General features: G+C 48.4%; 62 protein-coding genes and 1 tRNA gene (1 of these 63 cut by a window edge). 38 read left to right on the top strand and 25 right to left on the bottom strand.

Features of this window, described 5'->3' with window-relative positions:
* Positions 1-86 carry the end of a TonB family protein gene (locus MHM93_RS15570; RefSeq protein ID WP_239449720.1) on the top strand. The gene continues 1294 nt to the left of window position 1, outside the view, so 86 of the gene's 1380 nt are visible here — the last part of the coding sequence; its start codon lies beyond the left edge, outside the window; its stop codon occupies positions 84-86.
* A gap of 73 nt (positions 87-159) precedes the next feature.
* On the opposite strand, the gene hemE is transcribed toward MHM93_RS15570, so the two are convergent.
* Positions 160-1224, bottom strand: coding sequence for a uroporphyrinogen decarboxylase (hemE, locus tag MHM93_RS15565; protein WP_239449719.1), 1065 nt, complete (start codon positions 1222-1224; stop codon positions 160-162).
* 466 nt (positions 1225-1690) lie between these two features.
* Between hemE and MHM93_RS15560 the strand changes: the two genes are divergently transcribed.
* Complete coding sequence (locus tag MHM93_RS15560; RefSeq protein ID WP_022945934.1) at positions 1691-2158, top strand: Rsd/AlgQ family anti-sigma factor; 468 nt, start codon at positions 1691-1693, stop codon at positions 2156-2158.
* A 93-nt stretch (positions 2159-2251) separates the two neighbouring features.
* On the opposite strand, the gene fkpA is transcribed toward MHM93_RS15560, so the two are convergent.
* Positions 2252-3007 carry an FKBP-type peptidyl-prolyl cis-trans isomerase gene (fkpA, locus tag MHM93_RS15555; protein ID WP_022945933.1) on the bottom strand — a complete coding sequence of 252 codons (756 nt, stop codon included), beginning with the start codon at positions 3005-3007 and terminating at the stop codon, positions 2252-2254.
* Between the two features lie 208 nt (positions 3008-3215).
* On the opposite strand from fkpA, the gene MHM93_RS15550 reads away from it, so the two are divergent.
* Entirely contained in the window at positions 3216-4202 is a 987-nt protein-coding gene (locus tag MHM93_RS15550) for a hypothetical protein (protein WP_022945932.1), read from the top strand.
* Complete coding sequence (locus tag MHM93_RS15545; protein WP_022945931.1) at positions 4199-4411, top strand: SlyX family protein; 213 nt, start codon at positions 4199-4201, stop codon at positions 4409-4411. The genes MHM93_RS15550 and MHM93_RS15545 overlap by 4 nt, the downstream gene beginning before the upstream one ends.
* Here MHM93_RS15545 and MHM93_RS15540 read toward each other — a convergent pair whose 3' ends face one another.
* On the bottom strand, positions 4412-4612 hold the full coding sequence (locus MHM93_RS15540) for a YheV family putative zinc ribbon protein (protein WP_022945930.1): 201 nt from the start codon (positions 4610-4612) through the stop codon (positions 4412-4414). It lies immediately after the preceding gene.
* Positions 4613-4745: 133 nt separating this feature from the next.
* Between MHM93_RS15540 and MHM93_RS15535 the strand changes: the two genes are divergently transcribed.
* From MHM93_RS15535 to MHM93_RS15515, 5 genes are all read left to right on the top strand, one after another.
* Positions 4746-6659 (top strand): ATP-binding cassette domain-containing protein, encoded by a 1914-nt coding sequence (locus tag MHM93_RS15535; protein ID WP_239449718.1) that lies wholly within the window; start codon positions 4746-4748, stop codon positions 6657-6659.
* The gene (locus tag MHM93_RS15530; RefSeq protein ID WP_052698222.1) at positions 6646-7119 is read left to right on the top strand and encodes a TIGR02444 family protein; all 474 of its coding nucleotides are present in this window, start codon (positions 6646-6648) and stop codon (positions 7117-7119) included. Before MHM93_RS15535 ends, MHM93_RS15530 begins: the two co-directional genes overlap by 14 nt.
* Positions 7120-7204: 85 nt before the next feature.
* Positions 7205-7351 carry a hypothetical protein gene (locus tag MHM93_RS15525; RefSeq protein WP_022945927.1) on the top strand — a complete coding sequence of 49 codons (147 nt, stop codon included), beginning with the start codon at positions 7205-7207 and terminating at the stop codon, positions 7349-7351.
* 164 nt (positions 7352-7515) lie between these two features.
* Positions 7516-8490 carry a hydrolase gene (locus tag MHM93_RS15520; protein ID WP_239449717.1) on the top strand — a complete coding sequence of 325 codons (975 nt, stop codon included), beginning with the start codon at positions 7516-7518 and terminating at the stop codon, positions 8488-8490.
* On the top strand, positions 8487-8750 hold the full coding sequence (locus MHM93_RS15515) for a YheU family protein (protein WP_239449716.1): 264 nt from the start codon (positions 8487-8489) through the stop codon (positions 8748-8750). Before MHM93_RS15520 ends, MHM93_RS15515 begins: the two co-directional genes overlap by 4 nt.
* A 564-nt stretch (positions 8751-9314) precedes the next feature.
* Here the strand turns inward: MHM93_RS15515 and MHM93_RS15510 are convergent.
* Complete coding sequence (locus MHM93_RS15510; protein ID WP_239449715.1) at positions 9315-9707, bottom strand: hypothetical protein; 393 nt, start codon at positions 9705-9707, stop codon at positions 9315-9317.
* 224 nt (positions 9708-9931) lie between these two features.
* On the opposite strand from MHM93_RS15510, the gene MHM93_RS15505 reads away from it, so the two are divergent.
* Complete coding sequence (locus MHM93_RS15505; RefSeq protein WP_239449714.1) at positions 9932-11125, top strand: dipeptidase; 1194 nt, start codon at positions 9932-9934, stop codon at positions 11123-11125.
* 47 nt (positions 11126-11172) lie between these two features.
* Here MHM93_RS15505 and MHM93_RS15500 read toward each other — a convergent pair whose 3' ends face one another.
* From MHM93_RS15500 to MHM93_RS15405, 20 genes are all read right to left on the bottom strand, one after another.
* Positions 11173-12594: a YdiU family protein gene (locus MHM93_RS15500; protein ID WP_239449713.1), complete on the bottom strand. Its 1422-nt coding sequence runs from the start codon at positions 12592-12594 to the stop codon at positions 11173-11175.
* Between the two features lie 8 nt (positions 12595-12602).
* Positions 12603-13295, bottom strand: a complete 693-nt coding sequence (locus MHM93_RS15495; RefSeq protein ID WP_239449712.1) for a DNA-3-methyladenine glycosylase I — start codon at positions 13293-13295, stop codon at positions 12603-12605.
* Positions 13296-13359: 64 nt separating this feature from the next.
* Complete coding sequence (locus MHM93_RS15490) at positions 13360-14304, bottom strand: hypothetical protein (RefSeq protein ID WP_239449711.1); 945 nt, start codon at positions 14302-14304, stop codon at positions 13360-13362.
* On the bottom strand, positions 14301-15368 hold the full coding sequence (locus MHM93_RS15485; protein ID WP_239449710.1) for a vWA domain-containing protein: 1068 nt from the start codon (positions 15366-15368) through the stop codon (positions 14301-14303). Before MHM93_RS15485 ends, MHM93_RS15490 begins: the two co-directional genes overlap by 4 nt.
* 6 nt (positions 15369-15374) lie before the next feature.
* Positions 15375-16145, bottom strand: coding sequence for a MotA/TolQ/ExbB proton channel family protein (locus MHM93_RS15480; protein WP_130147963.1), 771 nt, complete (start codon positions 16143-16145; stop codon positions 15375-15377).
* A gap of 131 nt (positions 16146-16276) precedes the next feature.
* Complete coding sequence (locus MHM93_RS15475; protein WP_239449709.1) at positions 16277-18265, bottom strand: PEGA domain-containing protein; 1989 nt, start codon at positions 18263-18265, stop codon at positions 16277-16279.
* Positions 18266-18270: 5 nt separating this feature from the next.
* Positions 18271-19707, bottom strand: coding sequence for a hypothetical protein (locus MHM93_RS15470; RefSeq protein ID WP_239449708.1), 1437 nt, complete (start codon positions 19705-19707; stop codon positions 18271-18273).
* A gap of 23 nt (positions 19708-19730) precedes the next feature.
* On the bottom strand, positions 19731-20996 hold the full coding sequence (locus MHM93_RS15465; RefSeq protein ID WP_239449707.1) for a hypothetical protein: 1266 nt from the start codon (positions 20994-20996) through the stop codon (positions 19731-19733).
* 14 nt (positions 20997-21010) lie between these two features.
* Positions 21011-21520, bottom strand: a complete 510-nt coding sequence (locus MHM93_RS15460; RefSeq protein ID WP_239449706.1) for a hypothetical protein — start codon at positions 21518-21520, stop codon at positions 21011-21013.
* A 453-nt stretch (positions 21521-21973) separates the two neighbouring features.
* The gene (locus MHM93_RS15455; protein ID WP_239449705.1) at positions 21974-22339 is read right to left on the bottom strand and encodes a Mor transcription activator family protein; all 366 of its coding nucleotides are present in this window, start codon (positions 22337-22339) and stop codon (positions 21974-21976) included.
* Positions 22332-22811 (bottom strand): regulatory protein GemA, encoded by a 480-nt coding sequence (locus MHM93_RS15450; RefSeq protein ID WP_239449704.1) that lies wholly within the window; start codon positions 22809-22811, stop codon positions 22332-22334. The genes MHM93_RS15455 and MHM93_RS15450 overlap by 8 nt, the downstream gene beginning before the upstream one ends.
* A gap of 8 nt (positions 22812-22819) precedes the next feature.
* Entirely contained in the window at positions 22820-23449 is a 630-nt protein-coding gene (locus MHM93_RS15445; protein ID WP_239449703.1) for a DUF3164 family protein, read from the bottom strand.
* A 46-nt stretch (positions 23450-23495) separates the two neighbouring features.
* On the bottom strand, positions 23496-23867 hold the full coding sequence (locus MHM93_RS15440) for a hypothetical protein (RefSeq protein ID WP_239449702.1): 372 nt from the start codon (positions 23865-23867) through the stop codon (positions 23496-23498).
* Between the two features lie 2 nt (positions 23868-23869).
* Positions 23870-25021: an AAA family ATPase gene (locus MHM93_RS19460; RefSeq protein WP_239449701.1), complete on the bottom strand. Its 1152-nt coding sequence runs from the start codon at positions 25019-25021 to the stop codon at positions 23870-23872.
* A 3-nt stretch (positions 25022-25024) separates the two neighbouring features.
* Positions 25025-26812 carry a hypothetical protein gene (locus MHM93_RS15430; protein ID WP_239449700.1) on the bottom strand — a complete coding sequence of 596 codons (1788 nt, stop codon included), beginning with the start codon at positions 26810-26812 and terminating at the stop codon, positions 25025-25027.
* Positions 26812-27735: a hypothetical protein gene (locus tag MHM93_RS15425; protein WP_239449699.1), complete on the bottom strand. Its 924-nt coding sequence runs from the start codon at positions 27733-27735 to the stop codon at positions 26812-26814. The genes MHM93_RS15430 and MHM93_RS15425 overlap by 1 nt, the downstream gene beginning before the upstream one ends.
* 2 nt (positions 27736-27737) lie before the next feature.
* Entirely contained in the window at positions 27738-28046 is a 309-nt protein-coding gene (locus MHM93_RS15420; protein ID WP_239449698.1) for a hypothetical protein, read from the bottom strand.
* The gene (locus MHM93_RS15415; RefSeq protein WP_239449697.1) at positions 28039-28311 is read right to left on the bottom strand and encodes a hypothetical protein; all 273 of its coding nucleotides are present in this window, start codon (positions 28309-28311) and stop codon (positions 28039-28041) included. Before MHM93_RS15415 ends, MHM93_RS15420 begins: the two co-directional genes overlap by 8 nt.
* A gap of 10 nt (positions 28312-28321) precedes the next feature.
* Positions 28322-28741, bottom strand: coding sequence for a hypothetical protein (locus MHM93_RS15410; protein WP_239449696.1), 420 nt, complete (start codon positions 28739-28741; stop codon positions 28322-28324).
* Positions 28742-28800: 59 nt separating this feature from the next.
* Complete coding sequence (locus tag MHM93_RS15405) at positions 28801-29145, bottom strand: hypothetical protein (protein WP_239449695.1); 345 nt, start codon at positions 29143-29145, stop codon at positions 28801-28803.
* A 138-nt stretch (positions 29146-29283) separates the two neighbouring features.
* Between MHM93_RS15405 and MHM93_RS15400 the strand changes: the two genes are divergently transcribed.
* From MHM93_RS15400 to MHM93_RS15340, 13 genes are all read left to right on the top strand, one after another.
* On the top strand, positions 29284-29754 hold the full coding sequence (locus MHM93_RS15400) for a helix-turn-helix domain-containing protein (RefSeq protein ID WP_239449694.1): 471 nt from the start codon (positions 29284-29286) through the stop codon (positions 29752-29754).
* A gap of 231 nt (positions 29755-29985) precedes the next feature.
* Positions 29986-30270 (top strand): hypothetical protein, encoded by a 285-nt coding sequence (locus MHM93_RS15395; RefSeq protein ID WP_239449693.1) that lies wholly within the window; start codon positions 29986-29988, stop codon positions 30268-30270.
* 46 nt (positions 30271-30316) lie between these two features.
* Positions 30317-32965: an ATP-binding protein gene (locus MHM93_RS15390; RefSeq protein WP_239449692.1), complete on the top strand. Its 2649-nt coding sequence runs from the start codon at positions 30317-30319 to the stop codon at positions 32963-32965.
* Between the two features lie 81 nt (positions 32966-33046).
* Positions 33047-33625 (top strand): N-acetylmuramidase, encoded by a 579-nt coding sequence (locus tag MHM93_RS15385; protein WP_239449691.1) that lies wholly within the window; start codon positions 33047-33049, stop codon positions 33623-33625.
* Positions 33618-33899, top strand: a complete 282-nt coding sequence (locus MHM93_RS15380) for a hypothetical protein (RefSeq protein WP_022944646.1) — start codon at positions 33618-33620, stop codon at positions 33897-33899. The genes MHM93_RS15385 and MHM93_RS15380 overlap by 8 nt, the downstream gene beginning before the upstream one ends.
* A 4-nt stretch (positions 33900-33903) precedes the next feature.
* Positions 33904-34512, top strand: a complete 609-nt coding sequence (locus MHM93_RS15375) for a hypothetical protein (protein ID WP_022944647.1) — start codon at positions 33904-33906, stop codon at positions 34510-34512.
* Complete coding sequence (locus MHM93_RS15370; RefSeq protein WP_239449690.1) at positions 34509-34730, top strand: TraR/DksA family transcriptional regulator; 222 nt, start codon at positions 34509-34511, stop codon at positions 34728-34730. The genes MHM93_RS15375 and MHM93_RS15370 overlap by 4 nt, the downstream gene beginning before the upstream one ends.
* Positions 34731-34746: 16 nt before the next feature.
* Complete coding sequence (locus MHM93_RS15365) at positions 34747-35061, top strand: DUF2730 family protein (protein ID WP_239449689.1); 315 nt, start codon at positions 34747-34749, stop codon at positions 35059-35061.
* A gap of 207 nt (positions 35062-35268) precedes the next feature.
* Positions 35269-35568, top strand: coding sequence for a hypothetical protein (locus tag MHM93_RS15360; RefSeq protein ID WP_239449688.1), 300 nt, complete (start codon positions 35269-35271; stop codon positions 35566-35568).
* A 1-nt stretch (position 35569) separates the two neighbouring features.
* On the top strand, positions 35570-36151 hold the full coding sequence (locus MHM93_RS15355) for a DUF3486 family protein (RefSeq protein WP_239449687.1): 582 nt from the start codon (positions 35570-35572) through the stop codon (positions 36149-36151).
* Positions 36151-37800: a terminase family protein gene (locus MHM93_RS15350; RefSeq protein WP_239449686.1), complete on the top strand. Its 1650-nt coding sequence runs from the start codon at positions 36151-36153 to the stop codon at positions 37798-37800. Before MHM93_RS15355 ends, MHM93_RS15350 begins: the two co-directional genes overlap by 1 nt.
* Positions 37801-37807: 7 nt before the next feature.
* Entirely contained in the window at positions 37808-39376 is a 1569-nt protein-coding gene (locus tag MHM93_RS15345) for a DUF935 domain-containing protein (protein ID WP_239449685.1), read from the top strand.
* Positions 39369-40712: a phage minor head protein gene (locus tag MHM93_RS15340; RefSeq protein ID WP_239449684.1), complete on the top strand. Its 1344-nt coding sequence runs from the start codon at positions 39369-39371 to the stop codon at positions 40710-40712. The genes MHM93_RS15345 and MHM93_RS15340 overlap by 8 nt, the downstream gene beginning before the upstream one ends.
* Here the strand turns inward: MHM93_RS15340 and MHM93_RS15335 are convergent.
* Positions 40705-40779 (bottom strand) — tRNA-Ala (locus MHM93_RS15335). The two genes, MHM93_RS15340 and MHM93_RS15335, sit on opposite strands and share 8 nt — an antisense overlap.
* A 123-nt stretch (positions 40780-40902) precedes the next feature.
* On the opposite strand from MHM93_RS15335, the gene MHM93_RS15330 reads away from it, so the two are divergent.
* The 15 genes from MHM93_RS15330 to MHM93_RS15260 all read left to right on the top strand — a co-directional run bounded on the left by MHM93_RS15330 (position 40903) and on the right by MHM93_RS15260 (position 55890).
* Positions 40903-41361: a phage virion morphogenesis protein gene (locus MHM93_RS15330; protein ID WP_239449683.1), complete on the top strand. Its 459-nt coding sequence runs from the start codon at positions 40903-40905 to the stop codon at positions 41359-41361.
* Between the two features lie 163 nt (positions 41362-41524).
* The gene (locus MHM93_RS15325) at positions 41525-42091 is read left to right on the top strand and encodes a hypothetical protein (protein WP_239449682.1); all 567 of its coding nucleotides are present in this window, start codon (positions 41525-41527) and stop codon (positions 42089-42091) included.
* Positions 42092-42171: 80 nt separating this feature from the next.
* The gene (locus tag MHM93_RS15320; protein ID WP_239449681.1) at positions 42172-43356 is read left to right on the top strand and encodes a phage protease; all 1185 of its coding nucleotides are present in this window, start codon (positions 42172-42174) and stop codon (positions 43354-43356) included.
* Positions 43357-43369: 13 nt separating this feature from the next.
* On the top strand, positions 43370-43750 hold the full coding sequence (locus MHM93_RS15315) for a hypothetical protein (protein WP_239449680.1): 381 nt from the start codon (positions 43370-43372) through the stop codon (positions 43748-43750).
* A 7-nt stretch (positions 43751-43757) separates the two neighbouring features.
* The gene (locus MHM93_RS15310; protein WP_239449679.1) at positions 43758-44651 is read left to right on the top strand and encodes a Mu-like prophage major head subunit gpT family protein; all 894 of its coding nucleotides are present in this window, start codon (positions 43758-43760) and stop codon (positions 44649-44651) included.
* 68 nt (positions 44652-44719) lie between these two features.
* Entirely contained in the window at positions 44720-45178 is a 459-nt protein-coding gene (locus tag MHM93_RS15305; protein ID WP_239449678.1) for an HI1506-related protein, read from the top strand.
* 2 nt (positions 45179-45180) lie between these two features.
* The gene (locus tag MHM93_RS15300; RefSeq protein WP_022944660.1) at positions 45181-45609 is read left to right on the top strand and encodes a phage protein Gp36 family protein; all 429 of its coding nucleotides are present in this window, start codon (positions 45181-45183) and stop codon (positions 45607-45609) included.
* Positions 45609-46031, top strand: coding sequence for a hypothetical protein (locus MHM93_RS15295; protein ID WP_022944661.1), 423 nt, complete (start codon positions 45609-45611; stop codon positions 46029-46031). Before MHM93_RS15300 ends, MHM93_RS15295 begins: the two co-directional genes overlap by 1 nt.
* Complete coding sequence (locus tag MHM93_RS15290) at positions 46028-46783, top strand: hypothetical protein (RefSeq protein ID WP_239449677.1); 756 nt, start codon at positions 46028-46030, stop codon at positions 46781-46783. Before MHM93_RS15295 ends, MHM93_RS15290 begins: the two co-directional genes overlap by 4 nt.
* A 60-nt stretch (positions 46784-46843) precedes the next feature.
* The gene (locus tag MHM93_RS15285) at positions 46844-50362 is read left to right on the top strand and encodes a tape measure protein (protein ID WP_239449676.1); all 3519 of its coding nucleotides are present in this window, start codon (positions 46844-46846) and stop codon (positions 50360-50362) included.
* Positions 50359-50730 (top strand): hypothetical protein, encoded by a 372-nt coding sequence (locus MHM93_RS15280; protein WP_239449675.1) that lies wholly within the window; start codon positions 50359-50361, stop codon positions 50728-50730. The genes MHM93_RS15285 and MHM93_RS15280 overlap by 4 nt, the downstream gene beginning before the upstream one ends.
* A 10-nt stretch (positions 50731-50740) precedes the next feature.
* On the top strand, positions 50741-52867 hold the full coding sequence (locus MHM93_RS15275) for a hypothetical protein (RefSeq protein WP_239449674.1): 2127 nt from the start codon (positions 50741-50743) through the stop codon (positions 52865-52867).
* Positions 52864-53829 carry a hypothetical protein gene (locus MHM93_RS15270; protein ID WP_239449673.1) on the top strand — a complete coding sequence of 322 codons (966 nt, stop codon included), beginning with the start codon at positions 52864-52866 and terminating at the stop codon, positions 53827-53829. The genes MHM93_RS15275 and MHM93_RS15270 overlap by 4 nt, the downstream gene beginning before the upstream one ends.
* Positions 53830-54150, top strand: coding sequence for a hypothetical protein (locus MHM93_RS15265; protein WP_138593156.1), 321 nt, complete (start codon positions 53830-53832; stop codon positions 54148-54150).
* Positions 54151-55890 (top strand): hypothetical protein, encoded by a 1740-nt coding sequence (locus MHM93_RS15260; RefSeq protein WP_239449672.1) that lies wholly within the window; start codon positions 54151-54153, stop codon positions 55888-55890.
* The last annotated feature ends 679 nt before the right edge of the window (positions 55891-56569 follow it).

Genomic DNA, 56569 nt, shown 5'->3' with positions numbered 1-56569 from the left:
GTCGTAATTGGCCAACACAAAACTACTTAGAGCTGATGGAAGGCCGCGCATCCATGATGGCCAATGGCACCAGCTTAATATATTAACGCCTGATATAACCCCTTCACTACAAATACAAAAAAGCCCGCGAAAGCGGGCTTTTTATTGCTTAGTAAATCGTTACTTGTGGTATTTACGGCTTAACTCACCTACGGCATTAATAAACGCACCAGCGTGCTCAGGGTCAACATCCGGAGTAATACCGTGGCCTAGGTTAAAAACATGTCCTGTGCCCTCGCCAAAGCCTGCAAGGATAGTTTCAACCTCTGAACGAATGCGCTCAGGCGAAGCATGAAGCATAGACGGGTCCATATTCCCTTGCAGAGCTACTTGGTCTCCCACTCGGCGCTTAGCACCGGCAATATCAATGGTCCAATCCAGACCGATTGCATCACAACCAGTAGCCGCGATTTTTTCAATCCATTGGCCGCCATTTTTAGTAAATAAGGTGACAGGCACTTTACGACCATCATGCTCCCTGATTAAACCATCAACGATCTTTTGCATGTAACGCAAAGAAAACTCTTCGTAATCACGCGGGCTTAACACTCCACCCCAAGAATCGAATACCATGAGTGATTGCGCACCGGCCTTTACTTGGGCATTCAAATAGCTAGTAACCGAGTCTGCGAGCTTATCCAATAACAAGTGTAAAGTTTTAGGCTCAGCAAATGCCATTTTCTTAATTTTGCCGAACGTCTTACTGCTACCGCCTTCAACCATATAAGTAGCAAGTGTCCAAGGCGAGCCAGAAAAGCCTATCAGTGGCACCTCACCTTTTAATTCACGGCGAATAGTACGCACTGCATTCATCACATAGCCAAGCTCGTCTTCAGGGTCAGGAATAGCAAGATTGGCAACTTCCTGATAGCTACTTAATGGGCGCTCAAACTTAGGCCCTTCTCCGGTTTCGAAGTAAAGCCCAAGACCCATCGCGTCAGGAATAGTAAGAATATCACTGAAAAGTATGGCGGCATCTAAAGGGTACCGGCGCAGTGGTTGCAGAGTCACTTCACAGGCCAGTTCCGCGTTCTTACATAAGCTCATAAAGTCACCCGCTTGAGCTCGTGTAGCGCGATACTCAGGAAGGTAACGTCCAGCTTGACGCATCATCCAGACCGGAGTTTGGTCCACTGGCTGTTTTGCTAGGGCGCGAAGATAACGATCATTTTTCAATTCGCTCATGGCGTGACTCTTTTTTACTGAAAATAAACTGCGATTATTCTAACACAACCGCACTGTGGCACTATGAATTAGATCATTGAATCAGACAAAATCTTGCGCTTTTAAAAAGATTCACTGTTCAGCTTTTAGTGATTTTTGATAAAAAAAAGTAAATTTTTCTGTTAAAGAACTTGCAACACACATACGACCTTGGTATAACTATATCCGTTGCTAGAGAACAATAATAAAAAGCTAGAAACACATTAAATAAAAAGAAGCTCGGTCAACGAGACTGCTAAAGAAATTCGGCCACCCTTGCGGTGGCTTTTTCTTTTCTAACGCCTTCCCCCGGCAATACGCCTTGTATAGCCAAGTTTTATGCTGATTCCATACACTTATAGATCGATTAATTCGCAAAAATAGGTTGACCTTTGACGCAGATTTCCTTTTTATAGGGGTATGACCAACGCAGGTTAGGAGAGCAACGATGTTATCGCGGTTGGAAAAAGCACAACAGAAATGGGGCGGCAGCCACACAGTTATTGATAAATGGTTAGCAGAGCGCCAGGAGCTGCTTGTGCAGTACTGCAATATGGCGGGCAATTCGCACAACGCGAAGCATGATAAAGCATTGCCCGAGCCGGCGACTATCCAGCAATTTTGTCAGTTGTTAATGGATTACTTATCTGCCGGACACTTTGAAATCTATGATGACATCGTTAAGCAATGTGAAAGTCGTGGACCAGAGAGCTTAGAGCTGGCTCAATCCCTTTACCCACAAATTTCTGCAACTACAGATGTGGCTTTAGACTTTAACGACAGCTACGCCGAGGTTAAAGGTGATGACCTGATGGAAAACTTCGACAATGACTTGTCAGCACTAGGGGAAGCACTTAGCACCCGCTTTGAATTAGAGGATGAACTAATTCACAACCTCTACACCAATCATACATAGAAAAATAAAGCCTCAGCAAAAAGGAGGCTTTATTTTTAGTGCTTTACAGGCACAAAAAAAGAGAGCCTAGGCTCTCTTTTTTTATCTAGCTACTTATTCTGCTGCAGCTTCTTCTTTAGGCTTAACAATCTCTAGCAACTCAACTTCGAATACTAGAGTAGAGTTAGCTGGGATCTTACCAAGATCACGCTCACCGTAAGCAAGTTCTGATGGGATGGTAAACTTATATTTTGCACCGACAGGCATTAGTTGCAGACCTTCGGTCCAACCAGGAATCACACGATTAAGTGGGAAAGTAGTCGGTTCGTTACGTGAGTATGAGCTGTCGAACTCAGTGCCATCAAGTAAAGTACCTTTATAGTGTACTTTTACCGTATCTGTTTCAGCAGGCTTTTCACCATCGCCTTGCTCAAGTACTTCGTACTGCAGGCCTGACTCAGTGACTTCAACGCCTTCTTTTTTAGCATTTTCAGCAAGGTACTTCTCGCCTTCTGCTAGGTTTTCTTGTGCTGCCGCTTTCGCCTGCTCTTGTTGCTTAGCGCGAACAGACTCGTCTAGTGCAGTCAGTACTTCACGGATTTTTTCTTCTTCGATTTTTGCATCACCAGCAAGTGCATCTTTAAAACCACGTAACATAAGCTCTTGATCAAGCTCGATACCCAGTTCTTTTTTATCGGCTAAATCTTTGTTTAAGAAGTTACCAACAGACGCACCAATGCCATAAGATTGCTGCTGAGCTTCGGTTTCTAGTTTTACTTCTTTTACCTCTGGCTTAGCCGCTTCTTGATTACACGCCGTAAGTGCTAGTACAGACGCTGCAACGAGCGATAGCTTAATTGTTTTTTTCATACATAGTCTCCAGCAACTTGGTGTTGCCATTTTAAGGTTACAAAACTAAATTTTGATTAGAGTTAGCATAACGCTAGCTCTGGCTTTCAACTCCAGCATGAGGCTGTTTTTCTAATTACTTTAATGAAATAATTAGGAAAACAACCTAGAGTTGTGACTTCTAGTCTAACTGCTTGCGACAGCAGAGTTAAGGGACGCTGGTAAATTTATGTTAATAATTCGCTCACTCTCCATTGTTATCTGCTTAGCGCTCTTAATTGCTTGCCAGCCACAACATTCGGATGCCATAAAGCAGTACCAACACGCCAGCGCAGGGGCTTTTGATGCCGCCATTTCTGCCGATGGCCAATATAGCCTGGTCTCCACCATAGAACATGGTGTCGCAGTCTGGGACAATCAAGCCAATGCGTTAAAATTTCAATGGTACCTTAAAGAAGATGAACAGAATCTTGTTATCGCATTAGCTATTGCCGACGACAATAGCACCGCTGTTACGGCAACTAAAACAGAGTTTGCAGTGTGGGATATACAAAGCGGTGAGAACCTTGGCTTTTATAGCATTAAAGCGTCTCACATTCGTGACATCGCCATAGCAAATCAAGGCCGTTATGTGCTTTATGGCCGTGCTGATGGGGTCGCTGTGCATGTAGATTTACAAACCGGGCGGCGCATTGAGTTTTTAGGCCATCAAGAGAAAATTAACGCCGTTGCCTTATCACCTAACGGCCGCTACGCGCTAAGCGGTGCCAATGACTATGCAGCTTATCTGTGGGATACGCGAAGTGGCCAAGTGGTCTATCGCTTTAACCATGCTAGTCGCGTGACCCAAGTTGCACTCGACCCTCAAGGGCGCTTCGCTTTTAGTGCTGGGAGCAAACGCCAAGCAAGTATTTGGGATTTGCGCACAGGTGCACAACACAGCCAATTGCAGTATATTGCGCGACAAAAGATTTTCAGCGCGGTGCGCTTTTCCAATGATGGTCAGTGGCTGGCTACAGGTTCGCCTAGCCGCGAGCTTGCGCTATGGGAGACTCACTCGGGTAAGCGAGTATTAGACTACCAAGTGGCAGCTAGAGCAAATAGCCAGCCAAAATCTGCGGTGGTGTTTGCCGTCGCCTTTACCAACAACAATCAATTACTCACAGAGAGCTCCAGCGGCTTAAGTGAATATTTCAATATAAAGGGCATGCCATGAACCAATTAGAAACACGTATAGAGAACCTTGAAGCCAAGGTAGCGTTTCAAGACGAAACGATTGATGTGCTCAATGATGAAATCAAGGCCCACCAGCAGCAACTCGCTAAAATGCGCCGACAAATGGAATTGCTGGGTGAAAAGCTAAGAGAAGTGCAAAGTAACTCCGGTGGCACGCAAGAACTTGAGCCACCACCGCCGCATTATTAATTATTCCGGCTTGAAAACGCCAATCACTTGTTCAAACTGACGCGTGGACGCCTGCACGGCGTTTTCGGGCTGGGTCATAATATGGCCACATTGCACGCACTGCACTTTTTCTACATCGTGCTCTTTATATAGCATCATGGTGTCCATTTGCTGACATTCAGGGCAGCTAGCCCCTGCGATAAAGCGCTTTTTCTGTTTCATTATCATTACCTCTTTGGCCATCGCCGCGTGTGGCTCGGTGCAGCAACTGCCGCTAGTGTATCACAAAAACTTTCCCGCTTGAGTGTGCTGGCCGTGTTATCATTCGCACATTACTAATTAGCGTGCAGTAACTATGATTCAGATTACCGATATCGAGCTTTTACGCGGCCCTAAATGCTTGTTAAAAAATGCCAATGCCACTTTGTTCCCGCAGCATAAAGTGGGCCTAGTGGGCAGCAACGGGTGCGGTAAATCAAGCCTGTTTGCCCTACTCAAAGGTGAGCTACAACTCGATGCAGGCAACGCTAAGGTGCCAAAAGAGTGGTCTATAGCCTCGGTAAAGCAGGAAACACCTGCATTGGCGATCACTGCCTTGGAATACGTGCTACAAGGTAATCCGGATTACTACGCGTTGCGCTGTCAGCTAAAACAAGCAGAGCAACAAGGCGATGGCGAGACACAAGCTCAAGTGCACCAACAGCTTGAGCTGATGAAGGGCTATAGTATTGAGGCCAAAGCTGGCGAATTGCTGCATGGTCTCGGTTTTTCCAATACCCAAATAGACTATGCGGTCAGTGACTTCTCTGGTGGTTGGCGTATGCGCTTGAATTTGGCGCAAGCGTTGATCCGTGATGCCGATTTATTGTTGCTGGATGAACCTACTAACCACCTAGACTTAGACGCTGTATATTGGCTCGAACGATTTTTACGCAGTTATGCCGGGACCTTGGTTCTGATTTCTCACGACCGGGAGTTCTTAGATGCAGTAGTCGGTGAGATTTGGCATATCGATCAGCAGCAAATTAATGTTTATAAAGGTAACTACTCTCAATTTGAGCGACAAAAAGCCGAGCGTTTAGCGCAACAACAAGCGCAATTCGAAAAGCAACAAGAGCAAATTGCTCACCTAGAAAAGTTTATCACCCGCTTTAAAGCGAAAGCCAGCAAGGCCAAACAGGCGCAAAGTCGCGTGAAAGCACTAGAACGCATGGAGAAACTGGCGCCTGCACACGTCGACTCACCGTTTGATTTTAGCTTCGCAGAACCGGATGCCCTGCCCAACCCGTTGATTGCTCTTGATGGCGCTCAGGCAGGCTATGGTGACACCACCATTTTACACAGTATTAAGTTAAACCTAGTCCCGGGTAGTCGCATTGCCCTACTCGGGCGCAATGGCGCAGGTAAATCGACATTAATTAAGCTACTAGCCCAAGAGTTGGCCCCGCAAGCGGGTGATGTATTTTTCCACCAAGGCCTCAAAGTGGGCTACTTTGCCCAGCACCAGCTTGAAGCGCTTGATTTACAAGCAAGCCCGGTGACCCATTTACAGCGCCTAAACCCGCAGGCCAGCGAGCAATCGCTACGCGACTTTTTAGGTGGCTTTGCCTTTATCGGCGATAAAGCCTTGGACCCTGTAGCGCCGTTTTCAGGCGGTGAAAAGGCACGTTTGGTATTGGCCATGTTAGTGTATCAAAAGCCCAATTTATTGCTGCTGGATGAGCCCACTAACCACCTTGATTTAGAGATGCGTCATGCCCTCGTGATGGCGCTACAAAGCTTTGACGGCGCCATGGTCACCGTGTCCCACGATCGCCACCTATTGAAAAATACCGCCGATGAGTTTTACTTGGTTGATAGCGGTGAAGTTCGCCAGTTTGGCTATGACTTAGATGCTTACTACCAGTGGCTAACGAAGGCTAACCAAGAGCAAAAGCAGACTCAGGTAGAGCCCGATAAAGCCAACTCCAGCGCCAACAGAAAAGAGCAAAAGCGCAAAGAAGCAGAGTTTCGCAAACATGTGCAACCGCTAAAAAAGGCCATCGACAAGCTAGAAAAACAGCTCGATACACTCGCGCCCAAGCTGGCCGATATTGAAAGTCAGCTCAGCGACAATAGTGTTTACGAGGAGCAGCATAAAGAGAGACTAAAACAATTATTGGCTCAGCAGAGCGATTATGCTCAGCAACAGGAGGCTGCCGAAGAACAATTGCTCGAACATATGGATGAACTTGAGCAACAGGAGCAGGCCTTTTATGAAAGCAATTGATGCCGCCGATTTTTGGCAGTTCAGCCTAAGTGTGTATGACAATGAGCAAGTACAAAAAACTTTGCTTAATTGGCAAAATGATTATGGTCTGAACGTCAATCTGTGTTTATTCTTGGCTTACCTAGATTATCAACATGTGGCACTTCAAGCAGAGCAGTTAGACTCCTTGATAGCCAGTATTGGCGATTTTAATGAGCATGCACTGCAACCACTGCGTGATATTCGCGGTTACCTCAAGCGCAATCAGAGCAGTGTTGTGAACTACAATAATATTCGCACACAGATACTGGACTTAGAGCTGGCCATGGAAAAGCTGCAGCAGCATCAGCTTGTGAGCGCCTGCAACACCTTAACTCTACGCCATAATACCCAGGCTTTTAACCTCGCATTGTATTTACCTAATGCGTTATTGCCATTAAAAGCTGATCTGGATCAAGCTCTACACCAAAGCCCTGCGTAAGGCCAACACGATATTGATCTAGGTCATATCTCATCCCCCTGGCGTCCCCTACACTTAACACATCAAAGGAACAGGAGACGCCACCATGCAAGTATTTTTTCGCGACTTTTTCTCAGACCCAGTATTGTTTTTGTCGTTCGGCTTCCTCGCTGTAGTGATCCTACTTTGCTTGTTTTATGTGGGCTTTTTTATCAAGAAAGTAATGGACGCTGAGGTTCCTGAAGGACAGTAACAACCAATCACCTCTTCGCTATGCGAGGTGATAACCAACCAAATTAAGCACGACGCACAAAGCCTCCTCTAATCTCGGTATTAGCGGGGGCTTTATTTTTGTGTCTATAGCCAGCAGTGAAAGTTTGATACTATTGGGCTCTGGATATTCTTGGTTAACATGTTGTGAGCACACATTTTACTCCTGCTTGGTGGATGCCAGGCCGTCACTTACAAACTATCTTACCGCGCTATTTTCGTCCCGGCTTTAAAGTGGCTTATCACCGCGAAGTGATCACCACCGAAGACGATGACTTCCTCGACCTTGCCTGGGCACAGCCCGCACAACCCGATAAGCCGTTGGTGATTATTTTGCATGGCTTGGAAGGCAATATAGATAGTTTTTATGCTAAAGGCATGATGAAGGCATTGCAGCAATCAGGACTTGATGCCGTATTAATGCATTTTCGTAATTGCTCTGGCGAAGTGAACCGCCAACCTCACGCTTATCATAGTGGTGAAACCGAGGATCTGGGATTTTTAATTCGTACTTTGCAGCAACGCTTTGGCCAACGCCCCTTAGCGGCCGTGGGCTTTTCGTTAGGGGGAAATGTACTGGCCAAATACCTGGGTGAGCAAGGTGAAAAGAGTGGTCTCAGCGCTGCGGCAGTGGTCAGCGCTCCCCATGACTTATCCAGTTCATGTCAGGTGATCCGTAAGAGCCTAGGAAAGATTTATCAGCACTACCTACTCGGTAGAATGAAAAAGTCCATGGCGCGTAAACTTCCCCAGCTGCAAGACACGCTGGCACTCAATGAACAGCAGTTACGCAATATTAATGACCTATGGGATTTTGATAATCAAGTAACGGCGCCGCTGCATGGCTTTACCGATGCTGAGGACTATTACCTAAAGAGTAGTGCCAAGCCCTATTTAAAGCGCATAGCCACCCCCACATTAATAATTCATGCCGAGGATGACCCGATGCTGGCACCCGAAGCCGTGCCACGCCCTGAGGATGTGTCACACGCCGTCGACTTACGCGTATCGAAGCGCGGAGGCCATGTTGGCTTTATTAGCAATAAAGGCCTATTTGGGGTGGAGTTTTGGCTCGAGAAAGCCGTCCCTGAGTTTTTTGCCAAACACCTAGGACAATCATGATTATTCCCTATCAAGAACTAAGTAAAGAAGCACTTACTAACCTTGTAGAGCAGTTCATCCTGCGTGAAGGAACCGACTATGGTGAAACCGAAGTGGGCAACCAAACTAAAATTGAGCAGGTTCTTACACAACTGAAAAACGGCGAAGCACTGATTGTGTACTCTGAGCTTCATGAAGAAGTGAACATTATGAGTGCACAGCAGTTTAAGCAAATGCAGGCCGAAGAAGGTGATTACCAAATCGATCGCGATGAGTTTTAACTCATCGCCCCAGAGGACATAACCAGTAAATAGCCAAAGGATACAAACCCAGTAAGGCACTAACGTCTGCGAATCCAGCAACGCTTTACAAAACTCGAGTATGGAATGGGCCGGTCATGACAAGACTCGTATATGCTTACGTATCCCTCATGTAGTGAATTGTCGCAATATATAAAAAAGGTACAGATGCCAACATGAAGAGTATAAAATAAGCTATAAATAAACGCCGAGTGGTTGTTGATACTTGAGCTAATTTATCTTCAACGCCATACCGCCTAGCGGTCCACCTTAAACAGTAAAAACCTCCAAAGTGTAAACCACCTAAACCCGCTAAGATAAAGTTCAGCGAGTACATGCGCTGCCCGTCACCAAGAATGTCTTCCATTTCTCGCATTCTCTTACCCTTTATCAGCCAGTGGAGCGGCAACACAGCGAAGATATATAGCACTATACAAGCAAGGCTAATATACATCTCTATATGGTGTAACACTATTTACCTCTCATACATGTCGCTTAAGCACTTTCCAAAGGCTCGCTGATCCGCATCGGCTAAATAAAAAGCGCTCAGTTATTCATAAACTCTTGGATAAAAGCCTCACTAGCGACGTTTAAACATTGTGTAGTGATGTTGGCATCCATCAATTGCCAGCGACCAAACCGACTACCTGTGCACCGCCCTATTTTGCTACCCCATGCGATCGCTTGAGCACGCGATGTAATTGCATTTGGCACTTGCGGAGCAATAGACGCCATGCACTCTAAAAGGTGGTTTTGAGTATGCTGCACACATTGATTGAAATTATAAGTGAAACAAACACGGGCAAATTGCTCGGGCTGACAAAACATCTCCGGAAACTGTTGTTCAAACATATCGAGGAAATGATCCGATGCTAGCTCTTTTTGCGCCAAAGAACTCAGGGGAAGAAGCGAGATAAACGCAATTATCGCCTTTTTCATTATATGTTCTCAACAGGATAAGTTTGATTCGCGGTACCGGTTGAACTGTTGTATAAGATGGCATTTTCAGGTGGCATTGCGTACTCCTTGCTAAAACGAACTTCCTTGCTGTCTACATTATATGCACGGCTGTTCGCTTGACAACCACCGCGCTGCACTTGAGTTACCGGCTAATTCTAGCGACAATGGTTCACTCACTACGATAACAATAAAGAGCGGCAGATATGAAACTTTCCACCCTAGGCGCAGCGCTAGCAATCGCACTAGGCAGCACAAGTGTTGCAGCACAGGATGACTACCAGGCATCAGAAAAAGCAATTCAACTGGCAAAAGACAATATTCTTATCGATACCCATATCGATGTACCCTATCGCATTCACAATAAATGGGATGATGTCAGTAAAGCGACCGAACGCGGTGACTTTGATTACCCGCGTGCTATCGAAGGCGGCCTTAACGCGCCGTTTATGTCTATTTACATTCCCGCCCATTTAGAGTTCGAAGGTAAGGGGAAAAGCTACGAGTTAGCAAACCAACTTATTGATATGATGGAGGCGCTCGCGTACCGTGCCCCAGACAAATTTGCCATTGCTGATTCAGTGGCCGATGTTGAGCAGCAGTTTAAAAATGGCGTTATGTCGCTGGCAATGGGGATGGAAAATGGCTCACCCATTGAGGGCGAGCTGAAAAATCTGCACCACTTCTATGAGCGTGGTGTGCGCTATATCACTCTTGCGCACTCGCAAAGTAACCATATTTCTGACTCAAGTTATGATATTCGCCGCAAATGGAAAGGGTTGAGCCCATTTGGCAAAGAGTTAGTACAGGAAATGAATAACGTCGGCATGCTTATTGATGTTTCGCATATTTCCGACGATGCATTTTATCAAGTCATGGATATTTCCAACGTACCGGTTATTGCCTCGCACTCATCGCTGCGTAAATACACGCCCGGCTTTGAGCGCAATATGGACGATGACATGCTACTCGCGCTGAAGAAAAATGGCGGAGTGATCCAAATAAACTTTGGCTCTAGCTTTGTGACTAACCAAGCCAACACTTGGTACGACCGCCGTGATGAAGCGCAGCAACAAGCTAAGCAGTCTGGTAAGGACACCACCAACTTTAAAGCCGCATTCCGTAAAAAGAACCCTTTCCCTTATGCCAGTTTAGAGCAAGTGCTGGATCACATTGATCACGTAGTGGAGCTTATTGGCATCGAACACGTCGGGATTGGCTCTGATTACGACGGTGTTGGCGATTCATTGCCGGTGGGTTTAAAAGACGTGTCGACTTACCCGAACCTAGTACAAGGGCTATTAGATCGTGGCTATAGCGACGCCGACATTAAAAAGATTTTAGGCGAGAATCTGCTGCGAGTATGGCGCCAAGCCGAAAGCTACGCCAAGGCCCATTAACTCATAAAGCCCGGTTCATGCCGGGCTTTTTACCGAACGCAGGCGTTTTAAGTGCCGCAGAAAGTTTGATACTGCTCATCACTCGTAGCGGGCGGTTGTTGTAGATAGTGATGTTGTGCTTGCACTTGATAAGGGTCTTTTAAAGCCGCCAGCAAGGGCGCAAGCTTGTCACTGTGGCCTTGCTGTTCAAAGTCCGCAATCACCGCTTCGACTTGATGATTACGGGGGATCACCTGGGGGTTCGCCTTACTCATCAAGGTCGCACTTTGGCGTAAGTGTTGGTTCACCACGCTCTGCCATTGCTCTAACCACGGGCCTAAATCCGCTTCGAGTTGAGCCAAGCCCGTTTGTTTACCTTGGCAATAGTCAGTGAGTTGCGCAAAGGTATTGGTAAAATCCAATTGCTGTTGCTGCATGCTCATCAACAGCTCATTAATTAATGGCTCTTGCTCACCGTCCGTTGCCAGTAATCCCAGCTTGCTCATCCACATCTGTTTTAATGCCAAATTAAATTTGTCACCAAATTGGTTTAGCGCATTCGTCAGCGCTTCCACCGCCTGTTCTCGCGACGCCGCAAACAGGTCAATTAAGGTCTCAGCAAAGCGCGCTAAGTTCCAGTTGGCCATCTGTGGCTGATTACCATATGCATAGCGGCCTTGGCGATCTATAGAGCTAAAGGCACGATTAAAATCAAATTGATTGATCATCGCACACGGACCGTAGTCTATGGTCTCACCACTCACCAGGGTATTATCGGTATTCATAACGCCATGAATAAAGCCTACCCGCATCCACTGTACCACCAGCTCAATTTGCTTCGCCATCACCGCATTAAACAAAGCCAGTAAACGCGTATCCCCCATTTCACCTGCCAACTCCGGGTAGTGACGGGCAATAGTCAGCTCCACCAGCTGTTGCAAGGCTTGCGTTTCTTGCTGCGCCGCCAAAAACTGAAAACTGCCGACGCGGATGTGGCTACTAGCAAGACGGCTGACGATGGCACCGGCACTTGGCTGCTGACGCATAAGGGTCTCGCCGGTTAAAGCCACGCCTAAACAACGGCTGGTAGGCACACCCAACCCTGCCAGCGCTTCACTCATAATAAACTCACGAATTGCGGGCCCTATAGCACAGAGGCCATCGCCACCACGAGAAAATTGCGTAGCTCCCGAGCCTTTCAGTTGAATATCCCAACTTAAACCTTGCTCATCCACTAACGCGCCAAGCAAATGTGCCCGCCCATCTCCCAGTAACGGCACATAATTGCCAAACTGATGTCCAGCATACGCTAAGGCCGTGGTTTTCTTCACTCCTTGACCCAGCAGCAAGCGCTTTTGCTCATCGTCGCCTAGGCCAAATTGCTCAGCCAGTGGGGTGTTCCATAACAACACTTGGGCTTGCTCGAAGTGCTTAACTTCGGCCTGATGACTCAGTGCTTGAATATGTTGATATGGGTTGTGAAGCTTCATAATTGTCCTTAGCTGGCGATGCCAACACGGTTGTCGCCAACACTGTAGGCGATAAGTAAGCTGAGCTCTTGTAAAGAGCGGCCGCTTTGTTGTTGCAAGTCGTTAAACATAGCTTGAATAGCGGTGAGTGAGCGTTTGCTGTGCAAACCACCGTCGATCACTTCGTGGGCGCGGCAATAGGCTTCCACATCCCGCGATAACACAAAGGTGTCTTTGCCCATACTGCGCAGCGCGTAAGCCGCAGTGTTACCACCTAGGCGCGCTCCCTGCTTTTTTAAATACTGCCACAGGCCAATAATGTCGGTGCTTGGCCACTGCGCTACGAAGTTGCTAAAACTGCCGTGCTGCTGCGCTGTTTCATAGATCATATAGCAATTTTCGGGCACCGTTTGTACCTTTTTAAAATTGCGCACGATGCGCTCATCGGCGGCCTTTTGCTCGAGCATTTCTGGCGACATCATCAGCAGCTTATCGATATTGAAGTCCCAAAAAACCTCACGAAACCCTGACCATTTGGCATTAATAACCGACCAATAAAAGCCACTTTGAAATATCTTACGAGTAAATTCTTCTAACCAGGCATCATCGCTAAGGCGCTGCAGTTGTGCGGTGCTCAGGGGTTGACTCAATAAGGCTTCTAGCTGCGCTGACGAGCCTTTTCGCTCAAGCGCACGCTCGTATATAGCGCGATAGGTTTCCATAACGTACTTACCAATAGACTCTATAGCCGCTATTTAAACATGCGAGCAGCATCAGGAGAAGGCTCTATAAGCCCATAAAAGTGCCGTTGTTTTGTCGCGCCACTTCGCGCATTAACGTGGAGAACTTGATCATATCCCGTGAGGCCCCGCTATGGCGTTTAAAGGCGATACCATGAATTCGAGCAATGGGTTGATTGCCATGGTTTCGATTGAGGCGATTAATTTGTGCCAATGCTGCATCATAGCTAGTGCCGGTATAATCATCACCAAACACATACAGGGCTAAATCACCTTGGTAACGGGCATAAGCCTTTAAGCTGGCGGCAATCCCCTCAACCGGTGAACTGTTTGAGCTGCCACTCCAATGCTGCAATCCCCGTAATACCCCGGCTCGTTGCGCTTTACTATCGCTACGCCATGAACCGAGTTGACTGCCACCTAACACATCACCGTTATCGGATAATACCTGAAAGCCGGTAACTTGAGGGTGGTTGTTAAGTACCTCATCCAGCGTTGATAACACACGCGGCCAAATTGTCTTCATTGACCCTGAGGTGTCGATAATAAACACCACATAATTACTATCTACCGGAATGCCGCCTACTTCATCATCACGTGCTGGGGCCTGAGCCGCGCTAATGGCTGCTCGTTGGCGTTCAATTAAGCTTTGTTCGAGGCCAGAAGCGGCGTCGCTCAGTTGCTGAACGTTATTTTTGGCACGGGCCACTTGCGCTTCCAGTGCGCGTTGCTGACTGGCATTGCTAACACCTTGTGCTTGCGCCTGCGCCAATGCTTGCTCACTTTGCTTCAGCGCTTGCTGTAATTGCTGTAGTTGCTGCTCGGCGCCATCAAGGGCAATCACTAGGTTGGCAACTTGACCGGCGTCGTTATACTCGCCCTGATCGGCATTTTTTGCTAACAAAATAAGCATAACAACCGCCCCAAAGGCACAGGAGATAATATCCAAAAACGACAGGCTGAATATCTCTATGGGCTCGCGTCTTTTCATGGCCAACTCCCTGCCGGGCTTATCATTAAGCCACCGGTGGCATTCGCCCAGTTCCAATAAAGAGCCGGAGCCAAAGGGTCGCCCTCAAGCGGTAACAACACAATATGGGTGGGCACCTTCGGGGCCGCCTCGGCAACACTAAACTGGTGAATACGCGCACGGCAGTCACCATCGATTGTTTTCATATTACCGCTCAGGGGTTTGCAGTTTTTAGTTTCCCGAAACCCGGGGGCACCGGCCATCATGGTGGGTAAGCCATCGGTAATGATATACAGGGCATCAAGGTTTTCCAAGGTACTGCGCATCGTCTTTAAAGCGGTATATAAGTCTGTACCATGCTCTGGCACCAAGGCATCAATATCGGCAACGATGGCTTGCATACTGGACTCGACTTTGGCCGAGTTGATAGCGCGTAGACCCAGTACTTGGGAGCTGGAGTTAAAGCTTATTACACTGACTTGAGCATTGTTAGGAACGCGCGCTAACAGCCATTTTGCTACGCGCTTAGTGCGCAGCCATTTGGGCCCTTGCTGTTTTTGCTGCACCGAGCCGATTTTTCGCCGGATCACCTGAATCAACTGCTCATCGGTCATTGACGCACTGGTATCAATCAAGATACCAATGCGCTGGCCCTCGACCTTAAGGCCCAACAAGTATTGCTCTTCACCACTCCCACTCAAGGCGACAAGATCATCGGCCTTAGCAGGCCCCGCTGCGGCAATTGACTGCTGCAACTGAGCAACGACCGCTTGTTGCTGCGCTAAGGCCTGCTGCGCCGCTTGTTGAATCACTTGCAATGCCTCCACCCGCGCTTTACTGATCTGCCCATCCGCCTGCGCTTGCTTAACTTGCGCGCTCATATCGTCCAGCTGTGCTTGTGCTCTCTGAACACGCTGCTCTGCAGCCGCCAACTGCTGCTGTAAGCGCTCTATTTCGGTGCTGGGTACTGCTGTATAAGCTTGAAACTTAATGACAATTAAGATCAGCAATACCGCGCCAAGGCCACATGCCATGACGTCTAAAAAAGATAGGTTAACCCCCTGCTCAGCGCGGCGTTTAAACATCAGCAGTTACTTATGCAAATGCGTCAACAGATGGGTTTCACAGTTGTTTTTGGTCTTCAACACCATTTCATCTTGGCGGTTATTTAAGTGAAACAACACATACATCAAGACAATGGATAGCAGCAGTGACACTAAGGTTGAATTAAAGGCCACGCCAAGCTTATCGACCATGCCGGCAATATCCCCAGCGACGGCCTCTTCGGCCTTGGCCAGCGCCGAGCCGATACCACGCACTGTGCCGACAAAGCCGATACTGGGAATGGCCCAAATGAAAAAGCGGATCATGGCGTTACCGGCCTCTAACTGCGCGGCAAGAGACTCGACGCTATCACGAATCGCATCAGCAGCGTGCTGCACGTTTTGCGTGTTTTTATAACGACGTAAACAGTTGATCCACGTTGCAACTGAGCTGTTTTTCGCACTTTCGCCTTGTTCCAGATAAGCCAGAGCCTCATCCACAACTAAAGGTTTATCCTTGGCAAAGGTTTGCAAATAATCGAAGGTAAACACCGGCTCCTCTTTACTGACAATGCGGTAATATTTGTACGCCATCAGAATCAAGCAGAATATAGCCAAAGTGATACAAGCCTGTTGCTCGGCATCTTTGAGTATTACCCACACATTCGCTGTGGCTCCGGCCCCATGAGCGGCAATAGCAGCCTCAGCGGCGGGACGGATAAGGCCCTGATACAAGAGGTGCACAACAACGACGGTAAGCACAAACACACTCACCGACACCCAAAGTGGTAAATTCATGCGCGTATTATCACTACTCATAGTGCATCCTTAAATATCAACGGGGAAAGTGGCCGGCGAGTCGAGGCTAATTTTTGCAGCCACCGCCACTCCCCCTACCGTGCATGCCAGTATGACACTGACTAAGCCGACAATAAGTTTACGTTTCATTTTTACCTCTCATAACGCGCTATGCGAAAGCCAATAGTGGCGCTTGGCCCGTCGCTGATGATCTTTACGGCGCCGCGCAGCGATTGCATGCGCCCAGATAAATAATTGCCCCCTTTAGCAATGGGGTTCCCAGTAGAGCGCGGCCCGGTGTAGTCGATATGCACCTTACTCAGATCTGGGGTAACATAAGAGCTGCTATCAAACACCCACTCACTGACATTGCCTGCCAAATCATACAGCCCCGCTTTATCAGCGCGAAAGCTACCGACTGGGGCTTTGTTAGCAAAGCCATCTTGATAGTTGGCAAAGTAGAAAGGCTGCTGACCCTTTAAACTGCTATCAGCAAAGTTACCTGCATCACGAGGAATACGCTCACTATCACCCCATATATATTTAGTGGCGCGGGCGCGTTTTGCTTTTTTCGCCAACCATTCCCACTCCGCCTCCGTTAATAACCGATAACCTCGTGCTTGTGGGTTGATACCAAGCAATTGGTTATTGGCGATGCGATAGTAGGGTGTCAGCGCCTCTTGCTCACTCAACCAATTACAGTATTGCAGCGCGCGCAGCCAAGAGATATTGCTCACGGGTAAAAGGGATGGAGCGACATCGTTGGCGAAGGCACTGAATTGCGCTTCGCTGATCTCATGCGCCGACACCCACACTGTTCGTGAAAAATCGACCTTTACCGGAAACTCATTGCGTTTACGGCCTATTTCATTTTGCGGCGACCCCATGGTAAAGGCATCCATAGAGAAACGCTTCATGTCTATACCTAAGGTTGATACAAACAAAGGCCGCCCTTCCCTACGCCGAGCGTCAAACTCGGTTAATAGCTCAACATGCATAGTGGTTGGGTGCTCAGCGCTCGGTGTAAGATTTTTGTGTACCGCGCGATAGCCTGGTTTTGCCACCTTCACATCATGGGCTAACGCTGGCAACATGGTGGTCAATGGGGTAGCAGCCACAGGTTGCTCATCAATATACACCTGAGCTTGGACATTACTGGTAATAGTCACCTTGCCTTGCTCAGGCTTAAGAGTAATAGGATACGCCTTATGGGCCTGCGGCGGTAAAATCACCTTGCTATTAAAGCTGTAAAACCCCGGTTTGACATAACGCACGCTGTGCATGGTATTGGCATCAACCGAGAGCTCTGTCTCGCTGATCAACTGACCGTTAACAAATAAGCTGCCGCCGCTGGGCTGCAAGGTAAAAGCGAGGGTTGCTTGTTGCGCCTTGAGTTGATAGTTACGCTCCACACTGGGAAACTGCTCGGTTACCTCGAGCTCTTCGGTACTGTCTCTGTAGCCCTGCTTTTGCACGGTGAGTTGATAAACACCCCCACTAACGGAGAGGGAGAATGGCGTTTGCCCTTGAAGCTGGTCATTGACATAAACATCCGCCCCGCTGGGGACGGAAGCAACGGTCAACGCGCCCTTAATAGGCTTAAGTAAAGGCTCAAGGGTTAATGTTTGTGCACGCTCTAGTTCAATGCGCTTTTGCCAGCGCTGGTAGTAAGGGTTCTCTATGCTTAACTGGTATTGCCCTTGCTCAAGGGGCTCACTGATGGCCGCGCCTTTGCCCAGTAATTGCCCATCCACGACCCACAAGGTATGCTCGGCGAAGGGCACGGACACTTTCGCTGCCAGCGTGCCCGGCTTTGGCTTCAGCTCCACCTCTACCACACTGGCTGTGTTGGCTGTGATTTGCTGTGCATGGTCATAGTAAGTTGGTGATGAAACTTGCACGCTCACATCACTGGCTAAGCGATATAGCACATTATCAGACAACCACCCCATGCCTGAGGTGACCTTAAACTGCGCCTGTTGCGCAGCAGGCTCAGGTGAGACCTTAATGGTGTGGCCTTTAACTACAAATAGATAGACAACAACCGTAAGTGCTAACAACAGCGCTAGCAAAGCACCAATAAGCATTGGCAACAAAGTGCTTTTTTGTCGCTGCTTGAGTTGTGCATCTAAATCAGACATAGATCTTAAATCCTTTTAGTACAGGCTATGGTGAGCGATACGCTGTGGCTGTCACTGTTCACGATGAGTTTCTCTTTTACCGTGACATAGCCAGAGCGTCGCCCCTCGATGGTATAGCTGCCGGGCAACAACGGAAGCGTTTTTTCAGTAAACTCACCAAGGCGCTCAACACCAAAAATTCGTACCTGGGTCTCGCCATTTGATAGCAAAGTGATCTGCACAGGCGTGCTCATCTCTTTTAGGTGCGCACGTAAGGTATCAATACCACGAGCTAAATCCTGAGAGTAAGGTTTAAGTGGTTGAGCGCGGGTGAGCGCTTGTTCGGCTTGAGCACGCACGCTGCTATCGCTTAAGCGCTGTGGCCGCGTTAAATACACATTAAGTTTTTGCTTGGCGGCTAACACCTCGCGTCCTCGTGCGGCTAGCGCAGTAATAGTGCTATCTCCTGGCGCCTGCTGTAGATATTGCTCGGCTAACCGAATAACCTGTTGCCACTGTTGCTGCTCGCTGGCTTGTAGGAGTAAAGCGCGCGTTTGCTCGGTGCTCAATTGCCTTTGCTGTTTAGCTAACTGAGCCTTTAGCAGCGCCAGAGTATTCTTATCACCTTGCAATTGTGCAATACGCGATATCGCTTGCTGAGCCTGTTGCAGCTGTTGTTGTTGTAACGCCTGCTGAGCCTGCTCTACGGCTGCACTCAATTGGTTTTGTCGCAATGATTCTTGAGCCGCTGCTAATTTTTGTTTTAATTCATCTCGGTTGGGTTGCGCTTGAACGAGCTGTTGCAATGCAGTGACTTGCTTAGGGACATCTCGCTCCGCTAACGCTCCTTGATACACGCGCCACCAGTGCTGTTGCTGCGCAAAACCATCAATGCGCTGTTGCAACTCCTTGATGCGCGTATCTTGGTCATTAACCGCCGTTAACTTTTGCACATATAACTGCGCTTCCTGCGGGCGCTGCTGAGTCAATGCCTGCTCAGCTTGTTGATACCAGCTATCAGCTGCCTCAAGCCAGTGCTTCTGTAACTTTTCAGCCATGGCTATCGAATGCTTAAGGTGCGTTTCAACCTCGCGGAATTGGCTTTGGGCAAAGGCTTGCAAGGCCAGTTCATAGGCCTGCGTTGCTTGTTGGTGCTTAGCTGGGGCAAAGGATTGAATCTGACTTCGGGCTAATAGTGGTTGATATTGCTGCTCATAAGCAAGTATCGCCTGCTGCGCTTGCTCACGGTGTTGTTCATTTGCCTCAACAGCGCTGCCTGCCGCCTCTGTCGGCGTGCTGACTTGCTGCTGTACCTCCAAGGTGGTGAAGTAATAAGCCGCAATGCCAGTAGCTACCAACAATACACTAGCTAGGGCAATCGCCACATAAGTACCCACTTGCGATTGGCGAACCTGAGTCTGCTTTTTTAACTGCTCATCAAGTGAGCTTTGTTCTGGTTGCACAACAATGGCCTTAGGTTACTGCATTAGTTTGCACTACTTTCCAACTGGTACATTTTGCGCAAGTGTGCTTTCCATTGCTCATATTGTTCCGCCGCAGTGCCTGTCAGCTCAACTTCTTGCTCATTGAACTCCATCACCTGGGGGCTTAGGGTGAGGTCCAAGCCTTGACCCATTTCGTCAATAACCGCCGACGCTACTCGCAAATTTTCATTGGCCTGATATGCATCTTTCAATAGCCATGCGCTACCCAACGCTCCAGCGGTTTTTGCTACCGCTGTGGATGTGGAAGTGGAGTTATTACCCAAGGCGAGGGCGGCAATGAAACCTAACGCCCCAATAACCGCTTTAGTATTGCGCTCGGACCGCGCTTCGCGCGCCCGTACGGCTTCCGGTAAGGTCTCTCTTTGCCATTTACGATACGGGCCATTGGTTGTTTGCTGAAAAACAGCAAACTGATCCTGTAAACGGTCGACAAAAAGCATGTCTTGATTACGCAATACCTCAATGCGCTGCAGCATAGGGTCGTTTTCTGCTGGCATGGCGTTCAGTTCGTACTTGTAGAACTGCGTCCCTCTTTTACTTTCTAACTGTTGCGATAAATACCCATCGAAAGCATCAGGGGCATAGTAGTGGGCATAACGCACTAGAGTGGTGTTTTTAAGTTGCTGCTTTTGCTGCTCTGACATATCCGTTAACAGCTCATAGACATAATCGGCTACCTCATCAAACACCGGCTCATAGGGGTCTTTATCTTGGTTCATTGCATCGCGAAAGAAGCTTTCCGATACTTGGTGTTCAAAGTCCTCAGTATCAATGGGTTCGCCGCTACTATCGACCACCGTAACTTCTAAACGAATAAATTCTGAGTCTGAATGTAAAACTGTACCTAGCACGTATAAATCGGCACTGGTGTTAGCATTGGGCACCACGGATACGGAACCGAATGCTTTGGTCTTGGCTAAAGCCTGCTTGGTTTCTACGGCAAAACGCTTGGCCTCAGCACGGCGTAATTGTGGCCATATATCTAACTCATCAAGCTCTTGATAATCAACGTGGCCGGTATCATCGTCGATAGGGAAGCCGGGGTTGAAAACAGGAATAGCCACATCTAAATAAATATCGCTGTTATACGTATAGCGCTTCGGCTCAGGAGACGGGCTTTGTGATTGCGTAACGCCCGGCCCCACTGCTATAGGCCCAGTCCGTGTAGTGGTAGACTTACAACCACTCACCAATAAGAGTGATATCAACAATGCACTCATTAGGTGTATTTGAACTAAATATTTCATGTCACTGCCCATCCTTACTGAGTACAACGATAGTCTTTATACTGCTGCAGTAAAGCACTGCGTGTTGCCTCATTAGTTTCCTTCTGAATCTCTTCGTATAGCATAGTGCAAATTATCGAGTCGTTGTCTTTTGGCGCGACCACTTGCTGCTCTCGACCAGGGCCTGCCTTACGCTCTTTATCATCTACCTCAGTGTTATCTTGTGCTTGCTGTTGTAGCATTTCGTTCTGCCCCTGAGCTTGGTCTTGTGTTTGCCGTGTCGCTTGGGCATTGTTATTTCCTGTATCTTCACCCGCCTGCTGTGCCGCCATGCTTTGTTGCACTTGGTCCATGCAAGTACTGTATCGGTTAACTGAATCAAGTAACGCATTTTCCATTAGGCTAATACGCTCTTCTTTGGTTAATGTTGCCGAGTCGACCTCTTCAATCTCTACCGCCGTACAATCATAGGCGCGATAAGGAGGTTGCTCAGCACTCACTGATAAACTGCTCAATAGTATTAATAGTACAAAGCAAGTACGCATATACCTCCTCGGCAGAGTTCAACTGCTTTATAAAGACAACAGATAGACTATATGTATCGTTTTTTTAGCCATAAAAGCAATCATTAGTTTGTAGGATTTTGTTAGCTGGAGATCTCAACAATGTGATCTAATGTACGAAAACTATATAGGTTAATGCGCGATAACTGCGGGAGCATGTGAGACTAAGTGGGAAAACCCGAGAGACATTATTAAACATGCTTTAAAATAGTGAAATGAAGAGCGGCCATTAGTTCAGCCGCTTTTTTGATCCCATCGCATCGATGCCAACCCATAATGCTATTAAGCAATCGGGAGTCACTAACGGGCACTGCTTGTGAACATCTTCCAACGCGGGTGCCATTGCTGTGTGCTTGGTGTATGCCTCTGCCATTATAACAGCAGCAGCTACCAGCGGGTGGTCTTTTGAAAGGTCGCATATCCTTATAGCCATTATTACCCTCCTTCATTATTACCGAACAAGTCACCCTGAACTTCATCTTGTTTTAGCTTGCGCATAGTTCTGATAACTGTATACACCCACTGAACAGAACAACCATATTTTTTAGCTAGCTCAGTCTGGTTCCGCCCATCGAACTCGTTCCAAATTTGATTACTCATAATAATAGAGTCTAGTTTCCGTCCCTGGCAAACATAAACGAGCTCTCCACCAAAGGTGTGGCGAATACGTTCAACAACATCCATCCCAAGCTCAACAGCCTCTTGCTCACTGAGTGTTTCTTTTACTCCCTCTATAACTAGCTCAAAGATAGTTAAGAGCATGCCGTCGGCTCGGCTAGAAGATGACACTCTATCATTCATGGCTAACCTCCTGAGTCGTAGCGCGTACATGCCACCTTTTTAATTGTTCAATAAGATAGCCAAGCGCTTCTGGTGTTAGCCACTCTAACCGTTCAACAGCAATGCCTTTATTCCAGCGCTTAGCCTGGGCTTTACTCCAGTTAAGCAAAGCCACCTCAGAGCCGTCCCTAATATAGCCAGCTCTATGCATTTCTATCCAAGTCTGGCGCAGCTTATCCAGCTGCGTTTTTTCGCCAGGCTTCTTATGGCGACTCATCGGGCTTAATCCCTTAGCACCTTTCTTTGAGACTGGCTTAAACCCTTTGCTTTTGAAGTGTTCCAATACCTCGTCTAGCTCACTAACAGACATATCCTTACAGCTCTGTTTTTTAGTTAAGTCTTGGAGTACTTGACGGTAAAGCTCATCATCTAACTGCAGCTGGTTCTTCGCAATGTGTATCAACTGAATGTAGCGCGACTTTGATAAACGCATAAGGCCTCCTAAAGCGACTTGCTTACTAACGGTATTTGCACCCACGAGCCAGTATGGTTTCGCTCATAAAAGCGCACATAGGTTTTAGTTGAACTTAAGATGATTGCATCATCGAGTGCCTTCATCGCCATGATCCAATCTTCGTTATCACTGAGAGAGCGATGCTTTCGTAAAGACATGATCCGCGCTTTACTGTACTGGCCATCGTTGTTCGTGCTAAACGCATCATTAATGATGGCCAATAGAAGCTTGTCGTCAGCGATAGCGCCGGACTTCTCTGCCACTATTTTATCTAGCAGCTCTTTTGCCACATTAATTTCAGGGCCGAAAGTGATTTGGTCATCAACACCAACCGTTACCTTTTGTTTCTGATCAAAACTGGTCAAAGTGATGTTTCCTTTATTACCTCCTATTTCCACGTTATAGCTTTCGGCCATCCGCGCGATGAAGTCATTTACGTTGCTAAACACCTTCGCTTTGAATTCAGCATGCATTTCACTGAGTGCCTTAGCGTCCTTGATATAGCCGACAACAAGATCGTTTTTTTCTAAATCACTAGGCTTGATGTCTTTAAGTGGTACTTCAAAACCACGAGCGTTAACCAGGTATGTGCGTGTTTCATTTTGTTCGTTGTTCATGTTCTGCCTATATATAAGTAGTAGAAGTGGGCAATAGCCCACTTAATTAATTGCGTGGAGTAATCGCTTGAAACTTATTGAAGCTGAGGAAGTTGCATTTCGGACAAGCTTTCAATTGCTTATTAGCGTCTGCAGGGTCTGGAATAAGTTTCTTTTCAAACTCATGCCCCACCCAGCCGCAGTAATGGTTTGCACATGAATAGCCTGGCTCTGCTTTGGGCTTACTCGCAACGGGTTTTGCTTTTAACCCCGACACCATTTGCCAGCTTTTTACAGCGAGTGACTGGCCTTGATTTAAAAGTGTCTGTATAGCTTTATCATCAGCTAGTATTGCTTGAGCTTCCGCTTCATCGACTTGGATATCACGGCGAACTTGAACCACCGCTTCACCTGTTAAAGAGATATTGACTGTTCCCATAGCTAGACCTTATGTACCATTTGTTCAGTAATTTTTGTTTCGCCAATATTGGCTGCCATATTCAGTACTTTCGTGATCCACGTGTTCACCTGGAGAGGAAAAGAGCGGTCTAGGTCTACATCATCAAAGGCCATACCCTGTTTAATCTTTCCGTAGCACTTCCCGCGAATTGCCCCCATAGCATCTTGGGTGAACAACTCATTTGCATCGATACCGATACGTCCAAACTTATGCTCTATATAAGCAGGAACATGCAGCCCCAGCGGTTGCATCTTGATTTGATTACAGCGCCAGGTGAACTCACGCACATTCTGGCCGCTGAGCTTTTTAGTTAGCTCAGTTTGTCCAATCAATACGATGCCCATCACACGCTTAAATCCGTGAGTAAGTTCCCAAATTCGTTTGAGTAGTTTTATAACGTCGGGCGTAAGGTCGTGAGCTTCATCAATGATCATTAGGTGTAAGTGGCCATTGTTAGCACTACTGATAAGCGCTTCCTCAATCGCCGCATCGCGCTCTTCTGCACTCTTACCGCCTGACTTAACTTGAAGGGCTCGGCAAATAGCACTTGATATAGACTCAGCCGTTAGCTTTCGGCGGTCTAATCGGGCTGGCTGAATCAAGACAACTTCGGGGTTTTGTTGTTGGACTCTATGAACAAATGCACGACGAATAATGGTTTTACCACTGCCGCACTCTCCAATCAGGGCAACCATACTGCCAGCGCTCGCGGCACTGAGCATTTCCTCAAGAACTAGGCGATGACTGTCTACCATAAACACGTCATCTTCCGTCGTTATCTCGTTTTCAAATGGGTCTTGGCGTAATTTAAAATGTCGTTTTGCTTGTGTTGTTAGCATCTCGGGCTCCGGGTCCTCGTGTTCGATTTCTTCTTTCAGCGGCTTTTTATGTGAGTCACACACTCCCCATAGGTCTGTAAGCTGTTTCGGGCTAGCTCCCAGGTCTAAAAGGTATGCCTCTATTTCATTTTGAACGGCTTCTTTGTTGCACTTCTTTGGCCATTCCCCAAACCGCTTTAAACGGCTTAAGCTCGCTGTACTAAAGGTGAATCCCTTTTTTTGTAGGGCTCTCACCAATTGGGCTTGCTTAACATCCAGCTGTGTAAACACCTGGTTAAGCTTTGTTTTGCTCACTCTCTACCTCGCTATTTTCAGCACCGGCGTATCCGATACACCTGCATGTAGCTGCTCCACAATGTCGTTTACGTCCGTTTCAACAACCTCACCGTATTGGGCTAACCAATCCAATTCGTTTGGCCTTAATGGCCTAGCCAACCGCTGCGCTAGAATGATCTTCAAATCCAGCAATTCCACGACACGGCCTTTCTTCTTATCTGCTCCCATGACCTGTTGAGCCACTGCGCTATCTGGTGTAACCGTTTCACCCACAGGGCGAATACGTGTCTCATGCTCAACTTCTTTAAGGTGAGAATGCGCCACCAATGCGCCTTCAAAAGGTGCCGATTTTGCCTTTTTAGCTTTTTTGATTTCCGACTCGCTCATGCCTGGATAGGCAAGTTGGTCGGCTGTTTTGGATTCTTTTTCAGTCGCCGTATCAAGCTGTGCTTTGTGCTGCTCACCAATAACAGCAGCATCTAATCGGAAGCCTGCTTCATCAAATACAAGTGGCTGTACTTGGTGGTAAACCACATCACCCAGTGGGCCTTTGATCCCCACCAGAAGATCGGGGGTTTCATTGATGATGACAGGGCTTACCTCAACAGTGATGCCGTTGCTAATATGCGCCAGCTCAGAAAGGTCGTACGTCAGTTGCGACTTCGTTACGGGGTGACGATAGGTAATTGTGAGGTCGCCTTTAACCTTACGGGTCTCATCGTTTCGAGTTAACAACAAGCGACACACTTGCTCGTCTGGTAGCATGCGTAACCGAGCTTTATGTTCCGGCTGGTAAATCTGTAGCCAAACATCCAATCGTGGTTTTTTATGGCGGGTATGAGCGCAGTTTTGGCCTTTTATTTTGTTAGCGTTATATGCTTCCTGCCAGGCCCATGCACTTTCATTAAGTTCAGCTACGCTCGCTACTGGTTCCAGTAGAATGCGACTTTCAAATTGAGTCTCGACAATATTGTTTGCATTCTCAACGGAGCCCTTTGCTCTTGCATTACCAGCTTCATGAGGGATATCTTTAATACGTAGCGCCTTCAGTACATTCTTTATTGCCTTAGCGCTGTTGGCGCTACCCTTATCCCATAGCAATAGTTCTGGCACACCCATTAGAGGTGAGTCTTCGTGTTGCTGCCAACACCACATTAAAAAGCTAAATAAGTTTGCCTGGTTCTCACCAGCAGCTTCAAAGTAACGTACACGTATCGCGCCACTGTAGTGGTCAGTCATTACATAGCGCCAAACCCGTAAATGCTTTATCTTCTCTATATTCTCTGGTTTGTTTGCGTAATAGTCCGCGTCATTCATGAAGCGCTGGCTACGCCCCTTCTTAGTTCCTGGCGGGTAGTACAGTAAGCAGTAACTGGGGTCTACCTGATGCACATGATTAGGGCCTAAGCTGCGCAGCTGAGTATGCGGCTTAGCCTTATCTAGCATCGTTACACTGGCTGAACGTGCAGCTAGCACTCGGCTGATTTGGCTCGTACTTAAACAACGATAGCCATTCTCTTCTAGAATGCTCTTGGCCACGGGCACGTTCATGACTCGTTTGCCATTTTCGCGCACCGATTGATTCAGAATAGAGACCATCATATTGATGGCTTCATCGCTCATAGCGGTTTTACCAGCATCTGAGCGTTTAGCCTTGCCTGAGGTATAGCCTGCTTTTTTCAGTCGACGATAAAGGGCATCTTTTTTCATACCCAGTACATCACATGCCTGTTGCAAGATAGCGCCTTTCTGCCCATGGCCTGCGTTTTGTAATTGTTCGGCCCAGTAGTCTAGATTCAGTGCTGTCATCACATCACCTCCTCAGTACCTTCATAGCCAAACTCTGCAAGCCACTCACCACTGGGCTTAGCGGTTTCATCTAAATGCCCATGGCTGCGATATATCTCATTCCAGAGGTGCGCAAGCCCTTTAAGCAGGCTTTTTGAATCCGCATAAAAAGCGTCTGTCGCTACGTGGTGTGTTTGCTCATCTAGCTGCATCGTGTCGAGCTGTTCGTTCAGAACTAAAAGCTGGTTGAACCCCTCAAGGATTTGATTGCTAATTTTTGCCTGGGCTTCAAATAGGCTCTTCACTTCATGCTGCCAGCGGCTTGAACTAAACTTTTTATGCTCTAGCTGCTCTTTCAGCTCCTGTATTTCCAGGGCTGACTTTTTTTGAAGCTCGCGGCTGGAACGGAGCATATTTTCAGTAGCATCAAGGTCTGTTTTAGTTTTGCTTAGCTCCTTTTTATGCTTTGCTTTGAGTTCATCAATTAGATCTTTTACAGCTTCCTTATCGCCCACCTCTACTGCTTCTGACTCCATAACTAACGCTTGTTCGTCTTCAGGCAATTGCCTAAGCGCTCTTAAGTCTCGGTAGCCAAGCTGCATACTTTGTGATTGTTCAAAAAACTCTTCCCCAAACTGCTGCAAGTTTACTAAGCGGTCATCAATTGTGCGCCTAGACACTCCGAGCTTTTTAGAGCAATACTCATCCCAAGTGGCGACGGTCGCCACTTTTCCATCTTCACTGGTATAAGTTAATCCCTTATAAGCCTTAGTCTCCTTAGCTTTTTGTAGTAAACGCAAACTGGCGACGGTCGCCAGTTTTTGCATGAACTCAAATGCCTGAATTTGACCAAGCTCTATTAAAACTTCCTCTTTAGATGCAAGTAGATCCTTACCCTGAACCAGGGCCTTTTCTATGTTAGGTGTAATATCTTTTTCGGCCATAACTACCTCAACGTACTGTAGTTGTTGTATTGAGTTTGTAGCTCTCGCAGGGCTGTTTTCATGTTGTGATCAACAGTATTGCTGAGCTGTACAGGTTTCTTATGTAGACGCCAACGCTTAGTGTTACTGGGCAACCGCTCAGCCCACCCAGCGGCTTCTAGGTTTGCCATCAAACGGGTAATGTCAGCGCCGGATGTATCCAGGGCCTCTGCTATCTTCCCTGGCTCAACCCCCTCTAACTCATGCCCAGCCATCAGCTCGATTAGTTTTAATAGCCGCTGTATCTGGGCACTCACGTACTTATCACTCATGACACATACTCGTAAGTGAAGGGGACAAAGGTTGAGCCGTATTCTCCATTTCATCTACACAGCTACCGCATACAGTGCCCATATCTGTTCCCTTGGTGATCACATGACGCCACCCTGAGTAGTTCGCAGCGTAGATCCATTGCTCCTTCGTCATCGCAACCTTTCCACCAGCACTGTCTTTTTTGCGGCAACAGGAGCACGTTAAAGTGGCTTGTTTTTGCTCGTTTTCTTGATAATCAGATAGATCTAGGTCTATGAGTTCCATGGTAATGTCCTTATTCTTGGTTCGTAGTGATTGGTAGAAGTGAGGATTGCAGTTGCGAAGCTTTTTCTTTTAGCTGCTCCGCTTGCATATTTAGTGCTGCAATTTCTTGAAGTGTTTGGCCGCGCTTATCAACAGCCCTAAACTCAATAGGGGAAAGTAAGACATCCACTATTGAAGTTGTTCTTAGTGCCCAGCATAGAGCTGGCAGATATTGAATAGGCATATGTCGATCAGTACCTGGCGCGCACCATTTAGAGAATCGGTCCGCTGTGACCACTTGTTCCCCACCTAGGGCATCATTCATTCTGTCGATTATTAATGGCCTGCTAAGAGAGCTATGCTTAAGTGCCTCACCAAGTGCATGCAGAAACGCAAGGCTTACATCGCATTTAGGAGGAAAAGTACTATTCATTTGGCTAGCTTCATTCATGTCTTTTTTCCTTGTGTTACTGGCAGAAGTAAGGGCAAAAAATGCCGCAACCTTTCCTTTTACCCAGCAGCTGTCTGAGCATATTCTTGATTCTGAGGAGGAGGAACGGGCACTCCTTTTCTTATTGCTTGTGTAATCTCAGCGGTTCTTTCGGCCCTAGATCTAGGGCCGCGCTTTTTTGGAGAAAAGTATGTTTCCACATCACCAAAGACATCAGATAAAGGAAGGCCTCCCATAGCCAAACAAATACTCTCAGCGACGCGTTTAGAAGTCGTCTCGCGCTTTATTACTCGGCTTACATGAGTTGGTGTAACTTCATTGGCGGCAGCAATATCTGAGATCCGTACATCGTTTTCACTTAGCAAGGTGCGGATTTCACCTGCTTGAATAGATTTCTTAACCATAAACAGTTAACCTTAATTAGTTGATGATAAATTTATTAATCATTTAAAAGCCAATCTAAATATAAGTGAATAATATTTTATCTTCAACCATAACTAAAAACTTTTTTTGAATAATTAATTAATGGTTGACTGATTACTATGTTATCCGATAAGGTAACTGCGATTGATATTGATGCTGTTCTTGAGCGTGCAAAGAGTGAGTTCGGCGTAAAAAGCTACCGGCAGCTCTCAGAAGCGCTCGGCATGTCTGTAAGTGGGGTGTCTGTCAGTAGGCAGAAAGGCACTTTACCTTACGGTGCGTTGGTTGAAGGATGTATAAAATTCAACATTTCACTGGATAAAATATTTTTCGGCGACAGTTCAAAGCAATCTCAAACAGCACTGAGCCAGACTCAGCAGTTATCTAAAGATGATTTGATAAAAGCGAATCAGACGGTGGATAGAGTGTTGGACAAAGTGCTTCCAAAACTAACACACTTGTCAGTAGAGCGTGTTCGTGAAATTGAGAAGAAGTTACGCCCTTTACTAATCAATGAGCTTTTTGAAAACGAGTTCAATGAGATGTATGTTGAAGCAGTTGCAAGGGGAGCGGTTCAAGTCTCAGCATAGCGATACACCACTGGCATTTAGAATAAATGGAGTATTCAAATGCTTAGACGAAAATTCGTCACACTAGCTAGCACAGTTGCGCTCGTAGTTCCTTTCATCTCACATGCTTTAGAGCCCTTGGAAGATCGAGCTCGACTGTACTCTATGACCGGCGAACTATTACTCCCGGATCGAAGTACTCTCCCATTTGATATGTCTTTCGATTGTGGTTCACGCTGGGAGTCTACTGCCATGATCGTGACCAGTGAGTCTGGAGCAAAGCTTTTAGCTGAAGCTTATAGAGCTAAATGGGGAGAAGCAGCTGCAAAGAGTATTTTAGATTCTTGGTATAATAAGTCTCATCCTGACGATCCAAGAAAGCCAAGCTTTTTGGTGGTAAAAGTTCCGAGTGAGACACAGACACAGAGTAAGTTTAAGAAGCAAGTGCGCTCTGTCATGAGTAGCTCTAACGAATCTATGTCTGATATGCCAGTGGTTGAGGCAACCTGTGGGACAAGAAGTCACCACTACAGATAAGAATAATAAGGGGCGTCGCTGCGCCCCACTTTAAGGGATTAACAGGATGCGACATTTTATACTGATAGCGGTCTGCTTTGTTTGTATCGGAGCTAAGGCTCAGCTGAATCATAAAGCTTTCACACAAGATAGCGACAACAATATTTATGTATCTAGTCATAACGGTGTTTTTCACTTTGATGGACACCACTACTATGACCTATCAGATATAAGCAATTTGCCTCAAGACTGGACAGAAACCTTGGCTTACCACGAGCCGAGCGACTCTATTCTAGTAGGTTATCTGAACCGTGGCCTGTGGTCTTATAACGTCCAATCAGAACAAACCAAAGAACTATGGCACGGGCACGTTAAAAAACTAGCTATTACAAGTCACTATGCACTGCTACTTGGTGATGATAAAGCTGAGATTCTAAATATTGCTAGTGAAGAAGTAGCTTCTCCACTCATAGAAAGTCCTGTATTCGATATTGCTACATTCAAAGGCTACATGTATGCCTTGGCAGAAGATGGTATATATGAAATTTCTCCTAATTACACTAGGAAGCTATACCCAGGCGAATTCACAGAAGACGCAAAGCTTATAGCTATAGGACAACTAGTAGCTTTTGCTGATAAAGAGTCACTAACGCTCTTTTCACTTAGAGATATGAAAGTAACCAAAGAGGTTTACTTAGCTTCCAAAGTGACAGCATTAAGCCAAGTTGCTAGTGATGAGGTGGCTGTCGCCTATAACGGAAAAGTATCCCTATTTCGCATTCATGACCTTTCTGTGATTTATTCAGATATTAGCTCAGAGCGCAGAAGATATACTTATCTCTTTACCGATAACGACCTTAATATTTGGGCAAGTGATAGCATTGATTTTGAGTTGATAGATGGAAAAAACCAGAGTCGCCCACTTCCTTTGATTTCTCGCTATAACACAGCTTCTGTAGTAAATGGTGAGGTTTGGATAGGCACGGAACGTGGAATTTATCAGTACATTGAAGGCGAGTTTTCTCCACTGAGTAAGCTAAACGCTACTCTACTCGCAGAGGATGCTGAAGTTACTGATATACAAACCTTCAAAGAGAACGTGCTCATAGGAACAACCAAAGGACTATATTTTAATAAAGGCGATCATTTAGAGAAGATTGATAACGAATACGTTCTAAGTATCACAATTGGGGATTTGGCACATATAGCTACTAGCCGTGGCATTAAAACGTTTGATGCAAGCCTGGCACTGCAAGATCATCATTACCCCAGCTACGAAGTACTATCTGTCTCTCTCATTGAAGATAGTCTGTATATTGCAACCTCTTCGGGCCTGATAAGAAGTGACAAACTGAGTCATGCTGAGCATGTTATTGACGTAAACCAAGTGAGTAAAGTAATTGAGTATCGTGGGCAGATGTATGCTAGTAGCTTTGGTCATGGCTTATTCAAACGTATTCGTAATCGCTGGGAACCAGTTAATAGTCCTAGTAACATTTCTCAGATGCTTAGGCATCACGACTGGCTTGTAATAGCGACATCAAAAGGTCTATTCGTGATGGATCAAGATGAAAATTTTAGACAACTAACAGGTACTGATGGGAATAGCTTTATTGCAAACTCGTTGACTGAATATAAAGGTAAGCTAATAGCCTCCAGCAATAGCCGTGTATTTGAATTTGATCTCCTAAGCGCTCCCATAGTAAAAGCACCAGAGGTATCTAAAATCTTGCTTAATGGTTCACCGTTAAGTCATATGGCTAGTAACAGTGAAGACACTTTAGTTATCAACGTTAGTAACGGTCAGTACGAGTACCGGAAATTTATTAAATACCAGTACGCACTTGATGACCAAAGCTGGATCGATATACCCAAAGCGACCATTGCGCTCAACCAATTGAGCCACGGATTCCACACCTTATCCTTACGAGCCTCGGTGGACGGGGTGAACTGGACAAAAGGTGAAGTGCATAGTTTGAATATACTGGGCGCGTGGTGGCAAAGGCCCAGTATCATAGCTCTAATAATCTTAACCTTGACGGGTACTGCCGTATACATAATCCGTAGGCAAGTCTTGAGGCATAAACAGCATTTAGTAAACTACCAGAAAGCTAGGGAGATACAGCGTCGTAGAGGTGGGCCAGCCCTGTATCAAGAGCTAACTCTTGCGCGTAGCTGTTTTAATGAGGGCTCTGGTGCAATGTACAGTCAAGGATTCAGCCACCTAGAAAATGCACATGGTATGTGTGAGGAACTCCTAAACTCTCATGACTCTCTAGGAGTAAAAGACCTCAAAGCTGGTCTAGACTTCCTCCAAGTTTATGCAATGTCTTTTAGTGCAGATACCAAGGTGGAGTTCAACGTGAATAGCGACCTATCTGACATTTCTCACGAGCTGCAGTCAGATGTTTACTTGGCCCTATACCACATGCTTACAAATGCAATAACCCATGCAAAAGCTCGCTTCATTCAAGTAAAAATAAGTAGGAGCTCAAATTCTGTTTCTGTGGCAGTAAGTGATGATGGTGTAGGAATTAACCCAAAATCATACGGCTTAAACTTTGGTATCGGGTTCACTGAAATGTGGAGCCTAGCAGAGAAGTATGAAACGAAACTTGAACTTAAGGCTACTAAAGGCACATTTATAAAAATGACCTTTGCTTTCGACAATCAAACAGAAAGACAAAACGTTCAGCCGAAAGCTTCTGTAAGTTGAGTTATTAACCCAGTTTAAAATCCATCCCCTCAGTAGAGAGGCACTCTAGAGCAAACCTTAACAGATTTGCTGGAGTGCCTTTTGCAACATTCCTACTTTAAACAGCACCCCGAAGTAAAAGATGCATTAGCGCCATACTCATATGCTTTCTCTTTGTGCATGCTTGAAATCCTGCACCTTGAAGGCGGTCTGCGTGACGATGGCGGCATCAACGATATAGCCTCAGACAGAGGTGGGCTCACTAAATTTGGTATCAGCCAGCGAGCCTTCCCCAACACGGATATTGCAAGCTTAACACTAGAGCAAGCAATACGGCTCTATCACCTACATTATTGGCGACCTATCCACGGCGATGAGCTTGCGCCAGGCATTAATCTAATGATGCTCGATGCGGCTGTTCAGCACGGTGTTGCCTCCGCCGCCAAAATGCTGCAGCGAAAGCTAGGCACCAAGGCCGATGGCATCATTGGCCCCAACACCTTACGAGAGCTTATCACTCTACCTAGCTCTACCGTCATTGCCCGTTTGAGCATTGGCCGTGCTCGAAAGTATGCGCGTATCTGCGCCAATGACCCATCACAAAAACCAAACCTAGAGGGCTGGTATAACCGGCTTGAGCATGTCACAGAGCGCTCATTCTCGGGGGTGAGTCATGGCTGATAACTGGGCCTGGTCCTATGACCGTGGTCGCACTCAGCGACTGGAACAAGAGGTAAAGGCGCGCATGAGCAGCCACCCCTTTAATCCCAACGATATTCCACTGCACAGCCATGACGGAACGATGCAAAGCAAGTTTAAAGAGGGCTGGCTCTCTGTCAGTGAAATAGATATTCGCCTGCGTGTAGACAACCTGAGTCACTACAAGCAAGCCCGTGGCCGTGTCGGCAAGTTACTGGGAGAGCACTCCCGCACCATCTCCATAAACAAGGTATAAAACGATGAAAGAGCGTAGCTATCAATCTATCCGAGGCCAGCTTAAAACTGGCGACATTGTACTTTTCTCAGGTCGTGGACCAATCAGTGCTGGTATAAAGCTAGCCACCAATAGTCAGTGGTCTCATGTTGGCGTGGTCATTGTTATTCCTGAGTATGAGTTTGTCTGCGTGTGGGAGTCGACCACATTAAGCAACTTGTCAGACTTGGCCACAGGTGAGCCGGTGCGTGGAGTGCAATTGGTGCCGCTAAGTGAACGTGTGAATACCTACCAAGGGAATATAGCCATTCGCCAGCTTGAGGGCGTCGACCAGGGCGAGCTCAACCATGAGGCTTTAATTCAGCTGCGTAAAGAATTAGCGGGCCGCCCGTATGAACAGCGCCAGCTTGAATTACTGCGCAGCGCTTACGATGGGCCCTTTGGCGCTAACCAAGAATGCTTAAGCTCCATCTTTTGCTCTGAGCTGTCGGCGGAAAGCTACCAAGCTTTGGGGCTTCTCAATGAAAGCCTGCCATCCAATGAATACACACCCGCTGACTTCTCTGAGGCTAAGAACCTAACACTGACACGAGGCCACTTGGGCCCTGAAATTGTTATCTCGGGGTTGGCATGAGCTTGATGGATGACGCCCAAAAGGTCAGCGCTTTGTTTGAAGACATCGCGATTAGTAACCAGTTAGCTAAGTCGCAAGCGAGCGGCGCTGGCTTTGCGCATTGCCAAGAGTGCGGCATTGAAATCCCCGCTGCGCGCCGTGCAGCTATCCCAAACTGCAGTACCTGCACAGGATGCCAGGAACTGCTTGAAATCAACGCACAGCATTATAGGCGGTAAGCGCATGGATTTTATTTTGGAATGGTGGAAACAGTTTCTCGCGCTGGGGTTTCTCATTGTCGGAGCCGGTGCCTTGGCATGGCTGCGCTCCACCTTTGTGACTAAAAAATCACATGAGGAAAGTATTAATGGACTGAAGACGCGGCTCAGCGCTGTTGAGAACACCGTGGCAGATATGCCCAGCGCGGATGACATTCACGACCTAGACAAGCGGCTGATTGAAGTGGGCGGCAAGATTGATTCGTTGTCGCCCCAGTTGGGGAACCTCCAACGAGTCACTGACCTACTCATGGAAAACGAACTCAGAGAGAAGCGCAGTGGCCATAACTAAACACACATGCACATGCGGTGCCGCCGTTACCCAACTGACAGGCCTGGATAAGGCAAAGCCGTTTTATCACGTATACGACTTTCAGGTTGTCACTACCGACGATTTTAACAATGGCGAAATGGGTTACACCTTGTATCGATGCGAGAACTGCGGAGAGCCCATAGAGGAAACCATACCAGCCCTTAACCACCCAACAGGAACATAACTATGGCTTTACAAGATGTTCAGGCCGAACACCAGCGGATCAGCATTCTGATCTCATTGAAGGAATCTGCAGACTATGGCGCGAATATCAGCATGCTGGCTGACATTCTGCAACGCTATGCCCTTGGCTGCAGCCGAGACCAACTTAAAACCCAAGTGAACTGGCTAGAGCAAAACGGCTACGTCACGGTAGAGCGACTCAGCGACAATACTTGGATTGCCAAAATCACCCATGCAGGGGTTGATGTTGCCAATGGCCACAGCGTTGTACCAGGAATTAAACGCCCAGGGCCACGGGGGTAATATGGATAAAGTCTCCCGAGGCAAGTCCAGCAAGATTGACCAGCTCCCCGAGGACATTAAGCGCAAGCTTGATGCCATGCTGCGTGATAAGAGCTATTCACAAGCCGATATATTGGACGAGGTGAACAGTCTCATACTCGCAGCAGGCCTTGATGAGGAAGCCACTATCAGCCGAAGCGGCCTATCACGCCATGCGCAGAAAACAGAAGCCATTGGCCAGAAGCTACGAGAGCTGCGTGAATCGACTAAAGCGCTGACTGCTGAGCTAGGCGATAAACCAACTGGCGATACCACCAAGCTTATTTTGGAAATGGGCCGCTCTCAGTTGTTCAAAGCCATGCAGCACCAGCTGCTCAACCCCGACGACGATAACGATGTGGATATTGGCATGATTAAAGATGCCATGCTTGCCGCTCAGCGTCTTGAGTCAACCGCGATGGCTGCACACAAGCGTGAGAAGGATATTCGCCGCGCTTATGCTGAAGAAGCAGCCAATGCTGTAGGGGAAGAGCTTCGAGGTGAAGACGGCATGAGCGAAGAGCTTGAAGATAAAATCCGTGGCATATTGTTAGGTAAAGCGTAATGAGTAATAAGCCAGCGTTAGTCGCGACAAACCGTCCACATAAAATTCACCTAAAAGAAGAGATGCAACTCTACGGGGTCGACGTTCCTGACGCCGATGAATTCATCATTCCTGACAAAGAGCCTGTATTCCTTCCTTACCAGCAGCGCTGGTTTGAGGACGAATCAGGTGTTTGTATTGCTGAAAAAAGCCGACGCACAGGTTTAACGTGGGCTGAAGCAGGCCGAAATGTTCTAACAGCCAGCAAGCCTAAAAAGCGCAACGGCAGCAATGTGTTCTATGTCGGCTCTAAGCAAGAAATGGCGCTAGAGTATATCGCCGCCTGTGCGCTCTTTGCTCGGGCATTTAACCAGCTCGCAAAAGCTGATGTCTACGAGCAAACATTTTGGGACAACGAAAAGAAAGAGGAAATATTGACGTATATGATCCGCTTTCCTAACAGCGGATTTAAGATTCAAGCCCTTTCAAGCAGACCCTCAAACTTGCGCGGACTTCAAGGTGATGTGGTGATTGATGAAGCCGCTTTCCATGAATCTTTAGATGCTTTACTGCAAGCAGCAATGGCCCTGCGTATGTGGGGCAGTAGAGTCCGTATTATCTCTACGCATAATGGGGTAGATAACTTATTCAACGAATACATCAAAGACGCCAGAGAAGGGAAAAAGCCTTACTCTGTACACCGCATCACACTTGATGATGCGCTAAAGGATGGGTTGTACAAGCGTATTTGTTTCGTAAAAAATTGGGAGTGGTCAGCTGAGGACGAGGCTAAATGGCGTCAGGACCGAATTGATGAATCACCAAACAAAGAGTCAGCAGACGAAGAATACTTTTGTGTTCCCAAGCGCAGCGGTGGCAACTACTTAAAGCGCATTATCATTGAAGAAGCAATGACCAAAGGTATCCCTATTCACCGCCTAACCTGTACTGACGAGTGGATGAGTTGGACGACAGAGCAGCGATTTAATGAAACAGAGCAATTCTGTAAGGATGTTATTCAACCTCTTATAGAGAAGCTTGATCCTGAAGAGCAGCATGCATTTGGTGAAGACTTTGCGCGCACAGGTGACTTAACTTCATTAGTCCCTTTGCGCATACGCGCTGATTTGCACAAGCGAGTGCCATTTGTAATTGAAATTAAAAACGCTCCTTACGAAGTACAACGACAAGTGGTGTTTTCAATTCTCCCTCAACTCCCTCGACTGCGTGGAGCGGCATTTGATGCTACCGGCAATGGAGGTTACTTAGCTGAGGCTGCTGCGCTTAAATTTGGCACTGAACTTGTCGAGTGTGTGCATCTGAGTGACAGCTGGTATGCAGAGTGGATGCCTAAGTTAAAAGGTGAGTTAGACGACCACAACATCGAAATCCCCCGCCATCAGAATATTTTGGATGACATGTGCCATATCAAAGTGGTGAACGGGATACCCAAAATAGACAAGGGTAAAACTAAAGACCACAGCGGCAATAAATCTGATAAGCGCCATGGCGATTTTGCTGTCGGCCTTGCTATGGCTAATCGTGCTAGCTGGATGGATGGCAGCGCTATTGAGTTCACAGGTCTCCCTTCTAAACACGACGAACCAGACGACAACGACGACATTGACTACGAAGACCTAAGCGCTTACCAGGGCGCTGGGTGTTGGTGAGGAACTTATGCTAGTAGATATTAACGGTGATCCGCTTTCGTTAGATGACTTAAACGAACCTCAAAGCGAGAACAACAGTCGCGTTGCGGCGCTCATGCAAGCGTTTGCAGAGCACCCAACACAAGGACTCAACCCTGCCAAGCTGGCGCGCCTTCTTCGCGAAGCCGAGCAAGGTAACTTGGCGGCCATGGCCGACTTAGCCAAAGACATCGAGGACAAAGATGGCCATGTGGCATGTGAAATTGGTAAGCGCCGCCGCGCCATTGTGGGCTTAGATTGGCATGTTCGTCCACCGCGCAATGCTGATGCGGCAGAGAAACGCGATGCAGAAATGCTGGCTGAAATCATAGAGGATGCAACGTGGTTTTATGATCTGTTATTCGATTTTACTGATGCTATTTTAAAAGGCTTTTCAGCAAACGAGCTGCAGTGGGACTACATCGAGAAGCAGCAAATAGTCACCGGCTACGAGTTTCGCGACCAGAATCTCTTCAAAACACACCCTGATAACCGTAATGAGCTGCGCTTAAATGATGGCTCTCACCTAGGGGAAGCGCCCCGTGCCTTTGGCTGGGCAATGCATACCCATAAAAGTAAATCGGGGTATATTCACCGCACCGGGCTGGTGTCGGTGCTGAGTTGGCCCTTCCTATTTAAGAATTACTCGGTGAGAGACCTTGCCGAGTTCCTAGAGATTTATGGCCTGCCGGTGCGCCTGGGCAAGTATCCAAGTGGTGCCACTCACAAAGAGAAAATGACCCTGCTGCGAGCTGTGATGTCCATTGGCCATAACGCTGGGGGGATTATTCCTAAGGGCATGGAGATAGACTTTCAAAGTGCAGCCAATGGTCAATCCGATCCCTTTGAAGCCATGATCCGTTGGTGCGAGCTGACACAATCTAAGGCGATTTTAGGAGGTACGCTAACCAGCCAGGCGGACGGTAAGACCAGCACTAATGCCTTGGGGAATGTGCATGAGAATGCCTTTAGCAGTATTACGGCCAGTGACATTCACCAATTAGAGCAAACCATTAACCGCGACATTCTCTACCCGATGTACGCGCTGAACGGCAAAAGCTATAGCGGCAACCGTCGATTACCGCGCTTTGAGTTTGACACTTCAACCACCGAAGCCATGCGCGATTTAGCTTACCCTCTTCGCTCACTGGTGCAGCTTGGCATGAAAGTTCCACAAAGTTATGTACATGACCGCTTGGGTATTCCGCGCGCTAAAGAAAATGAAGACGTGCTTGAGCTGCCAAGCGAGCCGCTTCCCAGTGGCTCTGTGGGTAATGCCGCACTTAAGTCACAGGCATTGGCAGTGCTACGTACTGAGCATAAAGATGGGGCCAGCCAAGAGCAGCTTAATGCGGCCATTGATGAAATCACTTCCGGCAATGTACAACCAGAGTATACGCAACTGCTGCAGCCGCTGATTGACTCGTTAAACCAAAGTGAAGAGCTTGCTGCAATCCAATTGGCTGAGCAGTACCCAATGATGGATCAAGATGCACTGACAGACATGCTCACACGGTTATTCTTTGTTAGTGAGCTATGGGGCTCCATCGATGCCTAGTGTACTTAGTATCGCGTTTGATAAGCCCCCTGCAGACGCGGTGGCCTATTTTAAATCTAAGGGCTACGCCGTGACGGACGAATGGCACGACATGCTCACCCATGCCCACAGTAAGGCGTTCACTGTTGCACGGGCGTCGAGCATGGACGTCTTAAGTGCGATTCGCTCTCAGCTCGACCAGGCACTCAGTGATGGGCTTACAGCCAAGCAATTTAAAGAGCAGCTGACGCCCACGCTACAGAAGCTGGGTTGGTGGGGCAAAACCAAGAACGACCAGGGCGATGAAATCCAACTGGGTAGCCCTCGGCGCTTAGATACGATTTACCGCGTCAACATGCAAACGGCCTATATGGCTGGACGCTATCGGCGGCTATTAGCGCGCAGTAAAACCCACCCTTATTGGCAATATGTGGCCATTGATGATGGGGTAACACGGCCTGAGCATGCCCGCCTACGTGGGCGAGTATTCCGATGGGACGACCCAATATGGTCTGTCATCTATCCGCCCAATGGGTGGGGCTGTCGTTGTCGAGTGCGTGCGCTCACCGAAGCTCAGGTTCGTGAACGAGGCTTAACGGTCGAAGACGGAAGCGGCTACATTCAAGAGTTTGATGCTGAGCTGATCAGCAAAGAGTCTGGTGAGGTTAAAACCGTGCCTCATGCTCGCGTGAAGCTCCCAGGCGGTGATGTCATGACACCGGATTTAGGTTGGGCCTATTCACCTGGGCAAAGCAGCTTTGGCACCGATGTCGCCATCGCCAATAAGATTGGCCGCGTCGACGATCCCCTTCTTCGTGCGGAGGTAGTCCAAGCGCTGAACAACTCACAGGCCCGTCATGAAGCATTTGAGTCTTGGGCACAAGACAGTATTGCCAGGGTTGAGCGATTCCAAAAAGCGAAAGTTGATAACGACACTGCACAGTTAAAAGCCAATGGGCCAAGACCACGCCATAAAACCGTTGTGAGCTTTCTACCCGATGAGGTTAACGAACAGCTGCGCGCAAAAGGAGTGGATGCTGCGCGCACCGTGGTGGTCAGTGAACGCGCATTGGCGCATGCCCACAGTGAAAAGCACCAGGCGGCACAACGCTCACTGAGCTTGAGTGAGTACGCTAACTTAGCCCGATACATCAACGACCCCAACACTCAAGTGTTGTGGGAACCGGCTAAAGGCGAATTACTTTATGTTGTTCGCCAGGGACAAAGTGCTATTAAAGTTGTCGTGCGCTTTAACGATAAAGCGACTGGGCTAGATGCAGTGATTAATATGTTCAAGGTGGATATCGACGCGATTGAAGCGGGTATCAAAGGTGGGCTTTATGATGTGTGGCGGTAGGGTGAGAATCGAACTCACATCACAGTCGATGCGCAACTGCCCCTTACCAATCGGGGTACACTACCGCCATGAGTAATTATCGTACAGTTTAGGTTGGGAGTCAAAGCTGCTGAAAGCACACTAGCAGCGATGATTTAGGGTAGGAAATGCAGATTAGTGTTGCCTTTTAAACTTAGTTTAAGGATATGAAATGTCAAAGATAGCCATCGACATTCTAGGCGCAGAGAGTATCGATACATTGCTTAGTATTGCTAACAGCTTTGATGACCTCAGCGAGCCGATGAATGAAGTCGCAGCAATTATGGAAGGTGCAACGGAGGATGCATTTGCTGATGAGGCAAGCCCTGTCACAGGTGAGCGCTGGGAAGCGTTGAGCGACAACTACCTAAAAGCAAACCCCAAGCGTGTGGGTGGGCAAATACTTCAGGCCAGTGCTGGCGGCCTCGCTGCAAGCATTGAGGCAGACAGTGGCGCATTCTGGGCAGAGATTGGCAGCAACAAGCCTTACGCAGCTATTCATAACTTTGGCGGAACCAGTGATATGGCCCCTGGTCCTGCGGCTATTCCAGCTCGTGAGTACTTTGGGATTAACGCTGAGAATGAGGACGACATATTCAAAGTGATTGAGTCGTTTTTGATGAAAAGTTAAAAGCGCCTCAGAGGCGCTCTAAGCGCTCCTAATGTGTTAGATGCGCCTCGTTGTATAGGTGAGCCTGTTAAATTGCCTTAGAAATCGTTTCGAAACGTTTCCGTTTATATATCAATCAAGACTGATAAACTAACTATTCATGTGAACTCATTTTTAAACAATTATGGACCAGCAAAATATAACAACTCTCGTTGAACTTATCCCAGCAGCGGCAATCGCGGCGTTAGTCGGTTCAACACTCGCTTTTGCAGGGGTTGTTTACACAAACAGAAAAAGTGAAAAGAGAATGATTGCTCAACACGAGCATGAAAGAAGGTTAAAGCTTCGGGATATAAAAATCGAGCGCGCGGAGGAACTTTATGTTCTTTTGAAACACTGGCGAGAACAAGTTCTTTCAGACATTCGAAAATATCAAAATGCGATAAATGAAAACAAAACCGTTGAAGAGGCCACAAAAAATATTAGAGAATCTCGTGAAGAAAGTAATACCAACATACCTAAGACTGAAGCTCTGATAGCTTTACATTTCCCAAGTTTAAAGGGGGGTTTTGAACAGGTTAGGTGCAGTAATGATAAGCTTGTTAAATTAGTAATGGGCTATAGTGAGTCGCCCAATAGCAGACTAGAGAACGACCAAACCAAAGCAGAGCTTGCTAATGTTGAGAAGTCTTTAATCGATGATTTTGAGAATATGTATGGGCAATTAGCAGAGCTAGTCCATAAGCTCTAATCATTAACCCAGTTTAAAATTCAACGTCCCCTCCTTTTTAGATACTGGCATCAAGTTAATCCCTTGGTGCCAGTATTTTTATGTCTAATCGCAAACAGCAATGCCTCCCTAAACAACCAGGAACCGCCCACACGGAAGTGAATCCAATCGCCGCACTCACTGCGCGCGATGATGACCACGTTGGCTTTGCTGCTTGTCGCTTTGTTGCCGACGTTGATGACGACGGGGTGAGCGAGCGTGTACAAGTCATGCCCGATGGTGAGTTTCGTGCTCACGATGGCCGCCCTCATGATGTGCGTACCGGTTCATGGCTACTCGACAGCATTGCTTACGAGGCGATTCTTGTGCAGCTCAATCTACGAAAAAACGAATTCCATTTTGATTATGAACACCAGACGCTGCATGCCGATGAGAATGGCCAACCCGCTCCAGCTGCTGGGTGGTTCAGCCCCTCTGGTATCGAGTATGTACCAGGCGAAGGCCTTTTTGCCCTCAACGTAAAGTGGACATCACGAGCCGCTCAGTACCTTCGCAATGATGAGTACCGCTATATCTCACCGGTGTTCGCCTACAACAAGCAGACTGGCCGACCAACCAAGCTACTCCATTTCGCACTGACCAACGAGCCTGCTGTTGATGGCATGAAGGCCGTTGCTGTGTTGAAAAACAACTCCACTCCAAAAGAGGAAACAACCATGAACGAAGCACTGCAATTGCTCGAGCTGCTGGGTGTGACTGTGCCGGAAGGCCAATCACCAACGGCTGAGCAATACCAAACCGCGATGGCCGCATGCAAAGCCATGAAAGATAAAGCCGACTCTGTAGAGACGCTTGGCCAGCAGCTATCAGACGCGAATGAGCAAGTCGCCTCGCTGAAAGCTCAGGGCACCGGCTCTGTGGATTTAGGCGAATACGTGCCCCGCAAAACCTATGACTCATTGCACCAAGAGTTCGTCGCACTTAAGGGCGAGAACAATGGCCTCACGGTTGACCAGGCGATTGAGGCGGCTAAACAAGAGGGCCGCATCCTTGCCGCCGAGGTTGAGTACTTCACCGATTTTGGCAAACAAAAAGGCATAGCTGCGCTGAAGGCCCAGCTCGATGCCCGCCAACCTGTGGCCGCTCTGACTGCACAGCACAGCCAGGTTCCTGGGTCTCAGGACAAAAATAAGCAAGAAGGTAATGACTCTGAGCTGAGCTCAGAAGACATTGCCGTGCTTAAGTCCTGTGGCTTCGATGAAGAAACATTCAAGCAAAATAAATAAGGAGTAGGCAGTTATGTCCTCTATCGCAAAACGTGCGGGCTTGCACCGCGCTTATCCACTGGCTGCCTCTGTCAGCCTCCAAGGAGAAGAGCCTGCCATCTTAAACGCAGCAGGCTTACTGGTGAAAGTCGGCGCTGTGGGTATCTGTGCTGGTATCACTCGCTTGGCGGTTGATAACAGTCAGGGCGTAGACAAAGCAGCTAAGGCAACGGTGGAAATTGGCGAGCATCTATTTCGCAATGCCGGTGACATCATTGAGGCCAATGTCGGCGAAACAGCTTTTTTTAGCGCGGTAGACACAGTGTCTATCGATTCAGCAACGAATACCCGCTCCACGGCTGGCACCATTATTGAGGTGGCGAGCAACGGTGTGTGGGTGGAACTGGGAGTTTAAAGACACTATGCAAATCACGGCCAACACCTTACGTGCGGTTTACACCGCTGTTAAAACGGCTTTTAAACAAGGTCGAGAGACCTATAAGCCGACTTATACGCGCATCGCAACAGAAGTTAATTCTACGACTGCCACAGAGACATATGCATGGCTTGGCGAATTTAGCCGGTTGCGCAAATGGATTGGTGATCGTCAGGTCAACAAAATGGCGATGCACTCTTACTCGATTAAAAATGAGAAATTCGAGGCCACTGAGGGCATTGCCTCTGAGTACATCGAAGATGATCAGCTCGGTATCTTAATGCCCAAGTTCCAAGATATGGGCTATGCGGCAAGTACTCACCCTGACGAACTGGTGTATGAATGCCTCGCCAAAGGCTTCACCTCGCTGTGCTATGACGGTCAAAACTTCTTTGATACTGAGCATGTTGTCGGCGAAGGCGACAACGAAAAGCTTGTCTCCAATATGCAAGACGGCACTGGTAGCCCCTGGTACTTGCTTGATACTCGCCGCCCTCTGAAGCCGCTTATCTTCCAAAAGCGCAAAGACTACAAGCTCAGCGCCAAAACCGATGCGGGCACATCAGATCATGTGTTCATGGCGGATGAATACCTCTACGGCGTTGATGCCCGTGTGAATGGCGGTTATGGCTTTTGGCAGCAAGCCTATGCCTCAAAAGCAGATCTAAACGAAAGCAACTTTAATACGGGTGTCGAGAAGATGATGGGCCTTACATCAGATAAAGGCCGCCCGCTGGGTATTAATCCTGATGTTTTAGTTGTTGGTCCGTCAAATCGCAGCAAAGCCAAAGCGCTAATTGAAGCTCAGCAAAAGGCAAATGGTGCCTCTAATACCAACTACAAAGCGGTTGAGGTGTTGGTGGTTCCTTGGCTCCCGTAGCGACGCGATTGTTCATTTAAAGCGGGGCTCGCTCCGCTTTTTACCTAATTCAAAAGGCAGGATATGAAATGTCAAAAGATACTCAGAGTGATGGGCCTGCTGGCCTTGTCGTTATCAACCCACGTGATCAAGTCTATCGGCGCTGCGGGTTCAAGTTTGCACCTGGCAAGAATACTTTCGATGCCTCGGCATTCACCGACGAGCAAATTGAAGCTCTTGGCCAAGATCCACACATCACTGTGCAAGATAAAAAAGCGAGCCAAAGCGCTGTATCGAAATCACACGTGGACCTCGCAAATTTGGGTGAGCTTGTAGAGCTGGACACAGTAGACGATGCACTCAAGCCCATTGTGGCCATCATGATCGAACAGGCGTTTGATAAAAAGCCCAATGTTGATCAGGTCGCATTCACAGTCCCAGGCGAGCACGACGGTGATGAGCGCAAAACGGTGAAACCGAGCGCAGCGCAACGTGATGAAGCGTGGCAAATCATCGTAGATGCTGTTGCTGCCAACGGAGGGGCGTAACCATGGCGTATGCAACAGTGGCTGACATGTTAGAGCGCTTTGATAAGCGCGATATGGTCATTCTCACGGCTCGCGAGGCCTCCAATCCTGATGAAGTGAATGTCAGTGTGCTCGAGCAAGCCCTAAGTGATGCCAGTGCGGAGATTGATGGGTATTTAGCGGGGCGTTACTCCCTGCCTCTGGCCTCGGTGCCAACCATCCTAGTGAGTCACTGTTGCGACATAGCCCGCTACCGCCTCGGCAGTGACCATGCGCCCGAAGTGGTCAAAGAGCGTTATGAGAATGCGCTGAAGTTCTTGCGTGATGTCGGCAAAGGAGTCTTGTCTTTAGGCACTAGCAGTACTGGTGCAAAGCCTGATACCGGCGATACGGCCATCATACACTCCAGCGGCAGTGTCTTCTCGCGTGAAAAATCCAAAGGGTGGTTGTAATGTTTGAGATTGCTGATGATTACCTTGCTGCCGCCTCACATATTGAAACAGCGCTGAGCTCAGTGCCAGGTGTTTTTAATGTGGCGCACCTCAATAACCTCACCGAACTGGACAACATTACCCGCGCACCGGCGCTGTTTTACCTCTACTACGGCGACCACATAGACGAGACAGTGATGGCTGGAAATAACCAGAAGTTCCGCCAGACCTGGCTCGTGATAGTCGTTGACCGTATGGGAGAGCGTGCCCAGTCAGGAAAATTAATTGCAAACACCATTCGCGCACTCGCTGGCAAACGCACTGGCCCTGTCGGCCCGTGGAAGCGAGTGAATACCCCAATCAAACCGAAGTACGACAAAAGCCACGGCTATTATCCGTTGGCCTTTACCACTGAAATGAGAATTAAAGGAGCCAAACCATGAGTGATGGTATCTATCTAGCGGCCAACGTCTTTGTTGATCGTCTCAACGAGCAAGGTCAGTCTATGGGCCAAATCATTGGTCCCATTAACACCACCAAGCTCTCTATCAAAGCAGAAGCGGAATCGAAGCCGCGTATATCAAATAAGAAGGCCTCCAAAGGCCAGGCACTGGATGACATTAAAATAGCCAAGCCTGCAGCAATTGGCTGGGAGTTCGACGACCAACCCGCTGACTTGGTGGCAATGGTCTTGATGGGTGAAGTGCAAACCATCAATGAGGCGTCAGGGACACTCACAGATAAGCCGGTCACGCTTCCGGCCAATAACTCGTGGGTAGCGGTTGGTCACAACAACTTTGCCTCTGAGGGATTAGTTGTTTCACAAGCCGCCACGGAGTTGGTGATGGGCACAGACTACGAGTTCAACTATGCGTTGGGCTTGATCCGTGCGCTGCCTGGTGGTGCTGTGGATGGCGGTGGTTCAATCACCGTGACAGGACAGTACAACGCGGTTTCTGGCAAACGCATTCGCGGCGGAACGAAATCGCAAACACGCCTACGTCTATTTGGTGAAGGTGAAAACCTCACTAACGGAAAGCGCATGAAGTTTGATATTTACGACGCCTCGATGATGCCATCCAGTGAGATGGACCTAAGCGGCAGTGATTATGTCAGTGGCAATTTAGAAGGAACGGCCAAACTGCCTCCTGGCAAAAATGAGCCTTACGTTGTGGATGAGTTAACAGACTCCTAATTACTGGCAAACCTCCAGGGGCGCTCGCCCCTTTTTCCTCTTTTTAAACCGAGTTTAAACATGGCAAATAAAACGTTAGAGCTAGCCCTTCGTGTTGTTGCTGAGGCAACGGGAAAACAAAACCTCACTGAATTAATTGGTGAGTTGCGAGGCATTGCCAGTAGCGCTGACGAAGCAAACCCCGCTGCAGCCAAACTAGCTAATGAGCTTGACCAACTCGGCGACCAATCAGATTTGATCCGCTCTTTTGAGCAATCCAAGCGCGAACTCGAAGAGCAAGAAGTTGCGGTGTATGCCGCTGCCACAGCACTTGAGAAATTACAGCGCGACGCCAAAGACACCGACAAGCCCTTTGTTGACTTGGGCCGCTCTTTGGATGCAGCAGAGAAAGATCTGGCGCAACTACGCCAGGAACTGACCGAGCAGCATAGTGCGCATCAAGCGCTGCAAGCGAGGTTAACGCGTTCGGGTATCGATACGGATAACCTACGAGTCGCGAAGCGGCAGCTCGCGGCCCAATGTGATCGCACTGGCCGCGCTGTTGATGATTTAACACGTGATATGCGCGAAGGCAGTGCCGCGCAACAAGCGCATGCTGCTAGCCTCGGCAATGTTGCGGGCCAAGTTGCAGCATTAGCGACGGCGTATGTTGGCTTAGACCGTGTAGCCCAGGCTGTCGGTGATGTATTTCGCACCGGTGATAAGTTCGAAAAGTTGGGTGTTCAGATGTCGGCTCTTATGGGCAGCATCGAGGGCGGCGAAACCGCCACCGAATGGGTAAAAGAGTTCACCAAGAACACCCCGCTGCAGCTAGGGGAAGTGAGCCAGGCGTTTGTGCGCCTTAAAGCCTTCGGGTTAGATCCAATGGATGGCACATTGCAGGCCATCACCGATAGTGCCCTAAAGCTTGGCGGCTCATTTGAAGAAGTGGAAGGTATTTCACTCGCTCTTGGTCAAGCCTGGGCTAAGCAAAAGTTGCAAGGTGAAGAAATCCTGCAGCTGGTTGAGCGCGGTGTGCCCGTTTGGGAAATGCTAGAGCAAGCCACTGGTAAAAACGTGCAGGAACTGCAGAAGCTATCAACCGCCGGTAAATTAGGCCGTGACACTATCGCTGCCTTGATTGACGAAATGGGCCGCGCCAGTGAAGGCAGCGCTGCCGCACAAATGGCGTTGTTCAGTGGCCAAGTATCCAACGCTCGCGACAACGTGGAGCAGTTTTATAACCTCATCGCTCAGTCAGGGGCGATGGACTGGCTCAAAGGCCAACTCACCGACATTAATGAGCAGTTTGCAGAAATGGCCGCTGATGGGCGCTTACAGGAATGGGCGCAAAGTATCAGTGATACCATCGTAACCACTGGCGAGGCCATCAAAGCCACCGGCGAAACGCTATACGAGTACCGTGAAGAAATAGCCACAGTGGCCAAAGTGTGGCTCGCACTAAAAGTGGGCAGCTATTTCAGTAATGTGATCCAGGGCACGACAGCAGCAATAACCGCGTTTGCTCAGTATCGTGCAGCGATTGTTACCGCAACTGCTGCCACCGAAGCGGCCACAGTCGCTGCAGGCAAGTTTAATAAAATGGCGGCAGGCATTGGTCGCGCGGGACTGTACACCGTCCTCATTAGCGAGCTCATTGATTTAGGTGGCGAGTACGGCAACTTACTCAACATCGAGGCCAAGCTGGCTCAAAGCCAACGTGATGCTGCCATTCAGGCCCGTATTCTGGCCGATGAATTTAAATACATCAGCGACCAAACACGACTCAATATCACCAACCAAGAGCAGCTAGAGGATGCACTGGAACGTGGCCTTATCATCATGGATGAAGCCACCGGCGCATACCTCAACATGGCCGACCATCAAGCCAAGCTGGCTGCATCAGCTAGCGAAGCTGCCGAGGCGGAACGCCAACGCCAAGAGATGCTGGCTCTGTCACTGCCGCAAGCGCTAAACGTCATTCAAACACTGGAACAACAAGCGCAAAACTTAGACGGTGTGCGTGATGGTGTGGATGGCTTCATTCAAAGTATTCAATCAGCTCGCACGGCCGTCCAAGGAGCTGGTGCGCAGTATCAATCGCAGCTCGCTGTGCTCGATGCGCTAGAGGCTAAATTTACCGAGCACAATGAAAGCCTAAAGCGCCAAGCGTATTTGGCCAATGATGTGGGGGCGGCTTACAAAGAGCTTGGGATGACGGCGGGTCAAGCGCTCACAGAGGCAGCAGAGCGCGCACAAGGTGCCTTTGAGCTTATCCAGCAATCCAATGAGCCCGTTGCTTTGCAGCGCGATGCCTTCTTAGCCTGGGCTGACGCAGCCGTGGCCGCTGCCAGTGCCACAGACCAAACTGTTCCCGCAAGCGTCCAAGCAGCTGCCGCCGCACTGGGGCTGACCACCGAGTTACAAAAGTTGGTTGCCCAGGCGAATAAGTTAAAACCTGTCGTCGACACCAACAGTGAAGCAGTCAAGCGCTACCAGCGTGAAATTGCTGCCACGAATGAGGCGATGGCCACGAACCAGCGCGTGATTGAAAGCGCCACCGCATCAACGGAAGATAAAGCAAAGGCCACAAAAGCACTTTCTGAGCAGCAAGTACGGTTAATGGATCTCACGGAGGATCTAACCACAGTCCAAGACTTGGAGGTATCCACACTCTCAGAGCTTAGACAAGAGAAAGAGCGACTCAACAGCGAGGTCATGCAGTTAAACGCACGATACGAGCATGGACGAATCACTGCAGAAGAGTACACCTATCAGAAAGAGCGCCTCGGCGAGATGTTGCGCACGGTGGACGGCTTATTGGGGGATTACAAACATGCCCAGGATGAAGCGACGAAATCAACAGAGCGTAACACCCGGGCGACGCGTGAGCAGTCCAGGGCCAATACCGAAAATGCGCGAAGCCTGGCAGAGCAGCGCCGAGCACTGGACCAAGTAGCACAAAGTGCCAGCAGAGCGAGCTCAGCTTATAGCTCCTATGGGAGCAGCAGTGGCAGCGCCGGTGGCGCAAGTTCTTACGCAACACCGAATGTCTCGGGTGCCAGCCGCTCTGTAAGCACCTTTGACCTGAGGGCGCAAAAAGAGAAACAAAACCATGAGCGTATGGTGCGAGCTGAATATGACCGCTTCGTGCGCAACATCAACGAGGCCAGCTCAAACAATGCGCTGAATGAGGTATACAAGCGCCTTAATCAGCAGCTTACTTACGTTGGCCGCGCTCAGAAATCAGAGCTCAACGCCATGATACGAGCACGACGGGATGCACTGAAAGCAGCCCGTCAGGCAGAGCGTGATGCCCGCGCAGCGCAACAAAGCCAGACTCAGCAGTCACAGCCAACGACGCCATCACGCCCACAAACACGCTCCAGTACGTCTGAATCACAGTCACTGAGTGACACACAAATCAATGAACTGGTGCGCTCTCTTAAAGCGCTCACAAAAACACTTGGGGGCGATGGTAACGCGATGCAGCGTATTGAGCTGGCTCTGCCAGGAGGCGTCAATGTTGAGGCATTCATGCGCCAGCATGCAGCAGAAATCTTGGTTGAAGAACTAGAGAAATTAAAGGCAACCCTATGATTAATTTTTTGAATTATCAGCTTGATAACTTCGTGTGGACAAACCGTTTTGGCTTTGCGGGTGTCGCTCAGCAAGAAGAACGTGGGCTCAATGGCGCGTTTCATATTGAATCGACACCACTAGACGTCGGTAGACCCATCACATTATCAAGCCAAACCGCTGAGCCTGCTGGGCGCATCATGCCGCTTATGGAGCTGGCGCGCACGACATTGGGCGCTTTTCCACTGGTTATTAATGGCGTGAGTTACACCGTCAAGTTCTATCACAACCCCAATGCAGTGGTCATTCAGACTGATCCCGACTTTTTTTACTCTGATGCAGATCCTGATTGGTTCGCCAACGTGACACTGCACTTTATTACTGTTTAAAGAGGTTTAAATGCGTAACGCACTTAAAATATTCAAACCTGAATTGCTAGGTAATGCGCCTTTCGCCGGTGGCCATCGCACCCCTGAGGAAGTCGTGAACGGCAAGCTTAACGATATATTTAGCTCGATTTCCGATGTTGACCACGCTCGCGGCTCTTTCGATTTAGTGAAGCTTTACCCCGCCGTGGCCACCGCTGACCAAGCGCGCTTTCAAGATGCACACATCTTTGTATCAGATGAGCCAGATGATGAGCTGGTCAGTACGATAGTGATTGAAGCACCGGCACTCAATGACACCACCGAAATGGCCGAAATGCGCCAGCTGCTAGCGGCCCCTGATACGCGCTATCACGGTGTTGCGCTGACCACAGCTGAGGCCTCTGGCCAATCGGCTTTAGTTGAAAAAACGCAGACACCGCTTTTGCCGGTGACGCAGCGCGTGGTGCCAAAAATTAAAAACATAGTGTATCGCCACAGTGCGAGCACCAACGGCACCGAGTTCTTACGTCAGATCATCTTTGAAGCGCCGACCACCAATGATATTGCATTCTTTAGTTTTGAAGTGCCCGACCTATTCACGCTAAAACCGTATTATCGCGCTGAATATTACGGGCGCTTTGGCGGTATGAAGCGGTTGGAACCGATAGACAACAGTCAGGATGCGGAGCAGCTTTCAGTCACCGATGGTGTCGCGAGTGCAGCGCTACAAGTGGCATTGGGCGCGGGTAATTCATTTTACTTTTATTACTACTCAAGCGATGACTATCGCTATCATCAATACGCGCTTGATAACACAATGACACTCAGTGCTGATGAGGCGGTTGTGCCTGGAACGTGGCGCATAAAAAAAGCCGGAGATACAACGGTATACACTGATAATGGCTTTGGCGTGTTTTACGATAGTGAAGGTGCGCCATTTGCCCAGGGTAACTATGAAACCGGCGAGCTTTCGCCAGCTGCCAATGTCGACACTGTCGGAACACAAGCCGATGATTTGGGCGCAGTGATTTTTATGCGCAACGCGACGAACCAGGGCTACCGCCGCGAGTTTTCATTTAACGTGGGCACAGAGTCGTTTGTGATGAACTCGTTTTACTTGCGATGCACACTCGCAAACGGCTCTCAGTTTAGCGTCAGCGCAACCGATACGGGGGAAATAACCCACGCGAACATCAACGGCACCATCAACGCCAATGGCGATGTGAGCTTATCAGCGGCCACGGGTGTCGATATCACGCACCTCGAGTACGACATAGACTGGCTAGAAGAGCATGTAATGGACGCAGACTGGCTGCACATTGACCCGAACAGCCTCCCCAATAACGGGCGCGTTTCAATTTTTCATGTGAACAATATCGTGCGCATTCAACATCATGACGCAGTTGAGCGCCCGTCACTTGGCCAAGGTGACACCGTGCAAGTGCTCAAAGAGGCGGCACACGTTGAGCTCTACGATAAAGACTGGCAGCGACTTTACACGCCCGATGATGCCAACTTTAGCTATGACAAGACTTCGGGCCTTGTCACAATTAATGCGGGTATTAGCTCGTTTACTGGCCCGTTCACCATAACAAGTGTGCAATCTGAGCTTGTGACCGTCGACCACATCAATGATAAAGAGCTGCGTTTTTTAACGCCGCTTACGCGCACATACCCAGCAGGCTCGCGCATTTCTAGTGCGTACGTCCTCGGTGATTTGCAAGCGCTCCCAAAAGACGAGCGCACAATTGCGGCCTGGCAAAACGATTTTGGGGCCAGCACACCGCCTGGCAGTGCCTCACTCAATACAACCCAGTACCCAATTGAAATGACTAACCTTGGCGCAATCAATCAGCGCTGGGCGGTGGTATTTGAAAGCGAAACAGCTTACCGAGTAATCGGTGAGCATTTAGGCGTTGTTCACTCAGGCGACATTCTCAATGATTGCATTGTGATGAACCCCTTTGTGCAAGCGCCATACTTCATCATTCGTAAAGAAGCATTCGGGGCTGGCCTGCCGCCTGGTGAAGCATTTTTATTTGAAACGCTGTCGGCAGCACCGCCCATCATGGTCAGTCGCGCGGTGAACCCAGGTCACAGTTCTATCGAATATGACAAATCCACACTTTCACTACGAGGCAATAGGGACTCACTATGACGCAACAAGTAACTGTTTATCGCTGGGATGATGTAGGCGCCCCGCAAGTCGTTGATGGCCGCCCCAGCGAATATATTGAGATATTCAAAAAGTGCCTGGTCGAGGGCTATGGCACTAAGCAACCTTTGGGGTGGACAATAGCCGAGGAATCAACAGCACCGCTTTTTATCGCCTTTCAAAACGACACAGCGAGCGGCGGAACAGGCGGCACGTTGATGCTCGATGCCCCGGATAATTCACCAGATGCAGTTACAAAAGTACAAAGTGCGCTGGATTTCGCAGGCCAGGGTAGCTTTACTCGGGGAGGTTATTACTTTGGGTTTGATGCTGGTTCAAGCAGTGCCAACTTTCAAGCACGTAACTGGGTGCTCATTGGTACAGGAAAAGCATTTTATATCTATGCCTTCACACCTTTGCGTATTGACCAGAATTACCAGGGGACATATAACTGCATCGCGTTCTTTGCGGGTGATATTAATTCACTCTACCCGAATGACTCTGCATCGTTTGTCGCATTTTCAGGTGAGATAGATACCGTAAGAACGGGTTGGAACTACAACCTCAATTACAAATTAATTGATACGGCGGCATCAAAACTCTTCAAGCTATACCCTATGGATGGCGGCGCACTGGCACAAGATATGACTCTGAGGAATATTTTTGGCCGCTATGCAGGCAATGGCAACACTGAATACAGATCTTTGCAGCCTGAAATAACCATGCTCAGCCCTATGTATGTTATGAACTTAGAGAATAGTGGTAGCTCTGACTTTCTTAATGATGCCCATTCCCCACATTGTCGTGGAATACTGCCTGGCTTCTTCGTATCGCAGGAAGCAGGATACAGAGACGTTGGCTATCAACCTTTTATAAAGACCATAGATAACCAACAATACATGCAGGTGCCCCCAGGTCACAGTAACAGAAGCAGTTGCCTGTGGATTAATTTAGAGGGGTGGTAAATGCACGTTTTTACTGCAAAGCACTTTACCCCTGAAAATGTGTTTATGACTGGCTTCGTGCGTGTTGATGCGCAGCAAGAAGCTGAGCGGCTAATGTTCTTAGACAGAAACACCGGCGGGCTTTTATTTCATTGCGGCACTGGCACCGGCATTGTTGACCGCTTTGTGCCGCTGAGCTACACGGTTGACCCTGTATTGATGGTGGTCATGCTCGATGACGATGCGCAATACAGCGGCAAGATTTTCGACTTAGTACAGGCGACCCCAGTGGACTTGGCCACTTTTAACCCAGCCGATCCGTTTCCCGAACCAGGTGCTTAAATGTTCGTTAAACTGCGTTTTTCTTCTGGTTATGAGGTTAAAACTAGCCCGCTCATTATGCGCTTCGGCGATGATGGTGGGCCGGTTGACCCGCCTGAGCCGGTACTTGTTGAAACGGGCCAAGAGTGGCGTGTGCCGTGGCGCAATGGGCAGACGATTGAGTCTGCAACAACGCAGCGGTGGACAAGCTTGGCCGAGCAGCGCGACTTCACACACGCTTGGCAAACTACCGAGGCTGTGGGCCAACAAGTACAGTGCGCATGGCTTAATGGGGAGTCCATTAGCCAGCACTATCAATTAGCGTTTTCAAGCTCCCACCCGCTCACCGGCACAGACTTTACATGGCGCTACGCTTCACTCCTACCGAGCGAGCAAACAACATGGCTTATGCGCTGGCGAACTAAGTCACCCATCACTGGTACAGACTTCACCTGGCGTTGGAAAGCAGGCCCACTCACCGGCATCGATGCAACGATGGAGTGGTGGCAAAGCCCTCATGAAGTTGGCCAATCAGTGCTGATGCACTGGGGGCCGTATCCGTGGCAGTGGATTTGTTACTGGGTAGCGCACCCATTCGCTGGGGCTGTTAAGCTGCGCTTTGATGAGCAAAGCCAGACGTATACGGGCGCAATCTCGATGCGTTTCGATGAGCCACACAAAGTGTGCTACTGGGGCTTGCCTGGTGGCGACCAACGAGGCTGGGACGATGTACCAACAAACGAAATTAAGGTGCCCATTACAGCACCTCTTGCAAGGAGTTACCTAATGCAGCCTACATTTAGTTGTGTGCGTGTAAGCGACGAACTGCCCATCATTTTGTCATCATTCAAATACCAACACAGTCGTGGCCAGTTTGCAGCAACGGCCAATATGCGCTTTATGACCAAAATAGACTTTGAGCGCGCGCTCGGTGAGCTGCTGCGCATTCAAGTCAATGGCTATGAGTTCTATGTCGTTGTGGAAGTCGATAGCAGCCAATTGAAGTTCAATAACTACAACTACACAGCCACAGGGCGCAGCCGTATTGCAGAGCTGGCCGCGCCATATCAAGCGCCTAGGAACTACTCAAACGCGACGGCCAAAACCATTGCGGGGATCATGAGCGGCTTACTCAGTGATGGTTGGACACTCGACAATAAGATGATCGACTTTCCTGTGCCGGAGCGTGTATTTAACGTGTTAAACAAAACACCAGCCGAGGCACTCAACCATGTCGCGCGCAGCATTGGCGGCATGCTTTTATGTGATGATGCAACCAAAACAGTCAGTGTGGTGCCGCTGTGGCCCGTGATGCCTTGGGATACCGCAGACGCAACGTGTGATGTCATACTTAATGAGGCTGTCATCTTAGAGCACAACACCAATAAAGTGGTGGCTCCAGAATATAACGCAATCCATGTGCGTGGCGAGCAAGATGGTGTGAGCGGACGGGTAAAGCGTCGTGAGACCTTGGGTGATAGATACGCCCCTGATGTAACAGAGCCCCTGATGACCGATGTGCAGGCCTTACGTCAGCGCGGTAGTGCAGAGCTGGCCAATAGTGGAACCAAGGCCCAAAGCTCTATCAAGACACGCATTGCGGCTTGGCTTCCTCCTTTAAGACCTGGACAGTTAATTGGTATCCAGTATGAGCAGTACCTTTATAAAGCAACATGCAATGCAATCAGCATCGATGTGATCATTACCCAAAATGGCGCACTCTCTATAAAGCAATCAGCGGAGCTATTGAAGAATGTCTAATCCATTAAGCAGGCTAACGTCTGTACTCGCAAATAAGCAACGTACAGTTGTTGAAGTAGTACAAGTTCATGCTAATGACACCACGACTGTGCGCCACACTGACAGCAGCGAGACCACAGCAATTGGATCATCGGTGGCAAGTGGTAAAGCATACTTAGAAGATGGCAGGATAATTGGCCCAGCACCAGACCTACAATATTTTGAAATAGAGGTTTAACTATTTGGAAAGCTATTCAATATCGTGCAATTTGCATTTTTCGCAGTTTTCGCGCAAATGCGCTTTAATTTTCGCGCGCGGCATCAACAATGGCATTAATGGTAGCTTTTGCAAGGCTAAAAGCCTTGCCTACAGGTGTGGTGACCGGTGATGCTGTGTTGTAGGTCGGGATTTATCCTGACTAGCTGTTGCAAGGCTAAAGCCTTGCCTACAGATGCGATGAGTGGGGATGTGCGATGTTGTAGGTCGGGGTTTACCCTGACTAGCTGATGCAAGGCTGAAGCCTGGCCTACAGGTGTGGTAAAGGGTGATGCTGTGTTGTGGGTCAGGATTCATCCTGACTGGGGTACGGTGTTGTAGGTGAGGGTTTACCCTGACTAGGGTGACGCAAGGCTGAAGCCTGGCCTACAGGCATAAAAAAACCCGCTGCACTGGTGCAACGGGTCTCTCTAATTAGGAGCC

The sequence above is a fragment of the Pseudoalteromonas sp. MM17-2 genome, from assembly GCF_022347945.1.
Classification (GTDB): Bacteria; Pseudomonadota; Gammaproteobacteria; order Enterobacterales; family Alteromonadaceae; genus Pseudoalteromonas; species Pseudoalteromonas ruthenica.
The sequence above is the reverse complement of the archived record's forward strand: the minus strand, read 5'-3'. Positions and strand labels throughout refer to the sequence as shown.

Bases quoted from the DNA above. Each gene is read 5' to 3' on its own strand.
- hemE (WP_239449719.1), bottom strand. From the start codon at position 1,224: ATGAGCGAATTGAAAAATGATCGTTATCTTCGCGCCCTAGCAAAACAG.
- MHM93_RS15560 (WP_022945934.1), top strand. From the start codon at position 1,691: ATGTTATCGCGGTTGGAAAAAGCACAACAGAAATGGGGCGGCAGCCAC.
- fkpA (WP_022945933.1), bottom strand. From the start codon at position 3,007: ATGAAAAAAACAATTAAGCTATCGCTCGTTGCAGCGTCTGTACTAGCA.
- MHM93_RS15550 (WP_022945932.1), top strand. From the start codon at position 3,216: ATGTTAATAATTCGCTCACTCTCCATTGTTATCTGCTTAGCGCTCTTA.
- MHM93_RS15545 (WP_022945931.1), top strand. From the start codon at position 4,199: ATGAACCAATTAGAAACACGTATAGAGAACCTTGAAGCCAAGGTAGCG.
- MHM93_RS15540 (WP_022945930.1), bottom strand. From the start codon at position 4,612: ATGAAACAGAAAAAGCGCTTTATCGCAGGGGCTAGCTGCCCTGAATGT.
- MHM93_RS15535 (WP_239449718.1), top strand. From the start codon at position 4,746: ATGATTCAGATTACCGATATCGAGCTTTTACGCGGCCCTAAATGCTTG.
- MHM93_RS15530 (WP_052698222.1), top strand. From the start codon at position 6,646: ATGAAAGCAATTGATGCCGCCGATTTTTGGCAGTTCAGCCTAAGTGTG.
- MHM93_RS15525 (WP_022945927.1), top strand. From the start codon at position 7,205: ATGCAAGTATTTTTTCGCGACTTTTTCTCAGACCCAGTATTGTTTTTG.
- MHM93_RS15515 (WP_239449716.1), top strand. From the start codon at position 8,487: ATGATTATTCCCTATCAAGAACTAAGTAAAGAAGCACTTACTAACCTT.
- MHM93_RS15510 (WP_239449715.1), bottom strand. From the start codon at position 9,707: ATGAAAAAGGCGATAATTGCGTTTATCTCGCTTCTTCCCCTGAGTTCT.
- MHM93_RS15505 (WP_239449714.1), top strand. From the start codon at position 9,932: ATGAAACTTTCCACCCTAGGCGCAGCGCTAGCAATCGCACTAGGCAGC.
- MHM93_RS15500 (WP_239449713.1), bottom strand. From the start codon at position 12,594: ATGAAGCTTCACAACCCATATCAACATATTCAAGCACTGAGTCATCAG.
- MHM93_RS15495 (WP_239449712.1), bottom strand. From the start codon at position 13,295: ATGGAAACCTATCGCGCTATATACGAGCGTGCGCTTGAGCGAAAAGGC.
- MHM93_RS15490 (WP_239449711.1), bottom strand. From the start codon at position 14,304: ATGAAAAGACGCGAGCCCATAGAGATATTCAGCCTGTCGTTTTTGGAT.
- MHM93_RS15485 (WP_239449710.1), bottom strand. From the start codon at position 15,368: ATGTTTAAACGCCGCGCTGAGCAGGGGGTTAACCTATCTTTTTTAGAC.
- MHM93_RS15480 (WP_130147963.1), bottom strand. From the start codon at position 16,145: ATGAGTAGTGATAATACGCGCATGAATTTACCACTTTGGGTGTCGGTG.
- MHM93_RS15475 (WP_239449709.1), bottom strand. From the start codon at position 18,265: ATGTCTGATTTAGATGCACAACTCAAGCAGCGACAAAAAAGCACTTTG.
- MHM93_RS15465 (WP_239449707.1), bottom strand. From the start codon at position 20,996: ATGAAATATTTAGTTCAAATACACCTAATGAGTGCATTGTTGATATCA.
- MHM93_RS15460 (WP_239449706.1), bottom strand. From the start codon at position 21,520: ATGCGTACTTGCTTTGTACTATTAATACTATTGAGCAGTTTATCAGTG.
- MHM93_RS15455 (WP_239449705.1), bottom strand. From the start codon at position 22,339: ATGAATGATAGAGTGTCATCTTCTAGCCGAGCCGACGGCATGCTCTTA.
- MHM93_RS15450 (WP_239449704.1), bottom strand. From the start codon at position 22,811: ATGCGTTTATCAAAGTCGCGCTACATTCAGTTGATACACATTGCGAAG.
- MHM93_RS15445 (WP_239449703.1), bottom strand. From the start codon at position 23,449: ATGAACAACGAACAAAATGAAACACGCACATACCTGGTTAACGCTCGT.
- MHM93_RS15440 (WP_239449702.1), bottom strand. From the start codon at position 23,867: ATGGGAACAGTCAATATCTCTTTAACAGGTGAAGCGGTGGTTCAAGTT.
- MHM93_RS15430 (WP_239449700.1), bottom strand. From the start codon at position 26,812: ATGACAGCACTGAATCTAGACTACTGGGCCGAACAATTACAAAACGCA.
- MHM93_RS15425 (WP_239449699.1), bottom strand. From the start codon at position 27,735: ATGGCCGAAAAAGATATTACACCTAACATAGAAAAGGCCCTGGTTCAG.
- MHM93_RS15420 (WP_239449698.1), bottom strand. From the start codon at position 28,046: ATGAGTGATAAGTACGTGAGTGCCCAGATACAGCGGCTATTAAAACTA.
- MHM93_RS15415 (WP_239449697.1), bottom strand. From the start codon at position 28,311: ATGGAACTCATAGACCTAGATCTATCTGATTATCAAGAAAACGAGCAA.
- MHM93_RS15410 (WP_239449696.1), bottom strand. From the start codon at position 28,741: ATGAATGAAGCTAGCCAAATGAATAGTACTTTTCCTCCTAAATGCGAT.
- MHM93_RS15405 (WP_239449695.1), bottom strand. From the start codon at position 29,145: ATGGTTAAGAAATCTATTCAAGCAGGTGAAATCCGCACCTTGCTAAGT.
- MHM93_RS15400 (WP_239449694.1), top strand. From the start codon at position 29,284: ATGTTATCCGATAAGGTAACTGCGATTGATATTGATGCTGTTCTTGAG.
- MHM93_RS15395 (WP_239449693.1), top strand. From the start codon at position 29,986: ATGATCGTGACCAGTGAGTCTGGAGCAAAGCTTTTAGCTGAAGCTTAT.
- MHM93_RS15390 (WP_239449692.1), top strand. From the start codon at position 30,317: ATGCGACATTTTATACTGATAGCGGTCTGCTTTGTTTGTATCGGAGCT.
- MHM93_RS15380 (WP_022944646.1), top strand. From the start codon at position 33,618: ATGGCTGATAACTGGGCCTGGTCCTATGACCGTGGTCGCACTCAGCGA.
- MHM93_RS15375 (WP_022944647.1), top strand. From the start codon at position 33,904: ATGAAAGAGCGTAGCTATCAATCTATCCGAGGCCAGCTTAAAACTGGC.
- MHM93_RS15370 (WP_239449690.1), top strand. From the start codon at position 34,509: ATGAGCTTGATGGATGACGCCCAAAAGGTCAGCGCTTTGTTTGAAGAC.
- MHM93_RS15360 (WP_239449688.1), top strand. From the start codon at position 35,269: ATGGCTTTACAAGATGTTCAGGCCGAACACCAGCGGATCAGCATTCTG.
- MHM93_RS15355 (WP_239449687.1), top strand. From the start codon at position 35,570: ATGGATAAAGTCTCCCGAGGCAAGTCCAGCAAGATTGACCAGCTCCCC.
- MHM93_RS15350 (WP_239449686.1), top strand. From the start codon at position 36,151: ATGAGTAATAAGCCAGCGTTAGTCGCGACAAACCGTCCACATAAAATT.
- MHM93_RS15345 (WP_239449685.1), top strand. From the start codon at position 37,808: ATGCTAGTAGATATTAACGGTGATCCGCTTTCGTTAGATGACTTAAAC.
- MHM93_RS15340 (WP_239449684.1), top strand. From the start codon at position 39,369: ATGCCTAGTGTACTTAGTATCGCGTTTGATAAGCCCCCTGCAGACGCG.
- MHM93_RS15330 (WP_239449683.1), top strand. From the start codon at position 40,903: ATGTCAAAGATAGCCATCGACATTCTAGGCGCAGAGAGTATCGATACA.
- MHM93_RS15325 (WP_239449682.1), top strand. From the start codon at position 41,525: ATGGACCAGCAAAATATAACAACTCTCGTTGAACTTATCCCAGCAGCG.
- MHM93_RS15320 (WP_239449681.1), top strand. From the start codon at position 42,172: ATGTCTAATCGCAAACAGCAATGCCTCCCTAAACAACCAGGAACCGCC.
- MHM93_RS15315 (WP_239449680.1), top strand. From the start codon at position 43,370: ATGTCCTCTATCGCAAAACGTGCGGGCTTGCACCGCGCTTATCCACTG.
- MHM93_RS15310 (WP_239449679.1), top strand. From the start codon at position 43,758: ATGCAAATCACGGCCAACACCTTACGTGCGGTTTACACCGCTGTTAAA.
- MHM93_RS15305 (WP_239449678.1), top strand. From the start codon at position 44,720: ATGTCAAAAGATACTCAGAGTGATGGGCCTGCTGGCCTTGTCGTTATC.
- MHM93_RS15300 (WP_022944660.1), top strand. From the start codon at position 45,181: ATGGCGTATGCAACAGTGGCTGACATGTTAGAGCGCTTTGATAAGCGC.
- MHM93_RS15295 (WP_022944661.1), top strand. From the start codon at position 45,609: ATGTTTGAGATTGCTGATGATTACCTTGCTGCCGCCTCACATATTGAA.
- MHM93_RS15290 (WP_239449677.1), top strand. From the start codon at position 46,028: ATGAGTGATGGTATCTATCTAGCGGCCAACGTCTTTGTTGATCGTCTC.
- MHM93_RS15285 (WP_239449676.1), top strand. From the start codon at position 46,844: ATGGCAAATAAAACGTTAGAGCTAGCCCTTCGTGTTGTTGCTGAGGCA.
- MHM93_RS15280 (WP_239449675.1), top strand. From the start codon at position 50,359: ATGATTAATTTTTTGAATTATCAGCTTGATAACTTCGTGTGGACAAAC.
- MHM93_RS15275 (WP_239449674.1), top strand. From the start codon at position 50,741: ATGCGTAACGCACTTAAAATATTCAAACCTGAATTGCTAGGTAATGCG.
- MHM93_RS15270 (WP_239449673.1), top strand. From the start codon at position 52,864: ATGACGCAACAAGTAACTGTTTATCGCTGGGATGATGTAGGCGCCCCG.
- MHM93_RS15265 (WP_138593156.1), top strand. From the start codon at position 53,830: ATGCACGTTTTTACTGCAAAGCACTTTACCCCTGAAAATGTGTTTATG.
- MHM93_RS15260 (WP_239449672.1), top strand. From the start codon at position 54,151: ATGTTCGTTAAACTGCGTTTTTCTTCTGGTTATGAGGTTAAAACTAGC.